Annotated in this window: 48 protein-coding genes and 3 tRNA genes (2 of these 51 only partly in view); 31 read left to right on the forward strand and 20 right to left on the reverse strand. The window is 60.6% G+C overall.

Features of this window, described 5'->3' with window-relative positions:
- A protein-coding gene (prfB, locus tag ACR9Y2_RS05630) for a peptide chain release factor 2 (protein WP_435040078.1) occupies positions 1 to 579 on the reverse strand; the annotation gives its coding sequence in 2 pieces (ribosomal slippage) (positions 1 to 506 and positions 508 to 579; 1,137 coding nt in all) (it extends 559 nt beyond the left edge of the window).
- Between the two features lie 85 nt (positions 580 to 664).
- Here prfB and ACR9Y2_RS05635 point away from each other — a divergent pair.
- Positions 665 to 1,405, forward strand: a complete 741-nt coding sequence (locus ACR9Y2_RS05635; RefSeq protein ID WP_435040079.1) for a C40 family peptidase — start codon at positions 665 to 667, stop codon at positions 1,403 to 1,405.
- A gap of 80 nt (positions 1,406 to 1,485) precedes the next feature.
- Here the strand turns inward: ACR9Y2_RS05635 and ACR9Y2_RS05640 are convergent, their stop codons facing one another.
- On the reverse strand, positions 1,486 to 2,085 hold the full coding sequence (locus tag ACR9Y2_RS05640) for a metallophosphoesterase family protein (protein WP_435040080.1): 600 nt from the start codon (positions 2,083 to 2,085) through the stop codon (positions 1,486 to 1,488).
- A 141-nt stretch (positions 2,086 to 2,226) separates the two neighbouring features.
- On the opposite strand from ACR9Y2_RS05640, the gene ACR9Y2_RS05645 reads away from it, so the two are divergent.
- Positions 2,227 to 5,973, forward strand: coding sequence for a multifunctional oxoglutarate decarboxylase/oxoglutarate dehydrogenase thiamine pyrophosphate-binding subunit/dihydrolipoyllysine-residue succinyltransferase subunit (locus ACR9Y2_RS05645; protein ID WP_435040081.1), 3,747 nt, complete (start codon positions 2,227 to 2,229; stop codon positions 5,971 to 5,973).
- A gap of 79 nt (positions 5,974 to 6,052) precedes the next feature.
- Here ACR9Y2_RS05645 and ACR9Y2_RS05650 read toward each other — a convergent pair whose 3' ends face one another.
- Entirely contained in the window at positions 6,053 to 6,676 is a 624-nt protein-coding gene (locus ACR9Y2_RS05650; RefSeq protein ID WP_435040082.1) for a cob(I)yrinic acid a,c-diamide adenosyltransferase, read from the reverse strand.
- A gap of 137 nt (positions 6,677 to 6,813) precedes the next feature.
- Between ACR9Y2_RS05650 and abc-f the strand changes: the two genes are divergently transcribed.
- The 6 genes from abc-f to ACR9Y2_RS05680 all read left to right on the forward strand — a co-directional run bounded on the left by abc-f (position 6,814) and on the right by ACR9Y2_RS05680 (position 12,749).
- Positions 6,814 to 8,370 (forward strand): ribosomal protection-like ABC-F family protein, encoded by a 1,557-nt coding sequence (gene abc-f, locus ACR9Y2_RS05655; protein WP_435040083.1) that lies wholly within the window; start codon positions 6,814 to 6,816, stop codon positions 8,368 to 8,370.
- 17 nt (positions 8,371 to 8,387) lie between these two features.
- On the forward strand, positions 8,388 to 9,935 hold the full coding sequence (locus tag ACR9Y2_RS05660; RefSeq protein ID WP_435040084.1) for an acyl-CoA mutase large subunit family protein: 1,548 nt from the start codon (positions 8,388 to 8,390) through the stop codon (positions 9,933 to 9,935).
- 27 nt (positions 9,936 to 9,962) lie between these two features.
- The gene (locus ACR9Y2_RS05665; RefSeq protein WP_435040085.1) at positions 9,963 to 10,364 is read left to right on the forward strand and encodes a cobalamin B12-binding domain-containing protein; all 402 of its coding nucleotides are present in this window, start codon (positions 9,963 to 9,965) and stop codon (positions 10,362 to 10,364) included.
- A 59-nt stretch (positions 10,365 to 10,423) separates the two neighbouring features.
- Complete coding sequence (locus ACR9Y2_RS05670) at positions 10,424 to 11,875, forward strand: NYN domain-containing protein (RefSeq protein WP_435040086.1); 1,452 nt, start codon at positions 10,424 to 10,426, stop codon at positions 11,873 to 11,875.
- A gap of 6 nt (positions 11,876 to 11,881) precedes the next feature.
- Positions 11,882 to 12,271, forward strand: a complete 390-nt coding sequence (locus ACR9Y2_RS05675; protein ID WP_435040087.1) for a RidA family protein — start codon at positions 11,882 to 11,884, stop codon at positions 12,269 to 12,271.
- A gap of 76 nt (positions 12,272 to 12,347) precedes the next feature.
- Positions 12,348 to 12,749 carry a hypothetical protein gene (locus tag ACR9Y2_RS05680; protein WP_435040088.1) on the forward strand — a complete coding sequence of 134 codons (402 nt, stop codon included), beginning with the start codon at positions 12,348 to 12,350 and terminating at the stop codon, positions 12,747 to 12,749.
- 7 nt (positions 12,750 to 12,756) lie between these two features.
- Here ACR9Y2_RS05680 and ACR9Y2_RS05685 read toward each other — a convergent pair whose 3' ends face one another.
- Positions 12,757 to 13,218, reverse strand: coding sequence for a hypothetical protein (locus ACR9Y2_RS05685; protein ID WP_435040089.1), 462 nt, complete (start codon positions 13,216 to 13,218; stop codon positions 12,757 to 12,759).
- A gap of 125 nt (positions 13,219 to 13,343) precedes the next feature.
- Between ACR9Y2_RS05685 and ACR9Y2_RS05690 the strand changes: the two genes are divergently transcribed.
- Both ACR9Y2_RS05690 and ACR9Y2_RS05695 read left to right on the forward strand, forming a co-directional pair.
- Positions 13,344 to 13,844: a methylated-DNA--[protein]-cysteine S-methyltransferase gene (locus tag ACR9Y2_RS05690; RefSeq protein WP_435040090.1), complete on the forward strand. Its 501-nt coding sequence runs from the start codon at positions 13,344 to 13,346 to the stop codon at positions 13,842 to 13,844.
- Positions 13,841 to 14,557 (forward strand): 2OG-Fe(II) oxygenase, encoded by a 717-nt coding sequence (locus tag ACR9Y2_RS05695; RefSeq protein WP_435040091.1) that lies wholly within the window; start codon positions 13,841 to 13,843, stop codon positions 14,555 to 14,557. Before ACR9Y2_RS05690 ends, ACR9Y2_RS05695 begins: the two co-directional genes overlap by 4 nt.
- 15 nt (positions 14,558 to 14,572) lie before the next feature.
- Here ACR9Y2_RS05695 and ACR9Y2_RS05700 read toward each other — a convergent pair whose 3' ends face one another.
- Both ACR9Y2_RS05700 and ACR9Y2_RS05705 read right to left on the reverse strand, forming a co-directional pair.
- Complete coding sequence (locus ACR9Y2_RS05700; RefSeq protein ID WP_435040092.1) at positions 14,573 to 15,943, reverse strand: Gfo/Idh/MocA family oxidoreductase; 1,371 nt, start codon at positions 15,941 to 15,943, stop codon at positions 14,573 to 14,575.
- Between the two features lie 2 nt (positions 15,944 to 15,945).
- Complete coding sequence (locus ACR9Y2_RS05705; RefSeq protein ID WP_435040093.1) at positions 15,946 to 16,770, reverse strand: sugar phosphate isomerase/epimerase family protein; 825 nt, start codon at positions 16,768 to 16,770, stop codon at positions 15,946 to 15,948.
- Between the two features lie 90 nt (positions 16,771 to 16,860).
- Here ACR9Y2_RS05705 and ACR9Y2_RS05710 point away from each other — a divergent pair, with 90 nt between their 5' ends.
- From ACR9Y2_RS05710 to ACR9Y2_RS05725, 4 genes are all read left to right on the forward strand, one after another.
- The gene (locus tag ACR9Y2_RS05710; protein WP_435040094.1) at positions 16,861 to 18,015 is read left to right on the forward strand and encodes a Gfo/Idh/MocA family protein; all 1,155 of its coding nucleotides are present in this window, start codon (positions 16,861 to 16,863) and stop codon (positions 18,013 to 18,015) included.
- A 3-nt stretch (positions 18,016 to 18,018) separates the two neighbouring features.
- Entirely contained in the window at positions 18,019 to 19,083 is a 1,065-nt protein-coding gene (locus ACR9Y2_RS05715) for a LacI family DNA-binding transcriptional regulator (RefSeq protein WP_435040095.1), read from the forward strand.
- 65 nt (positions 19,084 to 19,148) lie between these two features.
- Positions 19,149 to 19,994, forward strand: coding sequence for a phytanoyl-CoA dioxygenase family protein (locus ACR9Y2_RS05720; protein ID WP_435040096.1), 846 nt, complete (start codon positions 19,149 to 19,151; stop codon positions 19,992 to 19,994).
- Positions 19,995 to 19,998: 4 nt separating this feature from the next.
- Positions 19,999 to 20,829, forward strand: a complete 831-nt coding sequence (locus ACR9Y2_RS05725; protein WP_435040097.1) for a hypothetical protein — start codon at positions 19,999 to 20,001, stop codon at positions 20,827 to 20,829.
- A 30-nt stretch (positions 20,830 to 20,859) separates the two neighbouring features.
- Here the strand turns inward: ACR9Y2_RS05725 and ACR9Y2_RS05730 are convergent, their stop codons facing one another.
- From ACR9Y2_RS05730 to purD, 7 genes are all read right to left on the reverse strand, one after another.
- Positions 20,860 to 21,630 carry a class I SAM-dependent methyltransferase gene (locus tag ACR9Y2_RS05730; RefSeq protein ID WP_435040098.1) on the reverse strand — a complete coding sequence of 257 codons (771 nt, stop codon included), beginning with the start codon at positions 21,628 to 21,630 and terminating at the stop codon, positions 20,860 to 20,862.
- 72 nt (positions 21,631 to 21,702) lie between these two features.
- Positions 21,703 to 22,485 carry a SprT-like family protein gene (locus ACR9Y2_RS05735; protein WP_435040099.1) on the reverse strand — a complete coding sequence of 261 codons (783 nt, stop codon included), beginning with the start codon at positions 22,483 to 22,485 and terminating at the stop codon, positions 21,703 to 21,705.
- Entirely contained in the window at positions 22,486 to 22,758 is a 273-nt protein-coding gene (locus ACR9Y2_RS05740; protein ID WP_435040100.1) for a hypothetical protein, read from the reverse strand.
- 6 nt (positions 22,759 to 22,764) lie between these two features.
- Positions 22,765 to 23,703: an acetyl-CoA carboxylase carboxyltransferase subunit alpha gene (locus ACR9Y2_RS05745; protein WP_435040101.1), complete on the reverse strand. Its 939-nt coding sequence runs from the start codon at positions 23,701 to 23,703 to the stop codon at positions 22,765 to 22,767.
- Between the two features lie 12 nt (positions 23,704 to 23,715).
- Positions 23,716 to 27,189 (reverse strand): DNA polymerase III subunit alpha, encoded by a 3,474-nt coding sequence (dnaE, locus tag ACR9Y2_RS05750; RefSeq protein WP_435040102.1) that lies wholly within the window; start codon positions 27,187 to 27,189, stop codon positions 23,716 to 23,718.
- Between the two features lie 23 nt (positions 27,190 to 27,212).
- A tRNA-Arg gene (locus ACR9Y2_RS05755) sits at positions 27,213 to 27,289 on the reverse strand.
- Positions 27,290 to 27,305: 16 nt separating this feature from the next.
- The gene (gene purD, locus ACR9Y2_RS05760; protein ID WP_435040103.1) at positions 27,306 to 28,607 is read right to left on the reverse strand and encodes a phosphoribosylamine--glycine ligase; all 1,302 of its coding nucleotides are present in this window, start codon (positions 28,605 to 28,607) and stop codon (positions 27,306 to 27,308) included.
- Positions 28,608 to 28,664: 57 nt separating this feature from the next.
- Here purD and mnmG point away from each other — a divergent pair, with 57 nt between their 5' ends.
- From mnmG to ACR9Y2_RS05775, 3 genes are all read left to right on the forward strand, one after another.
- Positions 28,665 to 30,536 carry a tRNA uridine-5-carboxymethylaminomethyl(34) synthesis enzyme MnmG gene (mnmG, locus tag ACR9Y2_RS05765; RefSeq protein ID WP_435040104.1) on the forward strand — a complete coding sequence of 624 codons (1,872 nt, stop codon included), beginning with the start codon at positions 28,665 to 28,667 and terminating at the stop codon, positions 30,534 to 30,536.
- A 238-nt stretch (positions 30,537 to 30,774) separates the two neighbouring features.
- The gene (locus ACR9Y2_RS05770) at positions 30,775 to 31,557 is read left to right on the forward strand and encodes a ParA family protein (protein ID WP_435040105.1); all 783 of its coding nucleotides are present in this window, start codon (positions 30,775 to 30,777) and stop codon (positions 31,555 to 31,557) included.
- Positions 31,529 to 32,455 carry a ParB/RepB/Spo0J family partition protein gene (locus tag ACR9Y2_RS05775; RefSeq protein ID WP_435040106.1) on the forward strand — a complete coding sequence of 309 codons (927 nt, stop codon included), beginning with the start codon at positions 31,529 to 31,531 and terminating at the stop codon, positions 32,453 to 32,455. Before ACR9Y2_RS05770 ends, ACR9Y2_RS05775 begins: the two co-directional genes overlap by 29 nt.
- Positions 32,456 to 32,587: 132 nt before the next feature.
- Here ACR9Y2_RS05775 and ACR9Y2_RS05780 read toward each other — a convergent pair.
- Positions 32,588 to 32,663 (reverse strand) — tRNA-Met (locus ACR9Y2_RS05780).
- A gap of 551 nt (positions 32,664 to 33,214) precedes the next feature.
- Here ACR9Y2_RS05780 and ACR9Y2_RS05785 point away from each other — a divergent pair.
- From ACR9Y2_RS05785 to ACR9Y2_RS05795, 3 genes are read left to right on the forward strand one after another with little or no spacing between them, the layout of a single operon-like run.
- Positions 33,215 to 34,525, forward strand: coding sequence for an ABC transporter ATP-binding protein (locus tag ACR9Y2_RS05785; RefSeq protein ID WP_435040107.1), 1,311 nt, complete (start codon positions 33,215 to 33,217; stop codon positions 34,523 to 34,525).
- Positions 34,518 to 35,774, forward strand: a complete 1,257-nt coding sequence (locus ACR9Y2_RS05790; RefSeq protein ID WP_435040108.1) for a methyltransferase domain-containing protein — start codon at positions 34,518 to 34,520, stop codon at positions 35,772 to 35,774. Before ACR9Y2_RS05785 ends, ACR9Y2_RS05790 begins: the two co-directional genes overlap by 8 nt.
- Positions 35,775 to 38,108, forward strand: a complete 2,334-nt coding sequence (locus ACR9Y2_RS05795) for a glycosyltransferase (protein WP_435040109.1) — start codon at positions 35,775 to 35,777, stop codon at positions 38,106 to 38,108.
- Positions 38,109 to 38,115: 7 nt separating this feature from the next.
- Here ACR9Y2_RS05795 and ACR9Y2_RS05800 read toward each other — a convergent pair whose 3' ends face one another.
- The gene (locus ACR9Y2_RS05800) at positions 38,116 to 38,742 is read right to left on the reverse strand and encodes a hypothetical protein (RefSeq protein ID WP_435040110.1); all 627 of its coding nucleotides are present in this window, start codon (positions 38,740 to 38,742) and stop codon (positions 38,116 to 38,118) included.
- Positions 38,743 to 38,813: 71 nt separating this feature from the next.
- Here ACR9Y2_RS05800 and ACR9Y2_RS05805 point away from each other — a divergent pair, with 71 nt between their 5' ends.
- The 6 genes from ACR9Y2_RS05805 (at position 38,814) to alr (ending at position 44,793) form a co-directional block, all read left to right on the forward strand.
- Positions 38,814 to 39,491, forward strand: a complete 678-nt coding sequence (locus ACR9Y2_RS05805; RefSeq protein WP_435040111.1) for a glycosyltransferase family 2 protein — start codon at positions 38,814 to 38,816, stop codon at positions 39,489 to 39,491.
- 9 nt (positions 39,492 to 39,500) lie between these two features.
- Complete coding sequence (locus ACR9Y2_RS05810) at positions 39,501 to 40,469, forward strand: glycosyltransferase family 2 protein (protein WP_435040112.1); 969 nt, start codon at positions 39,501 to 39,503, stop codon at positions 40,467 to 40,469.
- Positions 40,454 to 41,419, forward strand: a complete 966-nt coding sequence (locus tag ACR9Y2_RS05815; RefSeq protein WP_435040113.1) for a glycosyltransferase — start codon at positions 40,454 to 40,456, stop codon at positions 41,417 to 41,419. Before ACR9Y2_RS05810 ends, ACR9Y2_RS05815 begins: the two co-directional genes overlap by 16 nt.
- Positions 41,420 to 41,487: 68 nt before the next feature.
- Positions 41,488 to 42,549: a glycosyltransferase family 2 protein gene (locus ACR9Y2_RS05820; RefSeq protein WP_435040114.1), complete on the forward strand. Its 1,062-nt coding sequence runs from the start codon at positions 41,488 to 41,490 to the stop codon at positions 42,547 to 42,549.
- A gap of 10 nt (positions 42,550 to 42,559) precedes the next feature.
- Positions 42,560 to 43,672, forward strand: a complete 1,113-nt coding sequence (locus tag ACR9Y2_RS05825) for a DUF1972 domain-containing protein (RefSeq protein WP_435040115.1) — start codon at positions 42,560 to 42,562, stop codon at positions 43,670 to 43,672.
- A gap of 2 nt (positions 43,673 to 43,674) precedes the next feature.
- A complete protein-coding gene (alr, locus tag ACR9Y2_RS05830) occupies positions 43,675 to 44,793 on the forward strand; it encodes an alanine racemase (protein WP_435040116.1) in 1,119 nt (372 codons plus the stop codon).
- A gap of 10 nt (positions 44,794 to 44,803) precedes the next feature.
- On the opposite strand, the gene ACR9Y2_RS05835 is transcribed toward alr, so the two are convergent.
- From ACR9Y2_RS05835 to dnaA, 4 genes are all read right to left on the reverse strand, one after another.
- On the reverse strand, positions 44,804 to 46,858 hold the full coding sequence (locus tag ACR9Y2_RS05835) for a response regulator (RefSeq protein WP_435040117.1): 2,055 nt from the start codon (positions 46,856 to 46,858) through the stop codon (positions 44,804 to 44,806).
- A 55-nt stretch (positions 46,859 to 46,913) separates the two neighbouring features.
- On the reverse strand, positions 46,914 to 49,325 hold the full coding sequence (gene gyrB, locus ACR9Y2_RS05840; protein WP_435040118.1) for a DNA topoisomerase (ATP-hydrolyzing) subunit B: 2,412 nt from the start codon (positions 49,323 to 49,325) through the stop codon (positions 46,914 to 46,916).
- A gap of 37 nt (positions 49,326 to 49,362) precedes the next feature.
- On the reverse strand, positions 49,363 to 50,478 hold the full coding sequence (gene dnaN, locus ACR9Y2_RS05845) for a DNA polymerase III subunit beta (RefSeq protein WP_194447505.1): 1,116 nt from the start codon (positions 50,476 to 50,478) through the stop codon (positions 49,363 to 49,365).
- Positions 50,479 to 50,734: 256 nt separating this feature from the next.
- Positions 50,735 to 52,078, reverse strand: coding sequence for a chromosomal replication initiator protein DnaA (dnaA, locus tag ACR9Y2_RS05850; RefSeq protein ID WP_435040119.1), 1,344 nt, complete (start codon positions 52,076 to 52,078; stop codon positions 50,735 to 50,737).
- 389 nt (positions 52,079 to 52,467) lie between these two features.
- Between dnaA and ACR9Y2_RS05855 the strand changes: the two genes are divergently transcribed.
- The 4 genes from ACR9Y2_RS05855 (at position 52,468) to ACR9Y2_RS05870 (ending at position 56,267) form a co-directional block, all read left to right on the forward strand.
- Positions 52,468 to 52,543, forward strand: a tRNA-Gly gene (locus tag ACR9Y2_RS05855).
- Between the two features lie 110 nt (positions 52,544 to 52,653).
- The gene (locus tag ACR9Y2_RS05860) at positions 52,654 to 54,084 is read left to right on the forward strand and encodes a DUF1800 domain-containing protein (protein ID WP_435040120.1); all 1,431 of its coding nucleotides are present in this window, start codon (positions 52,654 to 52,656) and stop codon (positions 54,082 to 54,084) included.
- Positions 54,085 to 54,097: 13 nt separating this feature from the next.
- On the forward strand, positions 54,098 to 55,291 hold the full coding sequence (locus ACR9Y2_RS05865; protein WP_435040121.1) for a DUF1501 domain-containing protein: 1,194 nt from the start codon (positions 54,098 to 54,100) through the stop codon (positions 55,289 to 55,291).
- A 349-nt stretch (positions 55,292 to 55,640) separates the two neighbouring features.
- Entirely contained in the window at positions 55,641 to 56,267 is a 627-nt protein-coding gene (locus ACR9Y2_RS05870) for a hypothetical protein (RefSeq protein WP_435040122.1), read from the forward strand.
- A gap of 6 nt (positions 56,268 to 56,273) precedes the next feature.
- Here the strand turns inward: ACR9Y2_RS05870 and ACR9Y2_RS05875 are convergent, their stop codons facing one another.
- Positions 56,274 to 57,269 carry a hypothetical protein gene (locus tag ACR9Y2_RS05875; protein WP_435040123.1) on the reverse strand — a complete coding sequence of 332 codons (996 nt, stop codon included), beginning with the start codon at positions 57,267 to 57,269 and terminating at the stop codon, positions 56,274 to 56,276.
- 183 nt (positions 57,270 to 57,452) lie between these two features.
- Here ACR9Y2_RS05875 and ACR9Y2_RS05880 point away from each other — a divergent pair, with 183 nt between their 5' ends.
- On the forward strand, positions 57,453 to 57,671 hold the start of the coding sequence (locus ACR9Y2_RS05880; RefSeq protein ID WP_435040124.1) for a hypothetical protein. It continues 828 nt past the right edge of the window; only the first 219 of its 1,047 coding nucleotides appear in the window; the start codon lies at positions 57,453 to 57,455; the stop codon falls past the right edge of the window.

Below are 57,671 nucleotides of genomic sequence, written 5' to 3' on the forward strand. Positions count from 1 at the left end.
ATCTCGCTCTGGAGAAGACCGAAGCAGTTCTCACCATCGATTTCGACGGTGGCGGATTTGATGCCTGCGCCTTCGCCTTCGAGACGGTCGGTGACGGCGGCCGAGAAGCCGTTGCGTTCCGACCAGCGGAGGTACATGCGGAGGAGCATCTCCGCCCAGTCCTGGCTCTCGGTGCCGCCGGCGCCGGGGTGGATGGTGACGATGGCGCCACAGTGATCGTTTTCCCCCGAGAGCAGCATATTGGTCTCGAGGTGTTCGACGAGCTTGCGAAGCTTGTCGAATTCGCGGGCCAGTTCGGCTCCGATATCTTCGCCCTCTCGGCCCAGCTCAAATAGGGTATCGATGTCGCTGACGAGAGTGGACACGGAGCGATCCTGGGCGACGAAGGCCTCCAGGCGTTTGCGCTCCTGCATCACCTTCTGGCTGGCCTCCTGGTTGTTCCAGAAGCCCGGGTCGGCGATGGTCTCTTCTATGACGGCCAGTTGTTTGTTTTTTGAGGGAATGTCAAAGATAGCTCCGCACAGCTTCCGATTGCTGGCGGAGCGCAAGGTATTCCCGCTCGAGTTCGACGAGGGTCATATTCTCTATCCTACCAACGCCGGACGGATTTCCCATTCGAAGGGTAAGTTGTGTAGACTTGGGGGGTTTGGAAAAGGATTGGGACTTGCGTACTGTTCTCTACAGTCTGATCCTTGTGCTGCTGCCAGTGTTATTGACACTGGGCGGTTCCGCGCTGGGTGCGACAGGCAAAAAAGCGGTATCCAAAGGCAAACGGGCCACGGCCAAGCCAGCCATATCCAAGCGCGCGCAGACGACGCACAGGCGTTCAGTTAGCCGCAAAGGAACTGCAAAGAGCACTAGACGGAACATCGGTCCGCTGCTGGAACCTGTCAGTGTGATGCCGAACGGGCTGACTTCGTTGCCGATTCTTTCGCTGAATGTTCCGGCGTACCCTCCGCCTCCGCCGATTCCAGGAACCTGTAGAAACTGCACGAAGCCTCTGCTGGCGACAGCGTACTCGCTGATTGGGACACCTTACCGGTGGGGTGGGAACAGCCCATCCTACGGATTTGATTGCAGCGGGTTTGTCCGATACGTGTACCAGTCGAACTTTTCGCTGGCGCTGCCGACTTCGGCTCCCGCTCAGTTCCATGTAGGAGTTCCGGTTCAGAAGGATGAGCTGATGCCTGGGGACCTGGTGTTCTTCCACCACCGGCGGAGGGGCTGGCACGTAGGGATGTATGTCGGCGGCGGCTCGTTCATCCATGCTCCGAACCGGCGCAAGACAGTGATGGTCACTCCGCTGTCTGACCCTTATTTTAGTGTGACTTACGTAGGAGCTCGACGCATTCCGCTGGCGGACCTGGAAGCGGTCGGCGCGATGGATGTGGAGACGAGTAACTAGGCGGCCGGCGCGAAACATAGCTGCGTCGAATCCCAACTCTGAAGTTGAGGCCAACTCTGGATGGAGAGCTGAGGAATCGCTCAGTCCGGCAATTCCAGCAGGTAGCCCTGTTTGCCCACATTCCGGGCCAAGGTGCCGCCCAGCCTCGTTTCGCGGCCGGCGGCCTCGTGGATATGCCCGCAGAAGAACCAGGCGGGCTGCACCTGGCCGATGAAATCGCGAACGGACTGGCTTCCGAAGTGGCGGCCAGGGGCGGCCTCGTCCAAGTCCGTCCCCAGGGGCGGGCAGTGGCAGATGAGGATCTCAGGGTGGGGGTCGGCTAGCGGGGCGAGGCGCTGGGCCATTTCGGCTTCCGAGTATTCACCGGGGGTATTGAACGGAGTTGGGCTGGAGTGGCCGAGGCCCGCCACCGTATGCGCACCGGCCTGGAAGTGCTTGCCGTGCAGGGTGTTGAGGCCAAATTCCTGACAGAAGGCGTCGATCTGATCGGCGTTTTCGTGGTTACCAGGAAGGACGTAGACTTTGGGGGCTTTCGTTTGAAGGATAGGGCCTACTGAGTCCAACCCTCGCGCCCAGTTGACCATATCGCCGGCGGCGACATAGTAGTCGGCTTCCATCGCCATGAGGCGGCGCAGGGCCGCGAGGTCATGGTGGATATCGGAGAAGACGAGAAGTTTCATTCCCTTAGGTACACATTGTATGCGGAACGCCGTGGGGTGCTTCCAAGAACCCGGGAGGGGGGGCCGCGCATCTGTGAAAAAGGGAGTTATCCTGAAAGCAAGACTGGGCCCAGTCTGGGCGTACCCCGCCGTAACCACACCATGTCCTCAGAACCGCGACAGCGTATCACGATCAACTCTTGGCTGGAAGAAGAGCTGTATCAAGAATTTGTTAACAACAGCCGCAACGTAGACGAGAGCTGGAAAGAGAAGTTTGAGGCCGAGCCGGTCGCAGAGGCCGATGAGCCGGCTGCCGCGACGGCGGTTGTTGCCGCGCCGCCTCCAACTGAGACTCCAGCCCCGGCGCCTGCTCCGCCGCAGACCGTACAAGTGCGGCCGGTGGCTCCGGTTGTTCCGCCGGTGGCGCTGAGCCCCGCCGATCAGTTGGTGCCCTTGAAGGGTGCACCGATGCGGATTGCGGAGAACATGACGTTGAGCCTGACGGTGCCGACGGCGACATCGCAGCGCACGATCCCGGTGAAAGTCATCGACGAGAACCGGCGGTTGCTGAATCACTGGCGGGACCTGCACGGGAAGAGCAAGATCAGCTACACCCATCTGATCGCGTGGGCGATGGTGAAGGCGATCCAGAAGGTCCCGGCCATCAACGACGCTTATGCGGAGATCGACGGGCAGGCGCATCGAGTGGTGCGGCCGGAGATCAATATCGGTATTGCGGTGGATGTGGCGGGCAAGGACGGACACCGGTCCCTGGTGGTGCCGAGCATCAAGAACGCCGGGGCCAAGGGGTTCTATGAATTCCTGACCGCGTTCGATGAGATCGTGGCCAAGTCGCGGACCGGCAAGCTGACGGTGGACGACTTCAAGGGCACGACGGTGTCACTGACGAATCCCGGGACCGTGGGGACGCTGGGCAGTGTACCGCGGCTGATGCCGGGCCAGGGCGCGATTGTGGCGACCGGCAGCATCGATTTCCCGGCCGAGTTCCAGGGTGTCAGCGAGGAACTGCGGGCGACTTTGGGCGTGTGCAAGGTGATGTCGATGTCGTGCACGTACGACCATCGCATTATCCAGGGCGCCGAGTCTGGCCAGTTCCTTGGCAAGCTGCAGTCGCTGCTTGAGGGCAGCGAAGGTTTCTACGACGAGATTTTCGAGCAGACTCGCATGCCCTACCAGCCGTTCCGCTGGCAGGTGGACCGGAAGGCGGCGAGCTCGGCATTCCGCGACGAAAAGCGGATGGAAGAGATCGCCAAGCAGGCGGCGGTGCTGCAGTTGATCAACGCGTACCGTGTGCGCGGGCACCTGATTGCCGACCTGAATCCCCTGGGCGTGCAGCCGAGCTATCACCCGGAGTTGGATCCGACCACGTACGGCCTGAGCATCTGGGATTTCGACCGCGAGTTCATCATCGGCAACCTGGCGACGAGCGGGAAGCAGACCATTGCGACGCTGCGCACGATTCTGGAGACACTGCGGCAGACCTACTGCGGGCGGCTGGGCTGCGAGTACATGCACATCCAGCATCCGGAAGAGAAGCGCTGGCTGCAGGAGCGAATGGAGCCGCAGGCGAACAATTGGCCGCTGGAAGAGACAGCAAAGCGTCGCGTGCTGCTGAAGCTGCTGCAGGCGGAAAGCTTCGAGAACTTCCTGCATACACGGTTCGTGGGCCAGAAGCGGTTCTCGCTGGAAGGCGGCGAGAGCGCCATGGTGGTGCTGGACGAGTGCCTGGACCGTGGCGCCGACAGCGGCGTGCAGGAGATTGTGGTCGGCATGGCGCACCGCGGCCGGTTGACGGTGCTGTCGAACCTGATCGGCAAGTCGATGTCGCAGGTGTTCGGCGAGTTTGAAGGCAATGTGGATCCGGAAGCGACCCAGGGCTCAGGTGACGTGAAGTATCACCTGGGCGCCAGCGGGATCCAGCGGACAGCGTCAGGCAAGGAGATCAAGATCTCGCTGGCGCCGAATCCGAGCCACCTGGAGGCTGTGGACCCGGTGGTGGAAGGCATTGTCCGCGCGAAGCAAACCTGGATGGGTGACGTGAAGCGCGAAAAGGTGCTGCCGATTCTGGTGCACGGCGACGCGGCCTTCGCCGGCCAGGGCGTTGTGGTGGAAACACTCAACATGTCGCAGTTGAACGGCTACCGGACGGGCGGGACGATCCACCTGGTGATCAACAACCAGATCGGGTTCACGTCGACGCCTGACGAGAGCCGGTCGTCAACGTATTGTACGGACGTGGCGCGCACGGTGCAGGCCCCGATTCTGCACGTGAACGGCGACGATCCGGAAGCGTGTGTGCGGGCGACGCAGATTGCGATCGACTACCGGATGCGGTTCAAGAAAGATGTCGTCATCGACATGATCTGCTACCGCCGGTATGGACACAACGAGGCGGACGATCCGAGCTACACACAGCCGTTGATGTACAAGATCATCAAGGCAAAGAAGCCTATTGGAACGCAATACTCCGAACGATTGACGAAGGCGGGCACGGTCACGAAGGATGCGGTGGAACGGATCCGCCGGCAGATCCAGGATGCCCTGAATGCGGCGCACGAAGAGGCGCAGTCGAAGGGCGAGAAGTGGGAACTGCAGGAAGTGACGACCTTCGAGGAGACCACCGTTCCGCTGGTGTGCCCGCGGACGGCCGTGGACGAGAGTCTGATTGCGCGCGTCGTGGAAGGCATGACGACCTTCCCGGACACCTTCACGCTGCACCCGAAGCTGAAGGGGTTCATCGAAAAGCGCAAGGAGATCCTAAAGGGTGGTACGGCGGACTGGGCGACGGGCGAAGCCTTGGCCTTCGGCACGCTGGCCCTGGAAGGGACTCCGGTACGGTTGAGCGGGCAGGACAGTGGCCGCGGCACTTTCTCGCAGCGGCACCTTGAGTATTTCGACTACAACACGGGCCAGGTGCACACCCCGCTGATGCACATCGATCCGCAGCAGGCGCGGTTTGAGGTCTTCGACAGCTCGCTGTCGGAGTATGGCGTGATGGGCTTTGAGTTCGGCTATTCGCTGGGCGACCCTTTGACCTTGACCTTGTGGGAAGCGCAGTTCGGCGATTTCGCGAATGGCGCGCAGATCATGATCGATCAGTTCGTAACGTCGTGTGAAGCGAAGTGGGGGCAGCCGAGTGGGCTAGTGCTGTTGCTGCCGCATGGGTATGAGGGGCAAGGTCCGGAACACTCCAGCGCACGCCTGGAGCGCTTCCTGCAGCTTTGCGCCGAGAACAACATGCAGGTGTGCAACGTGACGACGCCGGCGCAGTACTTCCACCTGCTGCGGCGCCAGATGTACGGTGGGCAGGACCGGCGCGGGTTGCGCAAGCCACTGGTGCTGATGACGCCGAAGAGTCTGTTGCGGCACGCCAAGGCCGTCAGCACACTGGCCGACTTCACACACGGTCACTTTGAACCGGTGATCGGCGATGCGGGCACAGCCGCGCCAGACCGTGTTGCGAGGGTGATCTTCTGCACCGGCAAGATCTACTACGAACTGGTGGCGGAACGGGATAAGCGCGAACTGAACAACGTGGCGATCCTGCGGCTGGAGCAGATGTATCCGTGGCCGGCCGAAGAGATTGAGACGATGCTGTGGCGATATCCTTCGACGGCTGAGGTCGTCTGGGCGCAGGAAGAGCCGCGGAATCAGGGCGCGTTCCTGTTTGTTCGAGACAAGCTGGAGCCGATGCTGGCAGCGACTCGGCGCACATTGCGCTACGCGGGCCGGCAGGAAGCGGCGGCGCCTTCGACGGGGTCCAGCAAGCGGCATGCGCAAGAGCACGCGGCCGTGATGGAAGACGCTTTCAGTGCCGGGCCGGTTCGGCAGCGGCGGTACCGTGTGGTGGCCAAGGCCCAGAAGGAACTGGTGCCGGGCAAGGCCTGAGCGGCCCGATCGCCAAGTTAAGAGAGGCCGGGCCTTCGGGTCCGGCCTTTTTGTTTGGGGGAGATTGAAACCGGAGGATTCAGCTCTGACGAGCGGAGGCCGCGCGATTTGGGGACCAGAGCGTCTCCGGCAGATTTTGAACGTGATTGGCCCAGCGGCTCCACACAAAAAGGGCGTCGCTGAGCCGGTTCAAATAGCGTAGATTCACGGTGTCGATGGGAAGCTGCCGCGCCGCTGTCACCAGCAGGCGCTCGGCCCTGCGGCAAACAGTGCGGGCGATATGCAGGTCTGTGTTCACGCGGGAGCCACCGGGCAGAACGAAACTGCGCAGAGGCGGGAGTTCGGCGTTCATCGCATCGATTTCCGCTTCGAGCTGCGATACATCCAGATCAGCAATGCGCGCCTGTTTGGGATGGACGTGCTCCGGTGTGGTGGCCAGGATGGACCCCAGGTTGAACAGCTCGTGCTGGACGCGAATGAGGATGTCGACCAGGGGCGCCAGCACCGATTCCGAGGAAGCGCTCACCACGGCAGCTCCGACGAAGGAGTTCAGTTCGTCCACGCAGCCGTAGCATTCGAGGCGTGGAGAGTCTTTCGCGACGCGTTCACCGCTGGCGAGGTGGGTATCTCCCTGATCGCCGGTCTTGGTGTAGATGCGGTTGAGCGCGAGGCGGGGTTCGTTGAACGATTGATGATCTTCCATGGGGGCGGACTAAATTTCATTGTAGGTGGAATATACTGAAGCTGAGGGCCCAACCCTCGCATGCATGCGCAGCTAAACCAAATTCCCAGGTCTTTTTGACATCCAGCCACCCGATTGGGTGCGGGGGGGATTGGTCTATGCTGCGAATCCACGAGATTTGCTACGAGATCCAGAGCGGGGTGCCGCTGTTTGCGCACGCCTGTCTTGACATCAACAATGGCGACCGGATTGGCCTGGTTGGGCCAAACGGCGCGGGTAAATCGACCCTGATGCGCGTGGTGGCTGGAAAACTGGAGCCCAGCGCTGGCCATGTCGTTCGCCGCGGCGGACTGCGCGTAGCCTACCTGGCGCAGGAAGCTCCTCGGGGAACTGGCCAGACGTTGTTCGACCGCGTGATGGAGGCCGATGCTGAACTAGCCCGGCTTCGCCAGGATCCGGATTGGTTCGGCGAGTATGTCGCGGTAGGCGGCCCCGGATTCGAAGCACGGGTGGAGCGGACCCTCAGCCGTCTTGGGTTTCCGGAAGAGAGCTGGGGTCTGGCGACGGAGCGATTGTCATCCGGCCAGCGGATGCGGGCCGAGTTGGCACGATGCATCCTCTCCGGCGCGGAACTGCTATTGCTGGATGAACCCACGAACCATCTGGATTCGGCAGCCCGGTCGTGGCTCGAAGGCGAGTTGCGCCGGCTGGAGGCAGCGGTGCTGCTGGTGTCGCACGATCGCGCCTTTTTGAACCGGGTGACGAACAGGACCGTACTGATGGAGCGGGGCGCAGTGCAGTGCTTCGAAGGCAACTACGAGAGGTTCCTCGAACAGCGGTCCTTGAAGGAGCGGCAGGCGTGGCAGCAGTATGAGGCCCGCGAGCGGCAAGCCGCGGCGGAACGGGCGGCGGCCGAGAAACGGATGGCGCTGGCGCGCAAGGTGGCGAAGGCGCCGGAGGGACAGCGGGATGCACGGGCGTGTGGTCCGCATTATGCGAAGAAAGCCGCGAAAGTGGCTCGGACAGCTCGGATCATCCGGGAGCGGCAGTCGATGCTGGAGGCGGTGGAAAAGCCGTGGGAAGAGCAGGGCATTCCTGAACTGGACTTCAGCAGCGTGGAGAGAGGTGATGAGATCGCTGTGCGCGTGGAGGGGATGAGCAAGCGCTTCAGCCAGCGCGTGCTGTTCGAGGAGTTGGACCTGCACATCACGCGCGGAGAGCGCTGGGTGCTGTCGGGTCCAAATGGATCCGGGAAGAGTACCCTGCTTCGCATGATGGCCGGGACCGAGCGTCCGGATTCAGGAATGGTGGCGCTGGGTGGACGGGTGCGCGCGGGTTACCTGGCACAGGAGGGCGAGAACCTGATGTTGGAGCAGACACCGTTGGAGCTCTGCCGGCAGGTGTGTGCGGACGAGACGCGGGTGCGAACCATGCTGGCTTGCCTGAAACTGAAGGCGGAGCAGATACTGCGGCCGCTGGCGACACTGAGTGCGGGAGAACGGACCAAAGCTGGGATGGCAATGCTGCTGCTATCGGGCGCGAACCTCCTGCTATTGGACGAGCCGACGAATCACTTGGAGATGGAGGCACGGGCCGCCCTGGAGGAAGCGCTGGAAAGATACCCAGGCACCGTGGTGCTGTCCACACACGATGAGTGGCTGGCTGAGCGGATTGCCGATAATCTGTTGGAATTGGGGGCTACAATCGAGGCATGAAGAGGGGCGCATCCCAGATGGCGCAACCGCGCACGCTGAGCGGGATTCCGCTGGAGAGCCACTATGGCTCGCCGGCTCCGGGCGAGTATCCATATACACGCGGCATCCATGCGGCAATGTATCGGGCGAAGCTTTGGACAATGCGCCAGTTCTCAGGCTTCGCAACTCCGGAAGAAACAAATGCGCGCTACCGGTATCTGCTGGCGCAGGGACAGTCTGGATTGTCGGTCGCATTTGATCTGCCGACGCTGATGGGCTGCGATCCGGACGATGCGGCGGCGTTGGGCGAGGTGGGCAAGTGCGGCGTGTCGATTGCTTCGCTGGCGGACATGGAGACGCTATTCGACGGCATCCCGCTGGACAAAGTGAGCGTCTCGATGACGATCAACTCCCCGGCGCCGGTGCTGTTTGCGATGTACCTGGCGGTGGCGGAGAAGCAAGGCGTGCCGTTTGAGAACCTGAATGGCACCCTGCAGAACGACATCCTGAAGGAGTACATCGCGCAGAAGGAGTTCCTGTACCCGCCGAGGCCATCCATGCGGCTGGTTACGGACGTGGTGGAGTACGCGACGCGTCATGTGCCGAAGTACAACCCGATTTCGATCAGCGGGTACCACATTCGCGAAGCGGGCTCGACGGCAGTGCAGGAGTTGGCGTTCACGCTGCGGGATGGGATTGAGTACGTCGAATGGGCGCTGGAGCGTGGTTTGGCGGTGGACGAGTTCGCACCACGCCTCAGCTTCTTCTTCAACGCACACAGCGATTTCTTCGAAGAGATTGCTAAGTATAGGGCGGCGCGCCGCATCTGGGCGCGAGTGATGAGGGAGCGTTTCAGCGCGCAGGATGAAAAGAGCTGGAAGCTACGGTTCCACACGCAGACAGCCGGGTGCTCGCTGACGTGGCAGCAGCCGTACAACAATGTGGTTCGGACGGCGCTGCAGGCGCTCGCCGGTGTGATGGGTGGGACGCAGTCCCTACACACGAACTCCCTGGATGAAGCATATGCGCTACCGAGTGAACAAGCCGTGACGTTGGCTCTCCGTACGCAGCAGATCATCGCGCATGAGAGCGGTGTGGCCGCGGTGGCGGATCCCCTGGGAGGCTCGCACTATGTTGAGGCTCTGACGGATGAGGTGGAGCGGCAGGCGTTGGAGTACATCCGGCGGATCGATGAAATGGGAGGGATGATTCCGGCGATTGAACGGAACTTCCCGCAGGGTGAGATTGCGGAGGCGAGCTATCAGTATCAGAAGCGCGTCGAAAGCGGTGAGCAGGTGATTGTGGGCGTGAACCGCTATACCCAGGAGAACGAGCCAAAGCTGGCGATCCTGAAGATCGACGAGGCCGCCGAGCAATCACAGGTAGAGAAGGTGACGGAGCTGCGGGCTGGACGCGATGCGGCTCGGGTCGATGCTGCACTAGCGGCGCTGCAGGCAGCGGCGAAAAGCAACTCGAATACCATGCCACTCATCCTGGACGCGGTGCGCGCATATGCGACGACGGGCGAGATTTGCCGGACCCTGGGCGGGGTGTTCGGGGGGTGGCAAGAGAGAAGTGTTTTGTAGGGATATACTTAAGGGGACCAAGTGCAGATGGATCCAAAGATCCGAGTACTGGTTGCCAAGCCAGGTCTCGACGGACACGACCGCGGAGCGAAGGTCATCGCGCGGGCGTTACGTGATGCCGGGATGGAAGTAATCTACACAGGACTGCGGCAAACGCCGGAAATGATCGTGAATGCGGCTTTGCAGGAAGATGTTCAGGTAATTGGTCTGAGCATCCTGTCGGGCGCGCATAACGCGATTGTTCCGCGGGTGATGGCAATGTTGCGTGAGAAGGAAATGGACGACGTAGTGGTCGTCGTTGGCGGCACCGTCCCGGATGACGACGCCGCGAGACTGAAGGAACTGGGGGTTGCGGCTGTGTTTCAGCCCGGCGCCGCGCTGGATGAGATTGTGGCGTTTGTGAAAAGCGCCGTCCGTGCGGCTGTTTGACGGGCCATGGAGGACGAGGCCGGCTTCCACAACATTTTGCTAGGATTTTGTTACAACACATGCAAGACCGACTCAACATCGCCGTGTTTGTCGACTACGACAACATAGAAATCGGCGTGAAAAGCACACTTCGGCGGGAGTTCGAAGTGTCGCTCGTGCTGGACGCTCTGAAGGAGCGCGGGGACATTGTCGCAAAGTTCGCGTATGCGAACTGGAGCCGCCAGGAAGGCGCCACGCGACAGATGGCGGAAAACGCGGTGCAGATGGTGCAGCGCATTCCTTCGCCACGCGGGGATAAGAACGGAGCCGACATCAATCTGGCGCTGGATGCGCTGGAGATGGCGTTCACGCACGACCACGTGAATGCATTTGCGGTGGTGAGCGGCGATTCTGATTTCATTCCTCTGGTGAATAAACTGAAGGAATATGGCAAGACGGTCTTTGTAGTGGGCGGTAAAGCGTTCACCTCGACCATCCTGCAGCAGAACTGCCACGAGTTCATCAGCTTCGAATCGCTGCTGAACACGGACTCGATTCCGCTGCCGCCTCCACAGTCGCAGACACAGCAGGCGCAGGCCCAGGCTGGACCGCCGGCGGGCGATCGCGAGCGCGAGCCGTATCGCGAGTCCTATCGGGACCGCAAGGAAAAGCGCTTCCGCGAACGCGAAGAGCGGCGCCGGGAACGCGAATTGCGGGAAGGGCCGATGCCGGCCGCGGGTCCGGCGGGTGCGCCTGGCACGGGCCCTGGTCCAAAGGATCAGCCGCAGCAGGGGCGTCCCGCCCCACTGGACTTGGCGTTGGCCATGCCTCTGGTGGAGCGCGCGCTTCAGGTCTTGGAACGCCGCAATGTGCAGCCGCAGCTGGGGCTGTTGAAGTCCACTATGCTGCAGTTGGATTCCGCCTTCAACGAGAGCGCCTACGGTGCGCGCAGTTTCTCTGATTTTGTCGAGAAGCTGAAGCGGGCTGAGTTGGTCTATGTGAAGGGCACGGGCGGACGCTACTTCATCGAGCGGAAGCACAACTACCAGGAGAAGGCACTGCCTCGTCCGGAAGAGGCGCTCCCGCAGCTGCGTGAGGTGCTGGAGATTCATCGTCTGGAGTTCGAAGAGAGCGGACAGACGGCGGAAGACCTGGCGGCGTGGATGAAGGAAGAGTACCCGAGCTTCGACCACGCCAACTACGGGTTCCAGGGCTTCGCGGAGTTTCTGAACTTCGCGCAGGACAAGACGGTGGTCCGTCTGCAACATCGCCAGGAGGGCGGTCTGCTGGTGAGCCTGGGTTCGGAGTTCTATCCGCAGGCGCCGCCGAAGCTGGAAGTGAAGGAAGAAGACCTGCTCACCGAGCACGACTTCAAACAGCCAATTGTGAAAGGCCAGCCGACGGCCACCGGCGAGATTCCGCCGGACGACGAGCCACCCAAGGCCACCAAGAAGCGCGTGACGCGCAAGAAGGCCGACACCAGCAGCCAGGACAAGCCGGTGCGCCGCACACGCCGGAAGGCCTCGGAGTAAGCGGTCATGGGCGACATTCAACGGATTTTTCCGAAGGATACGCCGACGCCGCGCGGTCCCTATTCGCCGGCGATCCGCGCAGGCGATTTCGTCTTCGTGTCAGGGCAGGGTCCGGTGGATCCTGCCACGGACACGATGTCGTATGGCGACATCCAGCACGAAACGCGTATCACCCTGAATAACGTGAAGCGTATTCTGGAAGCCGCCGGCGTTGCCATGACAGATGTGGTGAAGTGCAGCGTATTTCTGCGGGATGGTAAGGACTTCGCGGCGATGAATGAAATCTACCGTGAGTTCTTCGGAGAACAACGGCCCACCCGCACAACGGTCGCCGTGGCGTTCGCGGATCCGACGATGAAGGTGGAGATCGACTGTATCGCCTATAAGCCTGTGTAGGGTTCCGGTTCACTGACTGCTTGGGACAACGCCGCGGGATCGACATCGATTCCGCGGCGTTGTACATTATGGGGCGATGAAGCGATTCCTAGCCCCCGCGGTATTGGGTTTGGCCTGTCTCTTCGCACTGTGGCTGGCCGTGCTTCCGGCAGGTGTCCCCGGCTCGTTGACACGTGTATTGCACGTGCTGGGCGTGTTCGCACTGATGGCCATCGTGAATCTCGGTGTGGGCTATCTGTTCGGGTTGCTGGCCCTGCGGCGCCAATGGAGCCCATTTCAATCCAGGCTCGTAGGCCTGCCGCTGTTCCTGTGTGGTGCGGCCGGACTGGTTCGGACGATGGAGTTCCGGCCCGATCCGTGGTTCTTTGGCCTGATGGCCTTTTCCACGCTCGCCGGGCAGATGAGCCGGAAAGTCGCTTATCCGGAGGTGGGCTGGCTTGAGAGCGATCCGCCGGAGCACTCCGAACACCGGCATTAGCCGGCCACTACTTGTCGGGTTGTTTTTCGAACAGAAGTTTCTGATCCTGCGGGCCGCCAGGCCCTTCAAAGTGACGATAGATCATCACGGCTTTTCCGCCGGGCTGGGACTCCCACTTGTCGATCAGCTTAATCTCGTTGGGCCCGAACTTACCCCACGTTTCGACCACGAGAACCGCCGCCTCCCAGTGAGCCTTGTACTTCAGGGGGTTGCCTTGGGCAGAGACATTTCCCTCCTGGCCGTTGATAACGTACTTGAGCTTGCCTGCGCTGGTACCGGGCGCCGCGTCGTGGAAAACTTCGTATTCGAGTTCTGGCTCCTTGTGCACAATCGCAAATCGCACCGCCCGGGCGGGTTGCTTGGCGAAATCGCTCTTGGCGATGTTCAATTCCCAGTGGCCGGTGAAGTTGGGCGTGTCCTGGGCGAAGCCCAGCATGGCCGTGAGCAGGAGGAGCGCAAGTGTTCTCATAGACAAGATCCAGAATAACCGCATGTTTGCGCGAAAGAGCAAGGATCGGAGTTTTTCACTGGCCGAGCCCGCGTATTGTCGAAACATAGAGGGCCGCGAAACGCGGACTGAAAGGAGCGTAAGCAATGACTGGGATGCGCTATTCGACAACGCAATGTTCGCTGGGCTGGGTCCTGCTGGCAGCCCGCCAGGATGGGGTATGTGCGATTCTGCTGGGTGATGCGCCAGAGGAACTGACGGCAGATCTGCGGAGGCGGTTTCCGCGCGAGGCGGCTTCCCCGGATGCCGAAGGGTTGCGAGCGTGGCTGGAACAAGCGGTGGAGTCCATCGAACGACCGGGGACGCCTTTGACGCTGCCCTGGGCGGAGCAGGGAACCCGGTTCCAGCAGCGTGTTTGGCGCGAGCTAAAGGCCGTGCCCGCCGGTTCCACGACAAGCTACCGGGAACTGGCGGCGCGCGTGGGCAACCCGAAGGCAGTGCGAGCCGTGGCTCGCGCCTGCGCGGCGAATCCGCTGGCAGTCGCCGTGCCTTGCCATCGCGTGCTGCGGGTCGACGGGGCCTTGGCCGGCTATCGCTGGGGTCTCGATCGCAAGCGCGCGCTGCTGGAGCGGGAGGCTCTGGCATGAGCGTGAGCCTGAATGAACGGATGACCGCGCTGAATTGGACAAACCTGACGGGCCAGCTCAATGAGTGTGGATGCGCCGTGGTAAAGGGTTTGCTCAATGCGGACGAGTGCGCCGCCGCCGCGGGCTGGTATCCGGATGGATCGCTATTTCGCAGTCGTGTGGTGATGAGCAGGCATGGGTTCGGACGCGGTGAGTATCAGTACTTCGCGGCTCCGCTACCTGGGATGGTGGCGGACCTGCGATGCGGCTTCTACGAGCCACTGGCGCGAATTGCCAATCAATGGAACACATCGCTGAACCTGACACAGGACGGCTTTCCGAAGTCACATGAGGAATTCCTGAAACGCTGCCACAACGCAGGCCAATCGCGTCCCACACCGCTGTTGCTGCAGTATGGCCCTGGCGACTACAACTGCCTCCATCAGGATCTGTACGGAGCGCACGTCTTCCCGCTGCAGGTTGCCTTCCTACTGAGTGAACCCGGCCGTGACTTCACAGGCGGCGAGTTCGTGTTGACCGAACAAAGACCGCGTATGCAGTCGCGTGTCGAGGTGGTCCCCCTGCGCCAAGGCGATGGCGTGATCTTTCCGGTCCACCATCGTCCGGTTGCCGGAACGCGCGGCAACTACCGGGTCCAGATGCGGCATGGCGTGAGCCGCCTGCGGACCGGCCGGCGTCACACTTTGGGTGTGATCTTCCACGACGCCCAGTGAGGCGCGCCGCTCGCGCTACACAGCCGAAGGTGACGGGAGCGCCCAGGGAGCGCGGTACTGCTTCGTGAGTTGCCGGGAAGCCTCCTCGTCGCCGAGGATCTCCTCCTCCTTCGCATTCCAATGAAGGGTGCGGCGCGTGCGGTAGGCGATGTTGGCGAGGTGGCATGGAACGATGGAGGTGTGTCCCACCTCCACATCGGCGAAGGGGCGCTTGCGGCTCTTCACTGCGTCGAGGAAGTTCTGGACGTGGACGATTTGGATTTCGGGATCGAGCGACAAGCCTGTGACCTCGATCGGCTCGCACAGCGGAGGCGTCGCGGCGGCCGGGCCACGAGGCCGCTTCTCTCCCGTCAGTTCGCGTTTGCGCGAGGCCAGCATGTCTGCCACCTGGTCCACATCGGACCGCACGATTGCCGAGAATTTCGAGGGGATAACCTGATAGCCCTTGCGGTCGACGAACAGCGTGCCTTTCGTCCCATAGAAAATCGTGCCCGCATAGCGGTCCATGCGCATGCCCACCTGGCTGTTCGCGAAACGGACCGTAAAGCCGGGATACTCAAAGGTAGCCAGGAAAGAGTCGGGGGTATCGCGATTATCCTTGAGCAGCCGGCCGCCGGTGGCCGCGACGCTCTTCGGCGCAGTCACGTTCATAATCTGGTGGATGCTGTCGATGTGGTGCGCACCCCAGTCCGTCATGTTGCCGCCGGAGTAATCCCAGAACCAGCGCCAGTTCCAGATGTATCGGTTTCGGTTGTAAGCGGCCTTAGGCGCGGGCCCCAGGTAAAGATCCCAATCCAGGCCGGCGGGAACCGCGGAATCGGGCACGTGTCCAAAGCCCTGCGGATATTCGTTGGATACGATCCAGCAATCGATGTCGGAAACTTCGCCGATGTAGCCGCCCTGCACCAACTCCGCGCACTTGGCGAAGTGCGGCGCGGATCGTTGCTGGCTGCCCACCTGGAAAATGCGATTGTGCTTCCGCGCCGCCTGCACCATGCGGCGGCCTTCTTCCACGGTGTGAGACAACGGCTTCTCGCAATAGACGTCTTTGCCGGCCTGACAGGCCAGGATCGAAATGGGCGCGTGCCAATGATCCGGAGTGGAAACGAAAACGGCGTCAATGTCCTTGCGTTCGATCACACGGCGGAAGTCAGTATAAGCCTCCACTTTGCCGCCGACCTTCTGCTTCGTCATTTCAGCAAGAGGCTGGAACACATCGCAGACGGCAGCCAGGTCCACTCCAGAATTGCGCGCTGTGATCGTAGTCTCGTAATAACCCCGGCTACCCAGGCCTATCTGGCCGATGGTGATGCGGTCATTGGCGCCCAGCACATTTCCCAGAAACGGCCCCGCCGAGGCGGCCTTCACAAAATCTCTACGTTCCATGGCTATGCTCCACGCAGGTTCAACTGCTGCATCATGCGGTTCGTTTCGCGGTAGGCCTCGCGTACCCACTCGACGATCTGCGAAGGATCGGGCGAGTACTCGAGCTCGATGCTGATGGCTCCATCGAAGCCTACTGCCTTCAGGTTCTCGAGGTAAGGCAGGAAGGGCACCACGCCGCGACCGGGCGGCAGGTCGCCGTGCTTCTTTCCATCGCAGTCGGAGAGGTGGACATGGCCGATGCGCCCACGAAGTTCAGCCAGCGACTTCGGATCGGTGTGCGCGAGCTCCAGATGCGAGATGTCGACATTGGCCAGCACCGCAGGGTGATCGACGTCCGCCAGGAACTGCACCATCTTAGGCAGAGTGTTCACCAGAGAGAGATGGAAGGGCTCCAACTCGATGGCGATCTCCAGCCCCAACCCCGCCGCGTGCTCGCCCAACTCCCTCACCGCGTCGATGGCCCATTTCCACTGATCGGCCGGTGTGATCACCTCCTGCTGCCAGATGTACTCTCCGAGCACCAATAGCATATTGCGCGCGGAGAATTCGTAGCCCAGATCGAGGTGCTGCTTCGCGCGCTCGATGTGGAAACGCCGCACTGCCGTATTGAAGTCCGCGATGCCCAGCGCGCAGCAGACCACCGAGACAATGGGCAGGCCTGCATCCCTGGAGGTATCCCGGATCAGTCGGCGTTCGCGGGCGTCGATCTCCAGCGGATCAGCAAAAATATCGATGGAATCGAAACCGATTTCCCTGGTCAGCCGGATGCCCTGTTCAGTGCCGACCCCGGACCCGAACCATGCGGAATTGATCAATCCAAGTTGCACGCCTGGTTGCGCTCCTTGAGTGCAGAGGCCTTTCCATGCCCCGTGAATTTATTTCATGAACGTTCACCAACCGGAAGGACCAATGCTATCATGCTCTGTCGGAGACGGAAACTCGCCATGGACCTGACGCTCGACATCGATCACCTGCCTCGTCCGCCTCTCCGCAATGACTTCGGCATAGGCGCAGTGGGTGCCGGATTCATCATGCGTGACATTCAGTTGGTGGCCTACCGGAACGCGGGATTCAGTGTTGCGGGGATCACATCACGCACTCCGGAGATTGCTCGTGAAGTAGCGGAATTGCGCGGCATCCCGCAGGTCTACTCCAGCGTCGCCGAGATGCTGGACGATCCGGCGGTGAAGATCGTGGATGTGGCCGTGCCGCCCGACCAGCAACTCGGTATCATCCGCCAGATTATGAACGCCAGGCACAAGCCGCTGGGAATCCTGGCCCAGAAGCCCCTGGCGATGAACTACACCGAGGCCTGTGAGATTGTCCACCTGTGCCGCGCGTCGGGCATCCGCCTGGCCGTCAATCAGAACATGCGGTACGACCACTCGATCCGCGCGGCAAAGTCGATTCTGCAGCGCGGGTACCTGGGAGAACCAGTGTTCGCAACAATCGAGATGCGGGCCGTGCCGCACTGGCAACGCTGGCTACCTGACTATTCGCGCCTCACACTGCTCAACATGAGCGTCCACCACCTGGATGCGTTCCGCTATCTGTTCGGGAATCCCGACGCGGTCTACTGCAGCACCAGGACGGATCCACGCACTAAGTTCGCGCACGAAGATGGCATCTGCCTCTACATCCTGGAGTACGACAGCGGCTTTCGGGCTTCCGCGTGGGATGACATCTGGGCCGGACCGCTGACGAAAGAGAAGCATCTCGATCCTTACATCAAGTGGCGCATCGAAGGCACGGAAGGGCTCGCGGAAGGCATGCTGGGCTGGCCCAGCTATCCCGATCACCAGCCCAGCACCGTGCGCTTCAGCTCACTTCGATATCCGGGCTTGTGGATCACTCCGCGCTGGAGCGAAGCCTGGTTCCCGGATGCCTTCGAAGGCCCTATGGCTGCGCTGATGGACTCCATTGCACGCGACTGCGAGCCCGAGAATAGCGGTGCGGACAACCTGAACACTATGGCCTTGATCGAAGCCTGCTATCGCTCCATTCGAGAGAAGCGCTCTGTGCGCATCTCCCAGATTGAGGATGACTACGCCGCCGCACCCGGCACGAGATAAGCAATGGCCCGCCGCTCCTCCAACACGCCGACCATTAGAGACGTCGCGGAACGTGCGGCAGTCTCCATCGGCACGGTCTCCCGGGTGTTGAACGACTTTCGCGATGTAGCCGCTCCCTTGCGGCATCGTGTGGAAGAGGCCATTCGCGATCTGGGCTATCGCGCTGCGCTCCGCCAGGAATCCGGGCGTGATCATGGCAGGACCATCGGCTTTCTGCTCTGCAATGGCACGGGTATCAACACGGTACATGCGCATCTGCTCGTGGGTATCGAAGAGTATTGTTCCAGCCAGGGATACTACACGATCTTTACGCGGCACATGCATTCAACGGAGACTGACGCGGAACGACTCGAGATCCCTGAGATTCTCAACAGCCGCCAGTTGGCCGACTGCACCATCGTGGCCGGTACGGCCCACGAGAATTTCCTCTCAGCACTCGACGCGCGCAAGGCGCGGTACGTCCTGCTGGCCAATCATGCGGCGACAGCAGCGGCAGCCGAGAAGGCGCTCAACCGCGTACGATACGACGATTTCCGTGGGTTCGAGGAGGCGGCGAGCTACCTCGCACAGCTGGGACACCGCAATATCTGGTATATCGGAGATGCGGCCCGTCCGTGGTTTCGCAGCCGGCATGAGGGCTACCTCAGCGGGATGCGGCTGCATGGACTGGAGCCCAGGGCGCACACGTTCGCGATCGCTGACGACCCGTTCGAGAACGGCCGCGCGATCGTGTCGTATCTACTGGAACAGAAGTCGCCGATGTCGGCGCTTCTGTGCGGGTCAGAGGAGTTGGCACTGGGAGCGCGAGAAGCTTTGCGGCAGCACGGCCGCGACGTGCCGAGACATGCGAGCGTTGTTGGATTTCAGCATCAGATTGGACACGTTCGCGCGTCGACGCTCACTGCCGTCTGCGTCGATACCGTCGAGGTGGGAAGGCAGCTCGCCCGGATGGCGATAGCACTGGCCGAATCGGGCGGGCTGGAGCAAAGTGAAGTCCTCGTGCCGTCGGCTCTAGTGAAACGCAGTACATGCAGGCCGTTGCGCAGCGACGACACGATGGTGCTTTAACACTGATCTTGGTGGGTGGAAAACATCACGAAAGGATGAGCCTGAGAAAGGCCCAGGTACCGATTATGGCAAGTGGTCCCCTGACAGCATCACAAGTATCGGAGTATCACGAGAAGGGCTACGTTCTCGCCCGGGGCATGTTCAGCCAGGCGGAGATCGATCTTCTGGGGCGAGCGGCGAAGGAAGACCGCGAATTGGACGCGCGCTCATTTGGACGTAACGACGGCGAAGGACACGTCGTGCGCCTGTCGCTCTGGAACCACCCCGGCGACGCGCTCTACGGCATGTTCGCCCGATGCAGCTCTATTGTCGACTCCGCGGAGACACTGCTCAGCGACGAGGTCTATCACTATCACTCGAAGATGATCATGAAGGACGCGCGCGTGGGCGGCGCCTGGGCATGGCATCAGGATTATGGCTACTGGTATCAGAACGGTGTGCTGTCGCCTGATCTCTGCAGCGCCTCCATTGCAGTAGACCGGGCCACTCGGGAAAACGGGTGCCTGCAGGTTGTACCCGGATCACACAAACTAGGCCGTATCGATCACATATTGACGGGTGAGCAAGCTGGCGCTGACCGCGAGCGCGTGGATGCCATTCTCCAGCGCTTCCCACTGGTCTACGTGGAAATGGAACGTGGCGATGTGCTCTTCTTCCATAGCAACCTTCTGCACCGCTCTGATGAGAACCGCTCGGAGCATCCACGATGGTCGATGATTTGCTGCTATAACGCAGCGAAGAACGATCCATACAAGGACGCGCATCACCCACGCTACACACCCTTGAACAAGGTGCCGGACTCGGCCATTCTCGAGGCCGGGCTGCGCCGCTTCGCGGATTCCAGTGCGGATGTCGCGTGGCTTGAATCCGCACGCGACCAGAGCGCTACGAGCCTGGAGCAGCAGAAGTAGCGCGATGACGGCCGAGTTACGCTGCCTGATGAGCTGGCTCGCACTGGACCAGATGGCCCGGTTTGAGCGGGACAGCTCCGTCGACTACAGGCTGGAAAGCATTCGCGAGGCGGGCTATGTCGGCGTGCAGTTTGACGTCGTCTACACCGCCGAGGAACTCACTCGCTGCCGGGCGCTCGGCCTCCAGGCCGCGGCGTCGGGCCGCGTCAACCTACCGGAAGAGGCCGAGCCTCTGGCAGCGCGGTTGAGCGGCGACGGCTTCCCCTGTGCCACGCTGCACGTGGGCTGGGGTCTGGAGGACGACAGCCAGGCCGCGCGGCTGATTGAATCTGTGCTGGAAGCATCGGTGCGGCATACGATCCCGCTTCACATTGAGACGCATCGTGCGACTATCTTCCAGGACGTATGGCGGACCGTGGGTTTCCTCGATCGCTTTCCACAGGTAACTGTGAACGGCGACTTCTCCCATTGGTACACCGGACTCGAGTTCGTCTACGGCGGCTTCGAAACGAAGCTCGCGTTTATTGAGCCGGTGCTGCGGCGTGTGCGCTTCCTGCATGGACGCATCGGCAACCCGGGCTCGATGCAGGTGGCGATCGAGGGCGAGCCGCCGTATGTGCGACACTTCCGCCAGATGTGGACCAGGGCGATGGCGCACTACCCGCCGGACACGGGGCCGCTCTACTTTGTGCCGGAGTTGCTGGCGCCGCGCATCTACTATGGGCGGCTATTGCCGGATGGTCGTGAGGAGTGCGACCGGTGGCAGCAGTCGCTCCTGCTATGTGAGCTGGCACGGCGCTGCTTCGCCGAGGCGGGACGAATCGTTGCAGGCTAGGCGCAGCCCCGATAGCTGGTGACCCTCAGGCTATCTGCGCACTGCCTCGAACACCATGGTCTCGTACTCGTTCATCTCCCGATACACCGAGTGGGGACGCGCCTCCACCCCGGCCAGGGCCGGATCGTCGCCCTGCCCCGCTTTATACTCGGTTATTTCTTCGAACTTCGCCCGCGCCAGGGCAGCTCGCAGCATTGCTGGCGAATACACAAACTGGTGCCCCCAACTGCGCATTTGCATATTGAGAATGTACGCCGCCGGGTCGGGCGTATTCGGCCAACGATGTCTCGCCTCCTTGCGCTTGATATAGTCCGCCACCTCGGCCGATGGGTGTTCAGCGAACAGGCCGATGAACCTCGTCAAGTCCGGAGTCGCAATTCGGATGCGGCCGCCAGGGGCCAGCACGCGATAGCATTCTTTAAATAGGACATCTGCCTTTTCGTAGGGAATGTGCTCGACGACGTGCTCGCTGAAAACGTAGCGGAACGAGGAGTCTGGCAATGGAAATGGAACTGAGGCGTCAAGATATGCTTGGTCGGCAGTTGGCTCGATGTCAGTGTTCAACCAGCCGGCGAGATTGTTGGTGCCGGCGCCTATTTGCAGCTTCCGCGCGCTGTGGCTGGCCACGTAGTTCCTGATCAGGCTGGGACTCACGATCCGCATCTGGTATTGAGCGTGGATGGTATCCAACACGTCAAGGGGCGCGTCTGGTCGGAGGGCGAAGAAAACCAATAGCGCCGCGAACGATATGCCAACCTTACTCCAGAATACCTTTTTGCGGGACAGCGAGTGGATTTCCATATGCCATATAGATCGGCATTTGGCGGTTTCGCCGCTAGATATATTTCGTAAATAGATGGTTTCTGGCGCGACTCAGCCGGGTTCGACGAGTCTGAGTGCGCCAATGGGGACATAAAAGGTGCGATAGCGCCCCCCATCGGAGAAGAGTTGGCCCGCACTATCCTGCACTAGTACGGTAACCCGCTTGGTGACGCGATTCACGCGGCCTTCATACGTGCGGCCTTCAAATGCGAAGCTGACCATCGACCCGACACGGATCCCTGCCTCCGCCGCCTGCTCGCGCCGCGTGATGAGATTGTGTGTATGCGCCGTGTGACGGAAGTGCCGCGCCGTGATGCCCTGGAATCGCGCGGCCGAGCAATCGCTCTCGCCCCAGCAGAGCATCTCGATGAGATGCACCAGTTCGTGTTCGAAAATCCGCTGCAGGCCCGCGAAGCGGTTGACGCACTCTATGCCGCACACCGTGACAGAACGTGAGTCTTCCTCGAATGAGTCAAACAGCATGTTCACCGCGACAGAAATCTCGTAGCTGACCGCGCCCGTACGGCTGGTGAATCGCGTCGTCTTCCCGCCTGTCTTCGTCATACGCGCCGAGAGACGGAAACTGAGGCTGTGCCCCTCCAGCGCATGCCCGCACAGTCCTTCGAAGAAGAATTTGTCGTACGCCTCAAAGAGCAGGTGAAGATCACGCGGGTGCACGACGTTGAAGTCCTCGCGATGCAGATGCCGCGACTGCCCCAGTACATACTCCCGTACCTGCCGCATACGGTGTGCGACCAGGTCATCGGACCAGTGGAATAGCAGAACGTTTTCGGCGAGCAGTCCGCGCGCCGGTGCTGGGGACGAAGAGGCCATCTAGTCGAGCCAGCGTACGCTCACCGGTTCGCCATGCGTGCATTGCTGCGTTTCCGTCACGCCCGCGGCAATCAATGCGCAAGCAGTGTCTGTGGCGGTCCGCAGAGCTGCATCCTTGGTCTCTCCCGAGGCGACCTTACATGAGTTTCGGCCCTGGTAGGTCATGCACACCTCGACGCGGTTCTTGCGATTGCCCAGCATCAGATAAGTTGTCGCCCCAAGGAAGACCAGGAAAGCGACAACGCCCATCAGGATGAATTTGCCTTTGCTCACGCGTCGCTACTCCGTGAAGAAGTTGCCCATCTGCCGGAACTTCTGGTATCGCTGCTCCACCAGTTGCTCGGGGCTCAGCGGGGACAGCTCGTCAATCGCCGCTACCACTGTCTGGTGAAGATACTGCGCCGCGCGATCGTAATCGTCCTGCGCTCCGCCGGGCGGTTCGGGAATAATGCCGTCGATCAGGCCCTGCCGCATCAGGTCGCTCGCCGTGATCTTCAATGCCGCGGACGCCAGGGCGCCCTTCGTGGAATCGCGATAGATGATCGCCGCACAACTCTCCGGAGAGATCACGCTATACACCGCGTTCTCCAGCATGAACACTTTGTTGCCCACGCCCAGCGCAAGCGCACCGCCGCTGCCGCCTTCGCCAATCACCACCACAATCAGCGGAGACTGCAGGCGCGTCATCTCCCGCAGGTTATAGGCGATAGCCTCAGCTTGGCCGCGTTCCTCGGCATCAATGCCTGGATAGGCCCCGGGAGTATCCAGGAACGTAATGATGGGACGCCGGAATTTCGAAGCCATTTCCATGGCGCGCATAGCCTTGCGATAGCCTTCCGGTTTAGGCATCCCAAAATTGCGGAACAGCTTCTGCTTCGTGTCACGGCCCTTCTGGAGCCCCACCATCATCACCGCGTGGCCGCCGAGCATTGTGCCGAAGCCCGCAACAATGGCCGCATCCTCCCCGTAAAAGCGATCTCCGTGGATTTCTGTGAAATCCGGCACCAGACGGTTGATGTAGTCCAGCGCATGCGGACGCTTGGGATGACGAGCGAGCTGTACACGCTGCCACGCCAGATTGACGCCCTGCTCGCCGCGCAGAGCCTTTAGTTCAGCCTCAAGATCGGCGAGTTGTGCCTGTGCACCTGTGGAGGTGAGCTGGAGCTGCGAAATCTCGCGCTCGATATCGCCAATGCGGGCTTGCGAAGAATCGCTCATAAAAGATGCTTCCTACGAGGCTATCACTTCAAGCGCTTCCGGTCCGCAGATGCGCTCGATTTCGGCCTTGAACTCCTTGTCCGGTCGAATACGCGCCTTCACATCCAGGGTCACCGTAAAGTCTCTCGGCTTCTCCAGCTTCAGTCGCACGGACGTGTCGCCGGGCTTGGTGGAGAACAGCCGTTGCAGCGCTTCCGCTTTTTCATTGCCCGTCGCCGAAAGCCGCACTCTGATGGAAACCAGCGACGGGAAATTCACCCTGGCCAGCTCGAGCGGAATGATTTCCTGGATGTTCAGCTTGATCGTTCCGTCTTCCTCAGGCATCGCCTTGCCGCGCACCAGGACAGCCCTGTCCTCTTCAATCTCTTTTTGAAGATGCTCATAGCGGGTAGCGAAACACAGCGCCTCTACGGATCCAGTCCAGTCTTCAAGCTGCGTGATGGCCCACGGCTTCTGCTCCTTGTTGCGCCGCTTCTGCACGTTGCGCAGGATTCCGCAGACCGCCACTTCCATGCCCTTTTCGAGCCCCGTCAGATTCTCGGTCGTATACGGAGTCAGCTCCGTCACCTTCCAGCGAAACTCATCCAGTGGATGGCCGCTGACATAGAAGCCGATCGTCTCTTTCTCACCACGCAACTTCTCCGCCTGGCTCCAGTCGTTCAGCTTTGGCAGCGCCCGCGAAGACGAAGGTGAGTCGTCCGCGAGCAGCTCACCGAACAACCCGGTCTGTCCACTGATCTTGTCCTTCTGGGCTCGCTGGCCGGATTCGATGCACTCTTCGATAATCGCGAACATCTGGGAGCGGTAGCCATTCAGGCTGTCCATCGCTCCGGCTTTGATCAGGCTCTCCATCACACGGCGGTTCACCGCCGAGAGATCGACGCGCTCGCAGAAATCGTCGAGCGTCCTGAACACACCGCCTTCATTGCGGGCCTTGACGATGGCTTCCACCGCGCCCACGCCTACGTTCTTCACGGCGCCCAAACCGAAGCGGATCTTGTCGCGGCCCACTGGTGTGAAGTTCAGGTCCGACTGATTCACGTCGGGCTGCAGCACCTCGATGCCCAGCGCCCGGCATTCGTTGATGTACTTGACGACCTTATCGGTATTGCCCGTTTCCGACGTCAACAATGCCGCCAGGAACTCCACCGTGTAGTGCGCTTTCAGGTACCCGGTGAGATAAGCAAGATACCCATACGCAGCCGAGTGCGACTTGTTAAACCCATACTCAGCGAACTTCGCCAGCAGGTCGAACAGCGCCTCGGCCTTCTTGGGCGGATGACCGTTTTTCCGCGCGCCATCGAGGAAACGGGCGCGCTGCTTGTCCATCTCCTCTTTTTTCTTCTTGCCCATCGCGCGGCGCAGAAGATCGGCTTCACCCAGTGAGTAGCCGGCAATGCGCTGCGCCACCTGCATGACCTGCTCCTGGTAGATCACCAGTCCGTAGGTCTCTTCCAGCAGCGACTTCAATTCGGGTAAATCGTAAGTAACCGGCTTGCGGCCCAACTTCCGATCGACGTAGTCGTCCACGAAGCCGTTCTGAATCGGGCCCGGACGATAAAGGGCGTTGAGGGCGATCAGGTCCTCGATGCGCTCAGGATGCGAGCGCCGCAGCACGTCCTTCATGCCCGACGATTCAAACTGGAAAACGCCGTCGGTCAGGCCCTGGCCGAAGATGCGCTCATAAGCGTCCTTGTCGTCCAGCGGCAGATCTTCCAGCACCAGCGTCTCGCCACGCGTTTTCTTGATGAGCGACAGCGCTTCGTGAACGATGGTGAGCGTGGTGAGACCCAGGAAGTCCATCTTGAGCAGCCCGAGTTTCTCGAGCATGGACATTTCGAACTGGGTGACAATTTCCTCTTTGTTGGTGCGGTAGAGAGGAACGATCTCGGCGAGCGGCACTGGCGAGATGACGACACCCGCCGCATGCACGCCCGAGTTGCGGGCCATGCCCTCCAGGCGCTGCGCGATGTCGAGAATCTCTTTGACCTTCGGATCCTTGGCCGCAGCCTCCAGGATCGCGGGCTCTTCATCCAGAGCCTTCTTCAGTGTCATCTTCGGATCGGCCGGAATCAGCTTCGACAGCTTATCCACTTCTCCAAAGCTCATATCAAGAACACGCCCCACGTCCTTGATCGCAGCCTTTGGAGCCAGCGTGCCGAACGTGATGATCTGCGCTACCTGCTCACGCCCGTATTTCTCCGTGACGTACTGGATCACTTCGCCGCGGCGATTTGTGCAGAAGTCCACGTCGATATCAGGCATGCTGACGCGTTCCGGATTCAGGAAGCGCTCAAACAGCAGGCCGTAGTGCAGCGGGTCCACATCGGTGATCCCCATGCAGTAGCTCACCAGCGAACCGGCCGCCGAACCGCGGCCCGGCCCCACCGGCACACCCGTTGATTTTGCGTAACGGATGAAGTCCCACACGATGAGGAAATAGCCCGAGAACTGCATCTGCTGGATCAGCTTGATCTCGCGATCCAGGCGCTCGATGTACTCGGCCATGTCGAAGCGCAACAGGCCTTGCGCCGCCATCTTGTCCAGCTTGCCGCGCCGCTTCTCAAACCCCTGCCGCGCTACATATTCGAAATAGCTGTCGATGGTCTGTTCCGGCGGAACGTCGAACTTCGGGAAGGGCTCCTTCACCGGATCCATCTTTACCTGGCATCGTTGCGCGATGTCCCAGGTGCGGTCCAGCGCATCTTCCACCTCGCCGAAGATGGTCATCATCTCTTCGCGCGTCTTGAGGAAAAACTCGTTGGTGGAAAACTTCAGCCGCTTCTCATCGCTCACCATCTTCCCGGACTGGATGCACGTGAGAATGTCCTGTGCACGATGGTCTGAATGCTCCAGGTAGTGCGCGTCGTTGCTTGCCACCAGCGGAATGCCGGTCTCGCGCGACATCCGGTAGACCTGTGGCATCACGACTTTGTCTTCTTCCAGCCCGTGATCCTGAATTTCGAGGAAGAAGTTGTCCTTGCCGAAGAGATCCCGATACTCGTACGCCAGCTTCTGCGCGTCGTCGTACTTGTCATTCATCAACGTTTCGTTGATGTCGCCCTTCAAGCATGCCGATAGCGCGATCAGCCCCTTGCTGTGCTGTGACAGCAGATCCTTGTCGATGCGCGGCTTGTAGTAGAAGCCGTCCAAACTCGCCGTCGACACCAGTTTGATCAGGTTCCGGTATCCCTCCTGGTTCTCGCACAAAAGCACCAGGTGGTTGTAGCGCCGGTTCGTTTCGTCCTTGATCCGCCGGTCATTCGCCGTGATGTAGACTTCGCACCCGATCACCGGATGGACGCCATTGTCCTTCGCCTTGAAGTAGAACTCCGCGGCGCCAAATAGATTGCCATGATCCGTCAAGGCCACCGCCGGCTGGTTCTGCTTCACGGCGAGCTTCATCAGCTTGCCGATTTCGCAGGCCCCGTCCAGCAGCGAGTAGTCGGTGTGACAGTGTAGATGGACGAACGGCTTGTCGGACATCGGTGAATTCGGCAGAAAGAAAATGGTAGGGACGGGCAGATTCGAACTGCCGACCTTCCGCTTAGGAGGCGGACGCTCTATCCAGCTGAGCTACGTCCCCGGAACTTCTATCCATTCTACCGCCCGCCGGAGGTCATCGTCTGCTCGTTCCAACGCTTCAGACCCTTGGCTCCGATGTCTCGGCGGATCTGCATCCCCTCAAACCGGATATGCTCGCAGGCAGCATAAACATTGTCGATCGCGGCCCGCAGCGTCGACCCGCTGTGAGTCACGCCCAGCACCCGCCCGCCAGCAGTCACAAGTTGTCCGTCCGCCATCTTCGTACCTGCCTGGAATACCGTCGCGCCCGTTGCTTCGGCCTGCGCGATTCCTGTGATCGCGTCTCCTGTCCGGACTTTGCTCGGATATCCATGCGCCGCCATCACCACACAGACTGACGGGTCCTGTTTGAACTTCAACAACTCCGGCCGCACCCGCCCGCTGGCCGCGGCATGCAGCACCGCCCCAAAATCGCAATCCATACGGTGCAGCAGCGCCTGCGTCTCGGGATCGCCCAGCCGCACGTTGAACTCCAGCACCATCGCTCCGCGCTCGGTCATCATCAGCCCTGCATACAGGAAGCCGCGGAACGGAGATCCTTCCGCTTTCATCTGCTGGACCGTACGCTCCATCACGTCAACCATGACCGCGTCCCGCTGCACTTGCGGCAGGATCCTTGAATCCGAATACGCGCCCATCCCGCCGGTGTTCGGGCCCTGGTCCCCTTCGTAAATGGTCTTATGGTCTTGCGAGGGCTCCAGGGGCAGTACACGCTCTCCATCGCTTAACCCTATGAAGCTCACCTCTTCGCCGGTAAGGAACTCCTCTATGACCACCTTGCCGCCGGCGGAGCCCACCAGGGCGCCGCTGAACATCCCGTCCAGGGTTTCTTCAGCGTGGCGGCGGTCCGGACTAATCACGACACCCTTGCCGGCAGCGAGCCCGTCCGCTTTGATCACGACGGGGTAGTCGAATTGATCCAATGACTTACGGGCTTCAGCAGGGTCGGAAGTCGAGACAAACCGGGCTGTGGGAATGCCCGCGCGCTCCATGAAACGCTTCGAGAAGATCTTGCTGCCTTCCAACTGCGCCGCGGCCTGGGTCGGCCCAAAGATGAGCCGCCCTTTGGATTCAAAGAGATCCACCACACCATCGACCAGCGGAGCCTCGGGACCAACAACAGTGAGATCCGCGCCAATTGATTCTGCCAACTGTAGTAAATCTACAGGTGTAGAAGAAGATGGCGTCAGACAGGTGGCCACGGACGCGCAGCCGGGGTTCCCAGGCACTACGTAAACCTCTGAAACAGAAGGGCTTCGCTTCAGCCGCCAAGCGATGGCGTGTTCGCGGCCGCCGCTGCCCAGAACCAGAACTTTCACAGCGTAACTCCTCTCGCTACAATTAACTAGGATATCTGGGAACCCCCTCCACTGCCAATGCGACAGATCAACTACGACGTTGTGATCATCGGTGCCGGTCATGCCGGATGCGAGGCGGCCCGCGCCTGTTCGCGGATGGGTCTGCGAACCGCGATGGTCACAATGAACATCGACCTCATCGCGCAGATGTCCTGCAACCCGGCCATCGGCGGAATCGCCAAAGGCCACCTGGTCCGTGAGGTCGACGCCCTCGGCGGAGTGATGGCTGAGGTGGCCGACCAGATCGGCATCCAGTTCCGCCTTCTCAACACCAGTCGCGGGCCTGCTGTCTGGAGCCCCCGGGCCCAGATGGATAAGAAGCAGTATCGCTTCAAGATGCGTGAGACCTTGGAGCAGGAACCCAATCTCCGCATCCTCCAGGCAGAAGTGGCCGAGATCGAATACGACACCCTCCCGGACGATCGCCGCAAGGTACGCTCCATCCGCCTTTCGGACGGCCGGACACTCCAAACCCGCACGGTCGTCGTCACTACGGGCACCTTTCTCAATGGCTTGGCCCATGTCGGTGAGACCAAGTCCAACTGTGGCCGGAGCGGGGAAGCGCCGTCGAACCTGCTGGGCCACCACCTTCGCAGCCTCGGTTTGCAGTGGACGCGGCTCAAGACCGGCACTCCGCCGCGTCTCGACGGCCGCACCATCCAGTGGGACAAGTTCGAAGCGCAACCCGGCGACCCGATCCCGACCCCCTTTTCTTTCCTCACCACCAAGATCGACCGCCCCCAGATCGAATGCCATATCGCCTACACCACCGAGGAGACCCACCGCATCCTCCAAGCGGCGATTCCGCGTTCCCCGCTCTACAGCGGCCAAATTGAAGGCATTGGTCCGCGCTACTGCCCTTCCATCGAGGATAAGATCGTCAAATTCCCGGACAAGACTCGCCATCAGATCTTCCTGGAGCCTGAAGGGCTGGATACGTACGAGGTCTACGTCAATGGCATGTCTACCAGCATGCCCATCGATGTGCAGGAGGCGATGGTCGCTTCTATCCCTGGTTTGGAGAACGCGGAGATGATCCGGCCGGGTTATGCCATTGAGTACGACGCAATTGACCCGCGGGAACTGAACCACACGCTGGAAGTGAAGAAGATCGCCGGCCTCTTCCTGGCCGGGCAGATCAACGGCACTTCCGGCTACGAAGAGGCTGCCTGCCAGGGCCTCTTGGCCGGAATCAACGCCGCATGCCAGGTGAAAGGCATCGATCCCATCGTTTTGCGCCGCAATGAGGCGTACGCGGGTATCCTGGTGGACGACTTGGTGACGAAGGGCGCTGACGAGCCCTACCGCATGTTTACCTCAAGGGCCGAATTCCGCCTGTTCCTCCGCATCGACAATGCCGACGAGCGCTTAACGGCCGAAGGGCGTCGCGTTGGCTTGGTCACGGATGAACGCTGGGCCATCTTTGAGAAGAAACTGGCGCAGAAGGCCCTGGTTCTGCGCCTTTTGGGAACAAACCGAGTCACACCAGAGCATTTCGCTTCTTTGGGCCTGCCAGCCGACGAAAGGCCGATGCTCCAGGTCTGGTTGCGTCGGCCCGACGCCAAGATCGAGCAGATCCGCCCCTGGATCGAGCAGCAATTGGGAGAACCGGCTGTTGCCGCCGTTCTGACCACGGTGGAGACGGAAGTGAAGTACGAAGGCTACCTTCACCAGCAGGAACGGCAGGTTCAGCGCCTCAAGGACTCGGAAGGCCGCCATATCCCCGCTGGATTCGCTTTCCGGGGGATTCCGGGACTCAGCCGCGAGATTTGCGACAAGTTAGAGCGGGTTCAGCCCGAAACACTGGGCCAAGCAGCCCGGATCCCCGGGGTTACCCCTGCTGCCGTCGCAGTTCTGGATTGCTACCTCAGTCTGAACCGCCGCGCCTAGCATTGTTCCACGTGGAACATCCAAACAGCCCGCTTCCCTGCCTCAATCGCCCTTCAGCGGCCATGTTCCACGTGGAACACTCCCAATTCCGGCCCTCAGTGTTCCACGTGGAACGTACGTGGTAGGATAGCGGTTTCGGCGACGCTCCGGAGCTAGCCCTCGCGCTGGCACCTCACCCCAGGATGGAATCCCGGATTGCCGCTGACACGCCATTCCTCTATATAGATAAGGACGCCCCATGGGCAAAGTCATCGCAATCGCAAACCAAAAAGGCGGGGTAGGCAAAACCACCACCGCTATCAACCTCGCAGCCTCCCTGGCTTCGAATGATCTCAAAATCCTCCTCATCGACATGGATCCCCAGGGAAATTGCACCACTGGGGTCGGCATCGCTAAAGAACCAGGCATGCCCACCATCTACGACGCCCTCATGGGTGCCCATTCCCTCGCCGAAACTATCGTTAATACCGAGTTCGACGGCCTCCAACTCGTCCCCGCCGACAAGAACCTCGTCGCCGGCAACCTCGACCTCGTCGATATGGATCGCCGTGAGTTCCGCCTCCGCGACGCCGTCGACGCCATCAAAGCCGACTTTCACTACATCCTCATCGATTGCCCCCCGGCCCTCGACCTCCTCACCGTCAACTCCATGGTCGCCGCCGACTCCGTCCTCGTCCCCATCCAGTGCGAATTCTTCGCCCTCGAGGGCATTTCTCAGCTCATCGACACCGTCGAGCGGCTCAGGGAGTCCCTTCAGCCCAATCTGAAGCTCGAAGGCGTCCTTTTGACCATGTACGACGAGCGGACCAACCTCACCCGCCAAGTGGCCAAGGATCTCCGTGACTTCTTCAAGGAGGAGGTCTTCCAGACCGTCATTCCTCGCAGCATCCGCCTCGCTGAAGCCCCCAGCTTCGGAAAACCCATCCTCAGCTACGACGTCAGCTCCCGCGGAGCAGAAAGCTACATCAAACTCGCCAAGGAGATACTCGGTCATGAGCAACGTACCGGATCAGCCGCGTAAAGCCCTCGGCAAGGGTCTCTCTTCCCTTCTCCCGTCCAACCGGTCTACCTCTCCGGCTCCAGCGCCGGCCCCGGTTACCCCTGCTGCACCTCCGCCCGAACCGGCCAGCGGCCCACTCCAGGTCGAAATCGAGCTAATCGACGCCAACCCCCTCCAACCCCGCACCGTCTTTCAGGAAGAGCGCTTGGCGGAACTGTCCCAGTCCATCAAAGAAAATGGGATCATCCAGCCCCTGGTCGTCCGCAAGTCCGGCACCCGCTACCAGTTGATCGCTGGCGAACGCCGCCTCCGCGCCTCCAAACTCGCCGGGCTCCTCAAAGTCCCCGTAGTCGTCCAGGACTTCGCCGATGACCGCCTCATGGAGATCACGCTGATCGAGAATATCCAGCGCGAAGATCTCAACCCAATCGAAGTCGCCCATGCCTTCGAACGCCTCGCCCGAGAGTTCAACCTCTCCCATGAGCAGATCGCCCAGAGAACAGGCAAGGAACGCAGCACAATCTCCAACATGCTCCGCCTCCTCCGCTTGCCCGAGCCCGTACAGGTGCTGCTCGCCGAACAACGCTTGTCCATGGGTCACGCTCGCGCCATCGCCGGACTGATCAGCGCCGCAGCCCAGATCGAGGTCGCCAACAAAACCGTGTCCGATGGGCTCTCCGTTCGCCAGGTTGAGAAGCTCGTCCAAAGGGCCGTGGCCCCGCACATCGACAAGGAAGAGGAAAAAAAGGAAGAAGTCCGGATCGACCCCAACATCAAGGCCGCTCTCCAGGAACTGGAGCGCACTCTCGGCACCCGGGTCCGCCTCGTCCAACGGGATGAGAATCGCGGCCGCCTCGAGATCGAGTACTACTCAATGGACGACCTCACCCGCATCTACGAGAGCATCGTCGGCAGCTGAATCCAGGCGGGCCGCGCGAGCGGCCCAGCAGACCCATCCGTGCGCATTGCCCACTGGCGCACCCGCGCCTAAATCACAGCCAAGTAGAGTGAATAGTAGAGGATACCTGTGGGACCACAGGTCAAATGGGAATGGTGCCGGCGGGAGGATTTGAACCTCCGACCTACGGATTATGAGACCGTCGCTCTAACCCCTGAGCTACACCGGCAGCTCCAGCTACCAGAGTAAGAAAGCTGACCCCACTCTGTCAAATTCAGATACAAGACTCTTAAATACTGGACTAGATCACGTACAGCATTTGGGGTATTGACACAAATGACATACGGGTTCATATTGTAGCCAGAGATTCGGTCAACGGACAGGATTTCTGCCACCGGCTGATCGGCCAGAGTTGGTCGCCGTGGTATCTGCCTGGCATTTATACCGGGCTCATCGAGGAGGTTGACCCATAGAGATAGACCACCTCACAGGGCGGCTACCGATCACCTGATCCGCCCGTGTGCGCGCCTCCAGCGTCCATCCGGCCTCTCCTAGGCCCAGACGCGCGGACCATTGCACCGCTGATAAAGAGGCTCCCCGCATCACGGACCAAATCCAAGCCTAAACAGGCAAGGATTGCGGTATGGGATTGGCGGTCGCCCTGTTGCTCATTTATCCCCTGAATTGACACGCACTTATGCGGTTCAGTAGAGTCGAATTAGGATCCGGCTGCAACTGGGCCGGCCTCGCGATCGATTTCTGCCGGACCGTGACACCGCCGTGAGCCTGATCCAATTCCAGGCCGTCTCCAAGAGTTACCCCATCTATAGCTCTCCGAGCGACCGACTCAAAGAGCTTCTCACCTTCAATCGCCGCAAGTTCCATCAGGACTTCTGGGCGCTACGTGACGTGTCCTTCGAAGTCCCCCGCGGCGAAACCTTTTGTATTGTTGGTGAAAACGGCTCCGGCAAGAGTACTCTCCTCCAGATTGTCGCCGGTATCCTCGCTCCGTCTTCTGGCAGCGCCGTCGTCAACGGACGTGTCTCCGCTCTCCTCGAATTGGGCTCCGGCTTCAATCCCGAATTCTCAGGACGAGACAACGTCTACCTCAACGCGGCCATCCTCGGCTTTTCCTCCGCCCAAATCGACCGTGTCTACCGCCAGATCGAGGAATTTGCGGAAATCGGCGCCTTCATCAACCAGCCGGTTAAAACTTACTCCAGCGGCATGGTGGTACGACTCGCCTTCGCCGTGGCGATCCACGTCGATCCGGAAATCCTGATCGTCGACGAGGCACTCGCCGTCGGGGACATCTATTTCCGGCAGCGCTGCCTGCGCAAAGTGCACGAAATGCGCGCGCGAGGAGTCACCATCCTCTTTGTTTCCCACGCCGCCGGCGACGTCAAAGCGCTGGGCGACCGCACGATGTGGCTCGACAAGGGCCGCGTCCGCGAATTGGGGAATACCGACATGGTGGTGTCCAAGTATCTGGCCGCCATGGTGGAGAAAGACACCGGCTACCTGGAACTGAAACACCGCGAACCCGTCGAGCGCGGTGGTCCTGTACAAGCCCCCGAGGTGGTCACCGAGATCCCAAACATCGACCACCGCTACGGGGATCGACGCGCCGAGATCATTGGGATCGCCATTCTCGACCCCTATGGCCGCAGGCTCCCCTTGCTCGAACCCCACAGTGACATCGTCGTCCGCATCAGCGTACGTGCTAACGCCTCCGTGCAGATGCCAAATGTCGGCTTCATGCTCCGCAATCACCTGGGTGTCGACTTCGCCGGAACCAACACGACACGCGAAGACATTGAACTCCCGCCCATGGAGGCCGGCGATGTCTATACCTTGGATTTCCACCTCGAGGTCCCCGACCTTTATCCTGCGTCATTCTCCTTCTCGCCCGCCATCGCGGACGGGACTCTGATGAACTACCAGATGTGCGACTGGATCGACAACGCGGTGTCGCTGCAAATGGCGCCTGGGAACGGCCAGGTCTATGGTTTCATGCACTTGCCTTGCAAGGTCGAGGTGAATGCCCGGCTCGACGACAATCGGAAAGTGGCGGAGGCGCAACTTGGTTGAGTTCACCGGAGAGCGGTTGGTCCCGGGCCAGGTCGATCAGGACCTGTTGAATGAGCACATGTCGCGCTACGCCTTCGCGGCCCGGTTGGCGCGCAACAAACGTGTGCTCGATATCGCCTGCGGCATGGGCTACGGCTCGTTTGAGCTGTCCAAACACGCCGCCCGCGTCGTCGGTCTGGACGTCTCGGATGAGGCGGTCAATGCCGCCCGGGACAGATATCAAGCCCCCAACCTCCAGTTCCTCACCGCGCCCGCCCAGCAGATCCCGCTCGACGACCATTCCTTCGACCTCATCGTCGCCTTCGAAGTCATCGAACACCTCGCTGATTGGGAAGCGCTGCTGGGCCAGGCAAAACGGTTGCTGGCGCCGGGCGGCCAGTTTATCGTCTCCACTCCCAACAAGCTCTTCTACGCCGAAACCCGCCGCTTGGCTGGTCCTAACCCCTTTCATGTCCATGAGTTCGAGTTCGCCGAGTTCCATTCTGAGCTCAGCCGGTTCTTCCCCTCGGTGACAATGTTCCTGCAGAATCATGTGCAGGCCATCTCGTTCCACCCGACGCCCGGCGGCTCCGGTCTGGTGGCCGAACTGGAAGCCGGCAGTGCACCCGCCCAACCCGAAACCAGCCACTTCTTTCTCGCCGTTTGCGCTTTGGCCCCGCAAACCGGGTCACCCGTCTATCTCTATCTCCCAACATCCTCCAACCTGCTCCGCGAGCGCGAACAGCACATTGCCCTGCTCGAATCTGAACTCGCCAAGAAGGATGTATGGCTGGAAGAGCTGAAACAGGACCACGCCCGCCTCAATGCCCTGCATGAAGAGCTGCGGGCCGAGTCGGACAAAACCGCCGGTTGGGCCCTCAGTCTGGAAAAGGAGCTGGCGGCATCCCAGCAGCGCATCGTCCAGGTCCAGGATGAACTCGCAGCGGAACAAAGTGCTGCCCGCGAGGTCGTCGCCGCCTATGAGGCGAAGATCGATGAGTTGCATACGGAGCTCCGGACCAAAGCGGAAGAAGCGCAACAGGCCCTGAAACATGTGGAGGAACACCTCCAGAAGAAGGTAGCCGACCTCGCAAAATGCGTCGAACTCCTCGATGCCGCCGAGGAAACCGTGAAGGAACGTACGCTTTGGGCTCAAAGCCTGCAAGCCCGCGTAGAGCAGTTGGAGCAGATGCTCGCCGCGGCACAATCTTCCCGTTGGGTTCGTCTCGGCCGCCGCATGGGCGTCGGCCCCGATCTTCATAACTCCTAAATGTCAGCCTTCCTTACCCGAATCGCCTGGCAACTGCCGCTGGCTTTGCTCTCGCCCCTGTTTGTCCTGGTGGCGCTGCTGGCTTTGTGGCTGACTGACCTCTTCTGGAAACTCCTGGGCTCGCGCCGCTCTTCAATAGACACGAGGCCGGATGTCACCGCCGCCAGCGTCGTCATACCTAACTGGAACGGCAAGCATCTGCTCGAGAATTACCTGCCCAGTGTCGTAGCCGCCATGAGCGGTAATCCAGAAAACGAGGTGATCGTCGTCGATAACGGCTCGGCCGATGGTAGCGCCGAGTTCCTCCGCGAACACTTCCCCACCGTGCGCTGCATCGCACTCCCCCGGAACCTGGGCTTTGGCGGCGGGTCGAACACCGGTTTCCAGGCGGCGAACAATGACATTGTTGTCCTGTTGAACAGCGACATGCGTGTCGATCCCGGCTTCCTTCAACCCCTGCTCGATGGCTTCGCTGACGAAAAGGTCTTTGCCGTCTCCTGCCAGATCTTCTTCAGCGATCCCAACAAACGCCGCGAGGAAACCGGCCTGACCCAGGCATGGTGGAGTGAAGGAGCTCTGCGCGTCAGGCACTGCGACGACCCCCAGGTCGACCGTCCCTTTCCCTGCTTCTACGGCGGCGGTGGATCGAGCGCCTTCGATCGCCGTAAGTTTCTGGAACTAGGCGGCTTCGACCATGTCATGAAGCCGTTTTACCTCGAAGACACCGACCTCGGCTACATGGCCTGGAAGCGCGGCTGGAAAGTCCTTTACCAACCCCTCAGCAAGGTGTGGCACGAGCATCAGGGCACCATTGGTAAGAAGTTTTCCCGTCAGTTCATCGAGAACGTCGTCAACAAGAACTTCCTGCTCTTCGCCTGGAAGAATGTTCACGAGCCCGCCAGGCTCGCCGGCCATTTCTTCCACGCCTGGACCGGCGCTTTGCTCAGCCTCTTTGCCGGCGACTCCCGCGAACGGGCCAGCATCGGCGGACTCACCCGCGCGTTCCTGCAACTCCCGGGAGCCATGGCCGCCCGCTGGAATGCTCGAAACCTGGCCGTCGTCGACGACTCCGAAGCATTTCGCCGTCCCATGGGCGGCTATTTCCGGGATCGCTTCGAGGCGGTGGAGAAGGATCCCGAGCGGCTCAATGTCCTCTTCCTCTCCCCTTACGCCATCTGCCCACCCATCCACGGCGGCGGGGTTTTCATGTACGAAACCGTGCGGCATCTCGGGCAGCGGACTAACCTGCACTTGATCGTCATGCTCGACGATCCCAAGGAACGCCAGGCCCACGCGGCCCTCACGCCCGCCACCCAGTCCATTGAGTTCAGCATCCGGCAGGAGGGCCACCCCAAAGGGGTCGGCGCAATTACGCCCTACGCGGTCCGCGAATTCTACGATCGCGAGTTTGAATGGATGGTCCACCGCCAGATCCTGCTGAAACAAATCGATGTGGTCCAGGTGGAGTACACCAATATGGGTCAGTACGCAGGGCCCTACCAGCGAATCGTCTGGACCCTTTTCGAGCACGACGTGTATTTCCAGTCCATCGGCAGGACCATGAAGAGCTTCGGGCCCGTCGGCAGGGTGAAGGCCTTCACGGAATACCTGCGGGCGATTCGCTACGAATTGCGGATGCTGCCCCACATGGATGAAATCCAAACCTGCACCCAGGAGAATACAGACTACCTGCTCTCCTTCCTGCCCGAGTTGAAGCCCCGCATCCATCACCATCTGCGGGCCGGCATCGACACCAGTGATTACGAGTTCCGCCCTGACGGCCGCCGTCCCAGAACCATGCTGTTTCTGGGCAGCTTCCGCCATCTGCCCAATCAGGCTGCGCTGCGCTGGTTTCTGAACGAGGTCATGCCGCATGTGCTGGAGCGGGAACCCGAGGCTAAACTCACGGTCATCGGGTCCGATCCGCCGGCCAACCACACCATTCCCAACTTCAACGGTGCGGTGGAACTCGTCGGCTTTGTCGAGAACATCCGTACGCCCTTGACGGAGTATGCCGTCTTCATCTGCCCCATCCTCAGCGGCTCGGGTGTTCGCGTTAAGTTGTTGGAAGCATTTGCTTCCGGCATCCCGTCGGTGTCCACAAGGATCGGGGCGGAAGGCTTGGGCGGGGAGGACGGCCTTTACTGTTCGCTGGCGGACGATCCACAGGAGTTCGCGGCCAGGATAGTCCAGCTGTTTGAGGATCCCGAGGGTGCGGCCGCCATGGCGCGCCGGGCCAGGGAGTTTGTCATCGGTCATCGCGACATCGGCCGCATGACCGAATCGCTCGAAGCCACTTACCGGACGACACTGGCGGCTAAGAACAGGAACTGATCGATCCCTACCAGGGACGCCAGCCCTTCCTGCCTGTCGTGGCCTTGCCCTCGTTCTTCAAGGCAATCCCCAGCCGTTCCACCACATCCTTCGCCGTTTCATTCAGGTCATCGGCCTGATTCGTGCGGCTGCGCTCGTACATCGACCAGATCACATTGCGGGTGGAGCGGTTGACCAGAAAGTACGTGCCGCGGCCCTTGCTACCGCCACCCAACCGGTCCTGCGGGGCAATCGGGATCTTGATTGTCGTCTCCGGGGATGCTCCGTTCGGATCTTCGTCCTCTGGCTTCGGCGGCCGTTCCATCTGCACCTCCGGCTTCGCCACCGGGTACAAATCATCCAGTTTCGATTCGAACGACTTCCCCAACCGGTCAGTAAAAATCGCGTCGGCCTTGGCCGGGTCGGTCACCACCTGATATAAACCACTGCGAGTCAGATGGTTAGCAAGGTATTGGTCGAACGAATAGCTCATCGGCAGAAAGTAGACATACTTCACCTGCAGCAATTCGTTGGCGTGAGTCGTGGCCGGCGCCTGTGCAGCCGAAGGAGCTGACTGGGGGGCAGGCGGCGCAGCCGGCGCTTGCGGCGCGGCGGGCGCTTGCATCATCAAAAAAAGAAAAGCGGAAGTCAGCATGTCGACACCTCAATCATATCCCGGCACACATACAATAGACGTTTTGGGCCGCTCGAAAGACGAATCGCCGCGTGTATAAGAATCTGAGCATCACAGTTGTCATCCCATGCCTGAATGAAGAGCAGGGCATCGAGAAGGTTTTGAGCCGCATGCCGGAATTCGTCGACGAAATCATCGTCGTCGACAACGGCTCCACCGATCGAACCGCGGACGTGGCCCGCGGTTTCGGAGCCCAGGTTATTCGCGAGGGCGTCCGCGGCTACGGCCGCAGCTATAAGAAGGGATTCTCCCTGGCCACCGGCGACGTCATCGTCACCCTCGATGGCGACCATAGCTATCCGCCCGATGCAATCAGCTATCTTCTGGAGGCCTACCTTCACCTAGAAGCCGACTTCCTCAACGCATCGCGCTTCCCGGTTCGCGATCGCCGGGCCATGAGCTTCAAACACAAGTTCGGCAACCTGGTGCTCTCGGTGATGATGTCCCTGCTGTTTTTCCGCTGGATTCACGACTCCCAAAGCGGGATGTGGGTATTCAGCCGGAAGATTCTAAAGGACATGATCCTCGAGTCCGACGGCATGGCCTTCTCCGAGGAAATCAAGATCGAGGCCCTCCTGCACCCGACGGCGCGGTTTGAAGAGATCGCCATCATGTACACATCCCGCTTGGGCGAGATTAAGCTCAACCCCTGGCGCGACGGCTTTCAGAATCTGTTCTTTCTTCTCAAGAAACGTTTTGCGAGACGATGACATAGGTACATGCATTCCGATGTGACGGTTGTGATTCCAAACTGGAATGGAGCCGGCCGCCTGGCCCGAGCCATCCAGTCTGCGCGATCGCAAACCATTGAACCCAAAGAGATTCTGGTTGTAGACAACGGTTCCACCGACGACTCTCTCCAGGAAGCCAGCGACGCCGGAGCCCTGGTTCTGCGCTTCGAAGAGAATACCGGCTTCAGCCGCGCCGTAAATGCCGGCGTCAGCGAATGCGCGACACATTGGTCCGCCATCGTCAACAACGACGTTGTACTGGAACCCGATTGGTTGGAAACCCTGCTGGCCGGCTGCAATTCCGACATCGCGTACGCCTCCGGTAAGATCCTGAATGCAAAGGATCCCTCACTCATCGACGGCACCTACGACCTGCTCTCCTGGTCCGGCTGCGCGTGGCGCGCGGGACACGGCGCTTCTGCCGGGCTCTTCAATGAAGCGCGCAACGTCCACTTCCTGCCCCTCACCGCGGCCCTCGTCCAGCGTGACGTTTTCCTCCGCATGGGCGGCCTCGACGTGCGTTACGAGTCCTACCTCGAAGATGTTGATTTCTGTCTCACCTGCGCCGCCGCCGGGCTGAAAGGCCGCTACATTCCAAAGGCGATCGCTTACCACGAGGCCAGTTCCACTCTCGGTGCCTGGAGCCCGCGCATGGTGGAATTGCTCGCCCGCAACCAGCTTTTCCTGCTCACCAAGCACTTCCCCAGACGGCTCACCAGACCTGTTTTGGCGGGCCAGCTTCTTTGGGGCCTGCTCGCTTTCAAGCATGGAGCCGGCCAGGCCTGGCTCAAAGGGAAATGGAAGGGTCTCAACACGATGCGCGGCATCCGCCCTTCCCAGTTCGACGAGGCTCGTCTTACCGCCATCCTGCAGGAATCGGAAGATGAGATCCGCAAACTCCAGGCGGAGCAGCAGGATACATTCTGGCAGCAGTATTTCCGGTGGAGGGGCCGGTGAGGTTAGGCGCCGTTCTCGTCGCCTACAACTCCGCTGATCATATCGACAATTGTATAGCTTCCTGCCTCCAGTTCCGGAATGAATTCGAGGCCGGCATTGTTGTGATCGATAATGCATCCACTGATGGAACAGTGGCTAAATCAAGGGCCCACGATGGTGTGCTGACCGTGCAGAACCCCACTAATCGCGGCTTCGCCGGCGCCGTGAACCAGGGTTGTGAATTGCTTTCCACCGCCGAGGCTGTTCTGATTCTGAATCCTGATGCCATCCTCCTGAATCCTCCCTCCATATTGGCCACCGAACTCAACGACGAAACAGTCGCCGCGGCCGGCGGGCTCCTGCTCGATGCGAGCGGACAGGCGCAGGCCGGATTTCAGGTCCGCCGTTTTCCCACCGCATCCACCCTCGTCTTCGAGAATCTCGGAATTAACAGGATCTGGCCCGGTAACCCCATCAATCGGCAATATCGCTACCTGGACCTGGACACAGGCAAATCCGCCGACGTCGAACAGCCCGCGGGTGCATGCCTGTTGCTGCGTCGAGCTGCCTGGAAAGCTGTCCGGGGCATGGATGAACGCTTTTTTCCCGTGTGGTTCGAAGACGTCGATCTGCTCAAGCGGTTGGCGGACGCTGGCTGGAAAGCTCGCTATGTAGCTGCGTTTTCAGCCCGACATGAGGGCGGGCACTCCGTCAGGGCGGTGGAGTGGAGTAACCGGCAGCTATACTGGTGTGGTAGCCTGCTGAGGTATGCAGGAATCCACTGCTCCACGTTTGGGTTGTGGGCTGTGGCCTTTTCTGTATTGTTGGGTTGGATTCCGCGAGCGGTAACGGGGATGTTTCTGCAGCGGTCTTTCCGGCATTTGACTGAGTACATGAATCTGATTAGGCTTGTAGGTGCCTATCTTTCGGTGGGACGCTCGGAGGCGCGCCTGCCTTGGAATGCGCTATGAGTCAGACCCGGGGAATGTGGGCCTAACGGTTCTTGAAAGGGAACCTATGGGCAGGATGCCAAAACTGCATGGCAAGTAACGACTTAGTCTCGGTCACATTAGTGACCTACAACAGCGGCCGCTATATCAAACGGTGTCTGGAGTCCGTACTGGCCCAAAAGGGACCACAGATCGAGATTGTCGTTGTAGACAATAACTCGACGGATGGTACCCGAGACATCCTCGAACGATACGAGGACCGCTGCCTTATTCTGTACAATTCCAGTAATTCTGGGTTCGCAGCTGCACAGAATCAGGCGATCCAACTTTCCCGCGGCGATTGGGTTCTTACCTTGAACCCTGATGTTTTGCTGATGCCGTACTTCATCCAGGCCCTGCTCGAAGCGGGACGCCTCGATAATCGTATCGGCACCGTCTGCGGAAAACTGTTGACCATGAGCCCGGATTTCGATATCGACGCCAAACCGCGGGTCGATTCGACCGGCATCTACTTCACCCCCAACCTGCGGCACCTCGATCGTGGCAGCCTGGAAATCGACAACGGCCACTACCTGAAGCGCGAGTACGTATTCGGCGCCACGGCAGCCGCTGCCCTCTACCGGCGCTCCATGATCGACGACATCTCGATCGACGGCGAGTTCTTCGACACAGACTTCTTTGTCTACCGCGAAGACGCCGACGTCGCCTGGCGTGCCCAGCTTCTGGGCTGGCGGTGTCTCTACACCCCCTACGCCAGGGGTTACCATGTGCGCGCGGTTCTGCCGGGCAACCGGCGGGCCTTACCGAAGCAGATCAACATGCACTCGGTGAAAAACCGCTTCCTCATGCGGATCAAGAACATGACCGGCGACCTCTACCGTAAGCACTGGTTGTCGATCACCGCGCGGGATCTGGTGGTCGTCAGTTGCTGCCTCGTCTACGAGCACTATTCCCTGCGCGCCTTCGGCAAGGTAATGCAGTCCTGGAGCCGGGTTTGGTCCAAGCGCAGCGAGATCATGGCGCGGCGGCGAGTGACAGATGAATACATGGCCGGATGGTTCCACTACAATCCGGTGAGCCGTCCAGCCCCAAAGAAGGGCTCGGCCGCGATGGCGCCGGCCCGTTCCGATACTCAAGTGGCGGAGAGTTGATTGCCGGCAGGTGGATAGCATTCCCCATTCCGGTTCGCTTCGCATAGCACTGCTGGGAACACGCGGCATTCCCGCCCGCTACGGCGGATTTGAGACCTTCGCCGAAGAACTCTCGACGCGTTTGGTCGAACGCGGCCATACGGTCACTGTCTACTGCAGGGACGAACACGCTGAACCCGCCTACCGCGGCGTACGCTTGCGCCATATCCCGCCCATCCGCCATAAGTATCTGGAAACGCTGGTCCATACTTTCGTCTCGACGCTCGACCTGATGCGCCGGCCCCAACAGGTGGCGCTGTATTGCAACGGCGCCAACGCGATCTTCACTCCACTCGCAAGAATGGCCGGCATGCCGGTCGCCCTCAATGTGGACGGACTGGAACGGAAACGCAAGAAGTGGAATGCCCTCGCACGCGCCTGGTACCTGATGTCCGAGGCCCTCTCCACGTTCTGCCCGACGGAGATCATCACCGACGCGGTCCAGATCCGCGAATACTACCGTTCTCACTACGGAGCCGACTCCACCTTCATCCCCTACGGCGCTCCCACCGGCACCGTCGAGACCGACGAGGTCCTCAGGAAACTGGACCTCGAACGCCGGCGCTATTTTCTCTACGTCACGCGATTCGAACCAGAGAACAACCCTCTCATGGTCCGCCGGGCCTTCGAGCGTGTGGAAACAGACCTGAAACTCGCTTTGATCGGCGATGCACCCTATGCGGCAGACTACATCCGCCAGGTGCGCGACACCAGCGACCCACGCGTCGTTCTGCCAGGTACGGTCTTTGGTGAGGGCTACCATGAACTTCAATCGCACAGTTTTGCCTACATTCACGCCACGGAAGTGGGCGGAACCCACCCGGCACTGATCGAAGCCATGGGCCGCGGCGCCCTGGTGCTTTACCTGATGACCCCCGAAAACCACGAGGTGGCCGGAGGCGCCGGCCTGCCGTTCCACAACGAGGCCGAACTGACCGAACGAATTCGGGAAGTATTGAGGATGACGGAAGACCAACGCGAGCTCCTGCGGGCAGCTTCCCTCAAACGGGTGCAGGAGCGTTACAGTTGGGATGCGGTGACCGATGCCTATGAGGAGCTGTTCCGGCGCTTGTTGGCGCAATAACCATGTACCGCATCTGTGTTGAAATCTCCCTCGATCAGCTGGCGGCCAACTATCACGCCGTACAGAAAGTGGTGGGTCCGGACGTGGCCGTGGCTCCCGTGTTGAAAGCTGATGCCTACCGGCACGGCTCTGTGGAGGTCGCCCATCGTCTGCAGGCGGAGGGCGCTCATTGGCTGGCCGTGAGCAATGCCGAAGAGGGCGTTGTGCTGCGCGAATCCGGCATCCGGCTACGCATTCTGGTGATGGGCGATTTCCTGCCACCTGAGCGGGACGCGCTGGTTGAGTATTCGCTAACACCGGTCATCCACTCCCTGGAACGGTTGAAGGAGTACGACCGTCTGGCCGAATCGCTGGAGCGCACCCTGCCCTGCCATCTGAAACTCGATACAGGCATGGGACGCCTGGGCATCCGGGCTACTTGCGAAGAACTGGCAGCCGCAGCCGCTTCCGCCCGGCATCTGCACCTCGAAGGCCTGATGACGCACTTCGCCTCCGCCGCGGATTTCTCCACGCGCCAGACCACAGACCAAATTGTGCAGTTCGAGACAGCGGTGCAAGCACTGGAGCAGGCGGGCCTTCGGCCTCCTCTGCTGCACCTGGGGAGCAGCGCCACAGTTGCATACGGAATCCGGCGCGCATTTGGCACCATGGTCCGGCCCGGTTTGGCGATCTACGGCTATGTCGCTCCCAGCAAAGGGGATGCTCCGCGGGCCGAGCTGGATGTACAGCCCGCACTCACCTGGAATAGCCGGTTGGTCGAAATCAAGGAGATGCCCGAAGGCGCCTATGTCGGCTACGGGGCCACCTGGCGGGCTGGGCGCAGAACTCGGCTGGGCATCGTGGCGGCGGGTTATGCCGACGGCATTCCCCATGCTGTTTCCAACCGCGGCAAGGTGATCGTGGATGGCTATCTGGCGCCGATCGTCGGCGCCGTATCCATGGATCTCATTACGGTGGATTTGACCGATGTTCCGCCGGCCCGGGTTGGCGATCGGGTGACACTGCTGGGGCGCGAAAACAGTGTGCGCTGGGACGCGGACGACATCGCGGCCGCGGCCGGGACCATCAGCTATACGGTTCTGTGCGGGATTGGCAACCGGGTGAAACGCGTCTACATCTGACGCAGGCAATCTAGACCTTGCGAGCCCGGTCCGGTACCCAGCGTTCGAGCACCGCAGCCAGGCCAGCCATCTGTACCGGCTTGGCCAGATAGTCCGACATACCAGCCTGCAAGCACTGCTCACGATCGCCGTGCATGGCGTTGGCAGTCAGGGCGATGATGGGCACCCGTTCCTCCCCGACCAGCGCCTGGCGTAGAAGTCTTGTCGTTTCAAGACCATCCATGCCAGGTAGCCGCCAGTCCATGAAGATCAGGTCGAAGGTGGCTGCTTGGGCTTTTCTGAGGGCCTCGTGGCCATCACCGGCCACCTCCACTTCACAACCCAGGCGTTCGAGCATGCGGCGCACCAGCCGCTGATTCACCGTGTTGTCTTCCACAACCAGAACACGGGCCATTGACGAACCCGCGTGTTCCTCCGGCTGCACAACGCCGTCCTCTTCCATCGTGTTGTCCGCCGGCCGCAAAGACAGTGCAAGAGTAAATCGGGAGCCTTCGCCCGGTTTGGACTGGACCTCTATGGTCCCGCCCATCATGGCCGCCAGTTTGCGTGAGATCACCAGGCCCAGGCCCGTACCGTCATGCCGGCGGGAAGGCGTGGAATCCAACTGGACGAAGCTTTGAAAAAGCTGGGGGATCTTCGACTCGGGGATGCCGGCGCCGGTGTCGGAGACCTGGATGCTGAGGTCCACCAGGTCTTTGGCGCGGGGCACGACTGCGACGTGGATGGTGACGCTACCCCGATCTGTGAACTTGACGGCGTTCCCCACCAAATTTGCCACGATTTGGCGGATTCGCAGGGCGTCTCCGATCAGCAGCGGCAGGCGTGCGGGAATCTCTACATCGAGTGAGATTCCTTTGTTCATGGCTTTGGCCCGGAACAGCCGGGCGACCTCGCGGCAAATGTCAGCCACCCTGAACGGAGCGGCCTGGAGGCGCATCTTGCCGGATTCGACCTTGGCCAGATCGAGAATGTCGTTGATCAAATCCAGCAGGCGTCGTCCCGAGATATCGATGGTCTCGGCGTACTCCCGCTGTTCGGCCGTAAGCGGAGTGCGAAGCATCAGTTCCGCCATGCCGAGCACGCCATTCATCGGCGTTCGGATTTCGTGACTCATGTTCGCCAGGAAAGCCGATTTTGCCCGGCTGGCCTCTTCGGCTGCGCGTTTGGAGGCGAACAGCCGACGCTCCTCCCAGACCAGAATCAGGATCGTGGCGATCAGGATAGCAAGGCACGACTTCAACAGCCAGGTCTGGCGCTTCAGATCCTGCAGAGTGAATAAGGCGACGCTCTGGCCGCTGGCTAAAGTATTCCAGTTCAATACGATGGAGGCAAAGGTGCCATCCGTGACCATCTTTCCTATTTCGTCGTGGAGGACATCGGCCACTTGCTCACCAGCCCGATTTCCCTTCCTCGTGGCCACTCCGTAATAGTTGGCGGCCTGCTCAAGGTGATGCAGCCGGACCCGGGTTGAACTGCACGCTTCCCGCTTCAATTCCAGTACGGAATCGCCCAATCCATCACCGACCACGGCCACCTCGACGTCTCCGCGGCACATCGCCTGCATCACGGCCGTCTGGTCTGGCAGGCGGACGATCGCTCCACCGGGGGCCAGCCGCTCAATTACACCGTCGATGACCACCCCGGATCGGGCAGCCACCTTCCTGCCGGCAAAACTGCCGTCGAAAGGAGCGCCTTCGCGGGTAATCGCCCAGAAGGTGATTTTGATGTATGGTGCGCTGAGGTAGTACCGTTGGCGGTTCTCAGGAAAGTCGCCAACCATCGGCCAGATGTCCAGATTGTGGCGGTTGACGGGATCGCGAGGCCCTTCCGGCGCAAACACCCATTCCAACTGAATGCCGCGACGCTGCGCAGCCATGGAAATGGTCTCGACAATGGAACCGCGCGCTTTCCCATCGGGGCCCTTCTGGGAGCCGGGCGGCCAGTTGCCATAGCCGACACGGAAGGTTTTGCTATGCGTCAGGTCGCGGAACTGCCACACCCCGGCCGCGCCTAACAAGCACACGACCACCAGGGATACCCGCCAGTATCGCCGAGCAGTACTCACCTAGCGATTTTATCGGCAGAATGTGCCGAATCCTACACTTCCGGTCCAGTTTTGGCTAGACGTCGAGATTGCGAACATCCAAAGCATTGTCTTCAATGAACTTGCGGCGCGCTTCGACGTTCTCGCCCATGAGCGTGGTGAAGATCTCTTCGCATTCGACGGCGTCTTCCATCTTCACTTCGAGCAGCGTGCGGGAATCGGCGTTCATCGTCGTGCTCCAGAGCTGATCCGGGTTCATCTCGCCCAAACCCTTGTAGCGCTGGACGGCGCAGTCGCGCGTTCCCTCGTTCTTGAGGTAAGCAATGAGCTCGCGCCAGTTGTTGATGGTCTCGCGCCGGGCATCCTTTACCACCACGAAGGGCGGCTGGTTGAACTTCTGGGTCTGTTTCGCCAGAACGCGCAACCGCTTGTACTCCGGCATGGACGCCAGCTCGATGCCCACGGTGCGGTCACCGTGCGAATCGTCGTGATAGATGATCTTGAACGCGGAATGCTCTTCGTCCGGCTCGACACGCGCTTTCAGGCGGGGGCCTTCGAGTGTGGCTGCGACCTTGCGCAGCTCCTCCTCGTTGGCGAAGTCGGCCTTGGAATCGAGGGCGAAATCGGGGTTGGCCAGGGCCTCGACGACCACTGTCTCCCTCATGCGGCGCTCCAGGCGAGTGAACAGGACCTGGAATTCGTCCAATGACATCAGGAAGTTACGGAGCTCCCCACCTTCCAGGCGCAGTTCACCGTTCTCGCCGGAGAGGACATGCACGTTCTCGGTCGCGCGGCGCAGGATCTCGCGCACGAACTCTTCGTCGTTCTTGATGTACTTTTCGCTCTTCCCCTTCTTGATGCGATAGAGCGGCGGCTGGGCAACGTACACGTGGCCGCGGGTGATCAGCTCCTGCATGTGACGGAAGAAGAAGGTCAACAGCAGGGTGCGGATGTGGCTGCCGTCGACGTCGGCGTCCGTCATCAGGATGATCTTGTGGTAGCGGAGCTTGCTGGCGTCGAAATCTTCCTTGCCGATACCCGTGCCGATCGCAGTGATCATGGCGCGGATTTCGTCGTGGCCCAGCATCTTGTCGTAGCGGGCCTTTTCGACGTTTAGAATCTTACCTTTGAGAGGCAGAATCGCTTGATACTTGCGGTCGCGGCCGGTCTTGGCCGTGCCGCCGGCCGATTCGCCCTCGACCAGGAACAGTTCGCAGCGGGCCGGATCTTTCTCCTGGCAGTCAGCCAGTTTGCCGGGCAGGCCGCCGGAGTCGAGCGCACCTTTACGGCGGGTGAGTTCGCGGGCTTTGCGGGCCGCTTCGCGGGCGCGAGCCGCTTCCACAGCCTTGCCGATAATCTTCTTCATCACCGACGGATTCTTGTCGAAAAACTCGGTGAGCTTCTCGTTCACGATCGCCTGAACCAGGCCCCCGATGTCGGAGTTCAGCTTGCCCTTGGTCTGGCCTTCAAACTGTGGCTGGGGCAGTTTCACGCTGACTACGGCCGTAATGCCTTCCAGCACGTCGTCGCCGGAGAGGTTGGCGTCCTTCACTTCCTTGAACAGGCCGGCCTGGCGGGCCGAGGCGTTCAAAGTGCGCGTGAGGGCGGTGCGGAAGCCGGTCAGGTGCGAGCCGCCGTCCTTCGTGTTGATGTTGTTTGCGTACGAAAAGATCTGGTCGGAGTAGCTGTCGTTCCACTGCATCGCGATATCGATGACGAGGGTGCCGCCATTGGGCATCTCCCGTTCGCCCTCGATGCTGATGGGCTTTTCGTGGAGAACATTCTTGCCGCGATTGAGGTGCTTGATGAACTCAGCGATGCCGCCCGAGTAGAAGAACTCGTGGCCCTTGACGGGCTCGACACGCTCGTCGGTGAGCGTAATCTTCAGGCCGCGGTTCAGGAAAGCGGTCTCGCGCAGACGGGTGGCCAGGGTGTCGAAGTTGAACTTCGTCGCCTCCATGATCGTCCCGTCGGCCTTGAACGTGATCTTGGTGCCTGTTTTGTTGGACTTGCCGGTACGGGTGAGCGGGCCTTTGGGCAGACCGCGTTCGTAATCCTGCTCCCAGGTAGCCTTTTCGCGCCAGATCTCCAGGTGCAGCGTTTCAGACAGCGCGTTTACGCAGCTCACACCAACGCCGTGCAGCCCGCCGGAGACTTTGTAGGTGTTGGCGTCAAACTTGCCGCCGGCGTGGAGTTTCGTCATCACGATCTCCGCCGCCGATACGCCGAACTCTTCCTTGATGCCAACAGGGATTCCGCGGCCGTTGTCGACGATGGTGATGGAATCGTCGATATGAATGGTCGCCTGAATCTCGGTGCAATAGCCGGCCATCGCCTCGTCCACGGAGTTGTCGACTACTTCGTAGACCAGGTGGTGCAGCCCCATCTCACTGGTGGAGCCGATGTACATGGCGGGGCGGAGGCGCACGGCCTCGAGACCCTCCAGAACCTTAATGCTGCTGGAATCGTAGTTGCCAGGAGTGCTCAAAACTGTCTAATCCTTGTTTCCACCGCTCGCATCACGGTCAGATGCGCATGGGCATCACGACATAGCGGTACTTATAGTCAACGCCTTCGCCGGACGGGGTCAACTCGCCGGCACTTTGCGCGTCCTTGAAGTGGAAGGCCACCTTGGCCTCGGGCACGGCGCGCAGGAATTCGAGCAGATACTGGGCATTGAAACCGATCTCGACCGTGGGGCCGCCGTATTCCACCGCCAGGCTCTCTTCCGACTCGCCGCTCTCCGAGAGCGAGGAATGAATGGTGGCTTCGTTGTCGGCGAAGCGCACTTTGATGGCGCGAGAACGCTCATCGGAAAACTGGGCGACACGCTCAATGGAGGCGCGGAGCTCATCCCGTTCGATCGCGACGGTATGGCTATGGGACTTGGGCAGCACGCGCTCGAAGTCCGGGAAGTTGCCGGTGAGTTTACGGCTGATCAGCAGGCGGGCACCCACCTGGAAGAACAGGTGGTTGTCATCGCCCGAGAAGTCGACGGCGGCATCTTTCGTTTCGGAATCCGAAGCCAACTTGAGGATCTCGGCCATCGCCTTGCGAGGCAACAGAGCTTTGTAGTTGGTCTCGCTCTGCATGGGATTCTCGCACTCGACCAGCGCGAGGCGGTGCCCATCGGTGGCGACCATCGTGATGGTCTTACCCTTCACTTGTAGTAGGGCGCCGTTCAGGGTGAACCGGGATTCTTCCGCGGAAATGGCGAAGATGGTCTTGGAAATCATGCTGCTGAGCAGCGCGAGAGGCAGTTGGGCCAGCGGCTCAGGCATCTCCGGCAGTTCCGGATAGCTTTCGCGCGACATGCCGGCAATACGCGTCTTGGAACGGCCACAGGTGAGGCTGGCCCAGTGGTTGTCACTGAACTTGACCACCACATCGGCGTCCGGCAACAGGCGGACATAATCCAGCAGCTTCTTGGCGGGAATCGTGCCAGCCCCGGCCGACTTCACTTTCGCGGGCGTCGAACAACGGATGCCCAGTTCCAAATCCGTGGCGGTCAATGTCAGCCGCTCACCGGAAAGCTCGAGCAGAACATTCGACAGGATTGGAATGGTGGTCTTACGCTCAACCACGCCTTGCGACAGATTCAGCTCGCGTACGAGATCGGCTTTGCTGACGGTGAACTCCATGGAACCGTTTCCCCTTCTGGTCGGACCCTACGCCTACTGCTATCTCTCTCTCAATGAACAGATCCTATTGCTTCTAGGATTCGTAGGACCTGTGGAAATGTAGATTTCTCTCTAAATTATACAAAACTCTGAGCCTTGACGGATCCGCGAAGTGTGAAAACTCATGTTGGAACCGCCGGATCTTCCGTCAGCCCCCAAGATCCTCACAGGAGTGCAAAGGGTCTGTGGAAGGGCTGCTGTGGAAAACTTTGGAAGTCTAGTTGAATGAATCGGATACGCTGTGGATCAGCCTGTTCAAATCAGGGTCGGACTGGCGCAGCTCCTCCACTTTCCGAATGGAATGGAGGACGGTGGTGTGGTGCTTACCCCCAAAGTGGCGTCCGATCTCGGGCAAGGAAGCCGGTGTGAGCTCCTTGCAGATGTACATGGCGACCTGGCGGGGCCGGGCGATCTCGTGAGCGTTCGTCTTCTGTTTGAGCTGCGAGGGCTGGAGGTTATAGCGCTCCGCCACGGCGCGTACGACAGCGTCGATGGTGATGCGGCGCTCCGGCCCGGGGAGAAGCTGCTTCAGCGCCTGCTGGGCCATCGGCAGGTTGATGGGGATACTCGTGACCGAGGAATAGGCCAGGAGCTTAGTCCAGGCACCCTCGAGTTCGCGGACGCTCGACTTCGTCTTGGTGGCGATGAAGATGCGGACGTCCTCGGGCAGGCGGATGCCTTCCATCTCTGCCTTCTTATCAAGAATGGCCATCTTGGTCTCGAGGTCAGGCGGCTGCACGTCGACCATCAGACCCCATTCGAAGCGCGAACGGAGGCGCTCGACCAGGCCCGGAGTGTTTTTGGGCATCTGGTCGCTGCTGATCACGATCTGCTTCTGGTGGTCATAGAGTTCGTTGAAGGTGTGAAAGAACTCCTCCTGGGTGCGTTCTTTCCCGGCCAGCGAATGGATGTCGTCGATCAGCAGGGCATCGGCAGTGCGATAGTGCTGATGGAAGGCGGCCATGCGATCGGTGCGGATGCAGTGAATCATCTCGTTCATGAACCGCTCGCCCGAGGTGTAGACCAGGCGCAAGGCGCCGTGGTGGTCGATGAGGGCCCGGCCGATGGCATGGATCAGATGGGTTTTCCCCATTCCACTACCACCGTAAATGAAGAGAGGGTTATAGCTTTTGGAAGGTGAGTTGGCCACAGCCAGGGAGGCGGCGTGGGCGAACTGGTTGCAGGAACCCACGACGAAGGACGAAAAAGTGAGGCGGGGGTTCAACTGGCTGTTGACGGCCGGGAATTCCGGAGCGGGCGCAACGGCGGCTCCATTCACCGGACGGGTTGCATTGCGGTCCACGAGCTGAGCCGAAAGCGGGGCGAGCTCGTAGTGGATTTCAGCGATCGGAAGGCGAAGATCGCGGATGGCCGTAGCTACCTTGGGCGCATACTCGCTCTCCAACCAGATCTTGGTAACTTCGTCCGGTACAGCCACGCGCAACCTTGCACCATCCAGTTCCAGGAACTCCGTACGAGAAACCCAGTTCTGGTATGCCTCCGAGGTTAACTTGTGGTGTAGCTGTTCTTTGATTGCTTCCCACGTATTTTTTTCCAACATCGAGTCACAATACTCCCACGAAATTTCCACAGGGTGGAAAGGTCGACAGAAACAGATTTATGGATTGGCTGGAGGCGACCGTTCTGTCTGGCGTCGTTGATCGGGAGCGACCTCCCGCAGCGTACGCCGCCGCCCAAGCGAAGATCAGAATAGCACAATTCACAGGGCATCAAGCACCGCCTCTAACATATTTGTAACCTTCTAAAAATAAAGGATTATCTACGGTTGCAGGGGTTGTGGAAATCGCTCGCATTTCCGTCGGAATTTGTTCTGGGGAAGCTGCAAGAGGCTGAACGGATTGGTACTACTCGAGGCCTGGGTGGATGCGGCTGGAAGGCCAGATTTGACAGATTGGGGGTGGGCGAGCAACAATTAAAAAGTACCGGCGAGCGGGAGTAACTCAGCTGGTAGAGTGCGACCTTGCCAAGGTCGATGTCGCCGGTTCGAATCCGGTCTCCCGCTCCAATACGACCTCTTCGTTCCCCCAAAAATCCATACCCTTTGTTACGTGTGTCTCCGCAGCCGGAGAACTTCTCTGTCACCCTCATCTTCACAAAAGCCGTCAGTAACGGTGTATGCGACCACTTCTGTTTCTACTGGCCGTCCCGCTGCTCGCGGCGGCTCTGCACCTGACGGAAGAGCAACGCACGGAACACCTGCTGAGCCGGGCAACTTTTGGGGCCCGGCCGGGCGATGTGCAAAGGGTTCAGCAACTGGGATGGAAGAAGTGGCTGGATCTGCAACTGCATCCTGGACAGATCCCGGAGGATCCGCAGTTGACCGAGAAACTGCAGCCGCTGGAGTCGCTCCGCATGTCCAGCGAAGAGTTGGCGAGAACCTATCCAAGGCCTAAACCCCAGAAAAATTTTTCGGCGGCGGACGCTACGCGTCCGCCCCGGCCTGTTCGGCCGGGCTTCCGCATGGCGGAAGCAACCACACAACAGCGTCGCGACTACTTGATGGAAGTGGGGCCGCCTAGGGTGATCGCCTACGACCTGTCGGAGGCGAAAATACTGCGGGCTGTCTACTCCAATCGCCAATTGGAAGAAGTCCTGACGGACTTCTGGTTCAACCACTTCAATGTGTTTTTCGACAAGGGAGCCAACCGCTACCTGATCACCTCGTACGAACGGGACGCCATCCGTCCCAACGTTCTCGGCAAGTTCAAGGATCTGCTGACTGCGACGGCGAAGCACCCGGCGATGCTGTTCTATCTGGACAACTGGCAGTCCGTTGCGCCGGGCTCGCAGCCGCGTCAAAAGCAACGTGGATTGAATGAGAATTATGCCCGGGAGCTCATGGAGCTTCACACCATGGGGGTGGATGGGGGCTATTCCCAAAAGGACATCGTAGAAGTGGCGCGTTGCTTCACGGGTTGGACGATCCGGCAGCCTCAACAGGGAGGCGGGTTCTTCTTCGCGCCGCGGCTGCATGATCGGGGCGAGAAGACGGTACTCGGCGTCAAGATTGCCGCGGGTGGCGGCGAAGAGGACGGAATCAAGGTACTGGAGTTGCTGGGCAGGCACCCTGCCACCGCTCGTTTCCTCAGCCGCGAACTGGCGCTGCGCTTCGTCAGCGACAGTCCATCGGCCGCTTTGATCGACCGCATGGCGAAAGAGTACCTGAAGTCTGATGGCGACCTGCGGGCAGTGGTCAGGACGATGTTTGAATCGAAGGACTTCTGGTCGGCCGAGGCCTATCAGAGCAAAATAAAATCGCCTTTAGAATTCGTCGCCAGCGCTGTTCGCGCTGGCGAAGCGAACGTCACCTTCGGGTTCGGCCTCGCCCAAGTTGTGGACCGTCTGGGACAGCCGTTGTACCGCAAGGCCGAGCCAACGGGCTACTCCAACAAATCGGAAGAATGGGTGAATTCTTCGGGCCTTGTGGCACGCCTGAACTTTGCGAGCGCGCTCGCAGCAAATCGCGTGCCGGGGACCCAAGTGGATAGCGCAAAGTACAAGGACGCCGGTTCGACCTGGGGCTCGCCGGAATTTCAGAAGCGTTGAAAGGGGCATGGCGATGGCAACACGAAGAGTATTCCTCAAGAACTCCGCGCTGGCTTTGTTCGGCGCAGGCGTGGCTCCGCAATGGCTGGCGCGGGCGGCCGCCGGACCCGGCAGCAGGAAGATCCTGGTCGCCGTACTGCAGCGGGGCGCGGCCGATGGCTTGAACATCGTGGTCCCGCATGGCGACAAGCGCTATTCGGAACTGCGGCCCACGATTGGGATCGCACGTGAGAAAGTGATCGACCTCGATGGCTTCTTCGGCCTGCATCCTCAACTGGAGCCCCTGAAGCCGCTGTACGACGCAAAGCAAATCGCGATCGTTCATGCCACGGGTTCACCTGATGCCACACGATCGCACTTCGACGCGCAGGACTATATGGAAAGTGGGACTCCGGGGTTGAAGTCGACCAGCGACGGCTGGATGAATCGTGCGCTGGCGCACGAAACGAACCCATCTCCGCTGCGGGCGGTGAGCGCCAGCGGGAATCTCGCCAAGACTCTACGCGGTCCCCAGGCGGCCGTGGCGATCGGGAACATGAGCGACTTCCAGGTGCGCGACAGGAAGATGGCCAGCGAGTACCAGTCGATGTATGCGGCATCCAGCGATGCCCGGCTGCAGACGGCGGGGCGCGAGACGTTCGAGGCTTTGCGCATGATGGAATCCGTGCGGCGCGCGAATCCGACTCCGGAAAATGGAGCGGTATACCCGCGTGGCCGGCTGGGCCAGAGCCTGCGCCAGGTGGCCCAGTTGGTGAAAGGCAACGTCGGCCTGGAGGCGGCGTTCGCGGACATGGGCGGCTGGGATCATCACACCAACGAACTCCCGCAGATGGAGAATCAGTTGCGGGAGTTCGGGCAGGCGCTGGTCGCATTCCAGCGCGATCTGGGCGACCGCATGGAGGATGTCGTCGTTGTGACAATGTCCGAATTTGGCCGGACCGCGCGGGAGAACGGTACGCGCGGTACCGACCATGGGCATGCCAACGTGATGTTCGCCATGGGCGGCGGCGTTCACGGGGGCCGCGTAGCCGGGCGATGGCCAGGCCTCGAAGCCGAACAACTCTATGAAGGCCGCGATCTCGCCGTCACCACGGACTTCCGCGATGTCCTGGGCGAGATCGTAACGACACACTTGGGGCGGACCGATCTGGGGACCGTATTTCCGGGTTTCCGGCCCGGCGCCGCTCCAGGATTGTTCAGGGGTTGATGGACTTTAAGCGGCGCGGCCCAAAGGCGGTTGGGCGGCGGGCTGCGAAGTCACTCGTACGGGCAGCGGAGTGACGGAATGAACTGGCTTGCGCTGCTCTTCCCACGGGACCGCATAAGTGCGGAGGCATTCAGGGCAGCGATATTGACCATTGACGGGCCACATAGGCGCGGGATGCATCACCCGGCACCAGGTTGTGGCGGCTCTTTCCCAGAGTTGCGAAGACCGACTGTTCCAGGAGTGGAACATAAAGGCCCCTCCCTTCACTCCTATTGATGAGAGATCAACCTTTGGGGTTTCATCGTCCTCCTGCGTTCCGCGGAGTGGCACAGCGGCATATGATAGACGCATGCGACGCCGTAGCCTGTTTGCCCTGCCCGCCCTGCTGCCTGCCGTGATGGCGGCTCCGAAGACACCGCCCCTGGCCGAGAAGATCAGTGCCTTCGGGCTGGAGTGGGACGTGATCGCCGCCGCCGATTGGAAGATCAGCACCTCGGAGCTGGAGTTGGTGGTGCCGCGCCCGCAGGAAGCGAACCCGCGCCGGCCAGTGCAATTCGCCCTGGCGCAGACCGAGCCGATCGCCAAGTTCACGCTGGAAACCGAAGTGAAGCGCAAGCCTGGCAAAGGCTCCCTGGTGCTGTTGTACGCGTGGCAGAAGGATGGCTATTTCAACTACGTCCATCTTTCCAACGACTCGCCGGAGAAGGTGGAAGTCCACAACGGAATCTTCCATTGCTTCAACGGCGACCGTGTGCGCATCAGCCCCACCAAGGGTCCGGGGACCCTGCTGACCGAAGACTGGCAGAAGGTGAAGATCACCTACGACGCGTCGAAAGGACTTGTCGAGTGCTGGGTGAATGGCCAGACCTCGCCTGCCTTGAAGGGCGTCGATCTCAGCCTGGGCGCCGGCCGCATCGGGCTGGGCAGCTTCTTCGATACGGGTTCGTTTCGTAATTTCAAACTGACCAAAGGCTAAGCCCGCTTACCACGACACCTGCTCGCCGCCGGTAAATACAAAGGTGACAATACCGCCACCAGCCTGGCTCAGGTCGATTGGCACGAGTTTGCCTTCGTAGGGCTTGCTGATCTTCAGGGTGGCCAAAACCGTCTTAGGGTCGCGAATGCCCGCGGCGCGAAAGAGATCGCCGAGACTGCCGCTGACAGGCACGTAGAGGTTGCGGTTATTGGTCTGGACCAGCAGTTCGGGTCCAATGACCGTGTCCCTGGGGACACCGACGCAGGCCACCCCATTGGCCGCAGCCGTGGCGCAGAATGCTTCGGGGTTCTCGTTAAATGCTCCGGTGGCTGCTTCGAGTGCACTTTGGGACTGCGCGGCGAGTACGGCGATGCGGCGGTCTTCGCGAATACTCCATGAACGGAAGAACAGACGTAAGTACGTCGCGCCGGGCGGCAGGTGGAGCAGTTCGGAATCGACGGCCGTGCCGGCGGTGAGTGTGCCGGCCGTGTTGCTTTCCGAAGCTCCGGCGGAAACCTCGACACCACCGCGGGCGGCCGGCTTCAATAAATAGTAGGACGTGCGGTAGCCGGTCACCTGACCGTTGGTGCGAATGGGTTCGATTCCGGTCAGGCGGAACTTCGAATCCACATCAATGTAGCCGTTCATCGCGAACTCACCATAGCGGAGGCGATAAGCCGTGGCTGTTGGAATGGCCAGATTGTCAATGACTCGTTGGGTGAGTTGAGGGATCTCGGCCGCCGCCAGGCAGCCCTCGGCTTGCTGCTTGGCCAGACCAGGCAGGAAGTCCTCCCGGAACCAGTTCCTGGCAAGAAGGGTCTCACTCGACAGCCCCTGCGGTCCTTTGCTTCCTTCGGCGGCTACCAGCGAACCCGGCATGGATACCAGGGAATCCGCCGTGGCCCGCACTTTGGCGGTACGGCCTTTCCAGCGGAAGGAAACTTCGGGGGTCTCCAGCCGGCAGGCCGGGCCCTTGGGGCTGGCGGCGCGCGCATTCTTCAATGTGAATTCCGGCCCGGCCGGCCGCGGGGGACTCAGTGTTAACGACCTTCCAGTGCCAACCAGGCGCCAGGTCTTCGCCCCCGGCTGGCGGGCCGAGCAGCCAGCCAGGGAGAGTACACCCAGTGTGGCGCTTGACGCCAGAATCAGACCTGCTAGTCTGCAATTATTCATACGGAGGAACCCATGGTTAGGTGTTGGACACCGTTGGTGGTGCTTTCGGTTTCCATCTGTTTGGCCCAGCCGAAGGCAGTTTACTTCAAACGTGTGGCGGAGCCGAAGGAAGGCGCATTCAGCCTCCTGCTGCCGTCCGATTGGCGAGTGACGGGCGGGATTGTCCGGGTGAACCCGATGACCTCGGGCGGAGCCCTGAATGCGATCTCAGCCAAGCTCGAGATGACAGCA

Origin of the sequence: Paludibaculum fermentans (genome assembly GCF_051172195.1) — a bacterium.
In the GTDB taxonomy this organism is placed as follows: Bacteria; Acidobacteriota; Terriglobia; order Bryobacterales; family Bryobacteraceae; genus Paludibaculum; species Paludibaculum fermentans_A.

Excerpts from the sequence above, each read along its gene's own strand:
- ACR9Y2_RS05745 (WP_435040101.1), bottom strand. The coding sequence starts at position 23,703 with ATGAGCGATTCTTCGCAAGCCCGCATTGGCGATATCGAGCGCGAGATT.
- ACR9Y2_RS05695 (WP_435040091.1), top strand. The coding sequence starts at position 13,841 with ATGAGCGTGAGCCTGAATGAACGGATGACCGCGCTGAATTGGACAAAC.
- ACR9Y2_RS05820 (WP_435040114.1), top strand. The coding sequence starts at position 41,488 with ATGGCAAGTAACGACTTAGTCTCGGTCACATTAGTGACCTACAACAGC.
- ACR9Y2_RS05690 (WP_435040090.1), top strand. The coding sequence starts at position 13,344 with ATGACTGGGATGCGCTATTCGACAACGCAATGTTCGCTGGGCTGGGTC.
- ACR9Y2_RS05795 (WP_435040109.1), top strand. The coding sequence starts at position 35,775 with ATGTCAGCCTTCCTTACCCGAATCGCCTGGCAACTGCCGCTGGCTTTG.
- ACR9Y2_RS05660 (WP_435040084.1), top strand. The coding sequence starts at position 8,388 with ATGGCGCAACCGCGCACGCTGAGCGGGATTCCGCTGGAGAGCCACTAT.
- mnmG (WP_435040104.1), top strand. The coding sequence starts at position 28,665 with ATGCGACAGATCAACTACGACGTTGTGATCATCGGTGCCGGTCATGCC.
- ACR9Y2_RS05775 (WP_435040106.1), top strand. The coding sequence starts at position 31,529 with ATGAGCAACGTACCGGATCAGCCGCGTAAAGCCCTCGGCAAGGGTCTC.
- ACR9Y2_RS05810 (WP_435040112.1), top strand. The coding sequence starts at position 39,501 with ATGCATTCCGATGTGACGGTTGTGATTCCAAACTGGAATGGAGCCGGC.
- ACR9Y2_RS05730 (WP_435040098.1), bottom strand. The coding sequence starts at position 21,630 with ATGGAAATCCACTCGCTGTCCCGCAAAAAGGTATTCTGGAGTAAGGTT.
- ACR9Y2_RS05770 (WP_435040105.1), top strand. The coding sequence starts at position 30,775 with ATGGGCAAAGTCATCGCAATCGCAAACCAAAAAGGCGGGGTAGGCAAA.
- ACR9Y2_RS05645 (WP_435040081.1), top strand. The coding sequence starts at position 2,227 with ATGTCCTCAGAACCGCGACAGCGTATCACGATCAACTCTTGGCTGGAA.
- dnaE (WP_435040102.1), bottom strand. The coding sequence starts at position 27,189 with ATGTCCGACAAGCCGTTCGTCCATCTACACTGTCACACCGACTACTCG.
- ACR9Y2_RS05860 (WP_435040120.1), top strand. The coding sequence starts at position 52,654 with ATGCGACCACTTCTGTTTCTACTGGCCGTCCCGCTGCTCGCGGCGGCT.
- ACR9Y2_RS05670 (WP_435040086.1), top strand. The coding sequence starts at position 10,424 with ATGCAAGACCGACTCAACATCGCCGTGTTTGTCGACTACGACAACATA.
- alr (WP_435040116.1), top strand. The coding sequence starts at position 43,675 with ATGTACCGCATCTGTGTTGAAATCTCCCTCGATCAGCTGGCGGCCAAC.
- abc-f (WP_435040083.1), top strand. The coding sequence starts at position 6,814 with ATGCTGCGAATCCACGAGATTTGCTACGAGATCCAGAGCGGGGTGCCG.
- ACR9Y2_RS05675 (WP_435040087.1), top strand. The coding sequence starts at position 11,882 with ATGGGCGACATTCAACGGATTTTTCCGAAGGATACGCCGACGCCGCGC.
- ACR9Y2_RS05715 (WP_435040095.1), top strand. The coding sequence starts at position 18,019 with ATGGCCCGCCGCTCCTCCAACACGCCGACCATTAGAGACGTCGCGGAA.
- dnaN (WP_194447505.1), bottom strand. The coding sequence starts at position 50,478 with ATGGAGTTCACCGTCAGCAAAGCCGATCTCGTACGCGAGCTGAATCTG.
- ACR9Y2_RS05720 (WP_435040096.1), top strand. The coding sequence starts at position 19,149 with ATGGCAAGTGGTCCCCTGACAGCATCACAAGTATCGGAGTATCACGAG.
- ACR9Y2_RS05700 (WP_435040092.1), bottom strand. The coding sequence starts at position 15,943 with ATGGAACGTAGAGATTTTGTGAAGGCCGCCTCGGCGGGGCCGTTTCTG.
- ACR9Y2_RS05800 (WP_435040110.1), bottom strand. The coding sequence starts at position 38,742 with ATGCTGACTTCCGCTTTTCTTTTTTTGATGATGCAAGCGCCCGCCGCG.
- ACR9Y2_RS05870 (WP_435040122.1), top strand. The coding sequence starts at position 55,641 with ATGCGACGCCGTAGCCTGTTTGCCCTGCCCGCCCTGCTGCCTGCCGTG.
- ACR9Y2_RS05710 (WP_435040094.1), top strand. The coding sequence starts at position 16,861 with ATGCTCTGTCGGAGACGGAAACTCGCCATGGACCTGACGCTCGACATC.
- ACR9Y2_RS05735 (WP_435040099.1), bottom strand. The coding sequence starts at position 22,485 with ATGGCCTCTTCGTCCCCAGCACCGGCGCGCGGACTGCTCGCCGAAAAC.
- ACR9Y2_RS05680 (WP_435040088.1), top strand. The coding sequence starts at position 12,348 with ATGAAGCGATTCCTAGCCCCCGCGGTATTGGGTTTGGCCTGTCTCTTC.
- ACR9Y2_RS05650 (WP_435040082.1), bottom strand. The coding sequence starts at position 6,676 with ATGGAAGATCATCAATCGTTCAACGAACCCCGCCTCGCGCTCAACCGC.
- dnaA (WP_435040119.1), bottom strand. The coding sequence starts at position 52,078 with ATGTTGGAAAAAAATACGTGGGAAGCAATCAAAGAACAGCTACACCAC.
- ACR9Y2_RS05685 (WP_435040089.1), bottom strand. The coding sequence starts at position 13,218 with ATGAGAACACTTGCGCTCCTCCTGCTCACGGCCATGCTGGGCTTCGCC.
- ACR9Y2_RS05725 (WP_435040097.1), top strand. The coding sequence starts at position 19,999 with ATGACGGCCGAGTTACGCTGCCTGATGAGCTGGCTCGCACTGGACCAG.
- ACR9Y2_RS05865 (WP_435040121.1), top strand. The coding sequence starts at position 54,098 with ATGGCAACACGAAGAGTATTCCTCAAGAACTCCGCGCTGGCTTTGTTC.
- ACR9Y2_RS05640 (WP_435040080.1), bottom strand. The coding sequence starts at position 2,085 with ATGAAACTTCTCGTCTTCTCCGATATCCACCATGACCTCGCGGCCCTG.
- ACR9Y2_RS05665 (WP_435040085.1), top strand. The coding sequence starts at position 9,963 with ATGGATCCAAAGATCCGAGTACTGGTTGCCAAGCCAGGTCTCGACGGA.